Here is a 57671-nt window from a genome sequence, read left to right as displayed (position 1 = left end):
CGGTCTCTATCATCGCGGACAGGATGACCGTGCGGCGGCGGTTTCCCGGAACCGGAAGCTCTATCGTCGGTATATCGACGAACTCGACCGCCAGCATGTCGCTCCCGGCCTTTTCCTCATGCGAGGGAAAGGGCAACAAACCAAGGTAAGTGGTGCAGAATCCCGCGCCTCCAAGGATGGCCGCAATCAGCGGAATGACAAGTTTCTTCAGCTTTTTCTTGGGCTTCCCCGGTTGGGATGCCGCATCGTCGCTCATGGTGATTCTCCGTCGTCCTGAAACGGAACTAACAGCGTGCGACTAACCAATTCTTAATCGGGCCGGTGCCAAGAAGGGCATCGACAGCAACAGATGATTCGAAGGAATTGGTTTTGCAAAAATTGCAGGACTACTGGACAGAGCGAAGCTCTCAGCAGAAAGCCATTCTCGTTGCCGCGTTCCTGACCGCATTCGCGGCGATCGCGTCGATCGGCTGGATGGCGAACCGAACCGACATGGCCCTGCTATACGGTGGGCTCGACCCGGCGCAGGCCGGAGAGGTCATTGCAGGGATCGAGCAGACCGGCATCGCCCATGAACTGCGCGGCAATTCCATCTGGGTGGATTCAGCGCAGCGCGACCGGCTGCGGGTGGAACTGGCCGCGAAGGGTCTGCCCACGGCGGGCGGGGCAGGATACGAGCTTCTCGACGGCATGTCGGGATTCGGCACCACCGCCCAGATGTTCGATGCCGCCTATTGGCGCGCAAAGGAAGGCGAGCTGGCCCGGACCATCCTTGCCATGCCGAACGTGAAAACGGCACGCGTGCATCTGGGGATTGAACAAGGCCGAGGTTACCGGCGCGATGTCGATGGCAGCGCCTCGGTCACCTTGACCACCAACGGATCACCGGTCACCCGCGAACAGGCCGCGGCGCTGGAATACCTGGTTTCCTCCGCCGTGCCGGACATGCGGGCCGAGAATGTCACCGTGATCGATACGCGCCATGGCATCGTGAACACGGGCGAGGACCGGGCGGGCATGGAACGCGCGTCCGAGATGAAACGCAATGTCGAGCGCATCCTCGAATCCCATGTCGGCACCGGCAATGCCATCGTCGAACTGAACCTGGATGTCGTGACCGAGACCGAGCAACTGGTCGAACAGCGCATCGACCCCGATCAGCGCGCCCTGATCAGCCAGGTCACCGAAGAGACCTCGGACCAGAGCAACTCGACCGGCAAGGGCGCCGTCACCGCCGCCTCGAACCTGCCGGATACCGGGGAGGCCGAAGGCGACAGCACGCAGTCACAACGGTCCGAGAACCGTCAGCAGGCGAATTACGAGATCAGCACCGTCACGCGCGAGATTTCGCGGCAGCCCGGCGCCATCCGCCGGCTATCGGTCGCGGTCCTGGTGAACGGGGTGGTGCGTGAGGATGCGCAAGGCGATCCGCAGATCGTCCCGCGCCCGGATAGCGAGTTGCAGGTCTTGCAGGAACTCGTCGCCTCGACGGTTGGCTTCGACGAGGCGCGGGGCGATATCGTCACCGTCAAATCCCTGCCTTTCGCCGATCTGGCGCAGAATGGCACGCTGGCGCAGCCGGGCTTCCTCGATCGGCTACGGCTGAACGACCTGGCGCGCATCGTCCTGTTCGGCTTCTTTGCACTGGCGATCATCCTGGTGCTGCTGCGCGCGGCCCGTCGCGCATCCCCGGCTGCGCCGACTCCGCTTCTGGATGACAGCGGGCCCGCAAACGATCCGCTTCCCGCCATGTTCGGGAACGGCGATGACGACGAACCGTTCGATCCGCAAAGCTTCACCGGTGCCATCCCGATGCAACTGGACCCGCTGGAACCGGCCGGAGACCAGCTTGCCCTGCCTCCCGCCGACCCCGTTGCCCGCCTGCGCAGCATGATGTGCGAGCGGCAGGAAGAGAGCATCAAGATCCTGTCGGGCTGGATCGAGAACCGGGAGAGCAGCTGATGGCCAATGCCGCGATCAAACTGGAATCCTTCTCCCCGGCCAGGCAATGCCCGGCAGCGGTCACCTATAGCCAGGACGAGTTGGACCGCGCATGGGCCGATGGGCGGGCAGAGGGCCGTGCGCAGCGCGAGAGCGAAGAGATAGAGCAATTGCGCTCCGCTCTGGACCTACTGGCCCGGGCCCTGTCCGACGACGACGAGCGACGTATCAAGCTGCGCAACGAGGCCGTGGCCGCCTTGTTTCCGCTTATACCCGAGATTGTCGATGCCCTCGCCCCCTCGGTCGCCTCGCAGCGACTGGAGCGGGCCTTGACCGGGGAACTGGAGCGGCTGGCCCGCGCGACACCCCCTGTCCGGGCGCATATCTCGTGCAGTGAAAAGCTGCGGGAGATGGTCGAAAACTGCATCGGCCAAAGCGGAATGACGGGGATCGAGGCCGAGGTGACGGATTGCGATCGCATCTCCCTGTCGCTTTCAGGCGGCAGCATCGAGTTCTCGCAGCAAAAAATCGCGCGGCAGATCCGCGAACTGATCGACGAAATCAAGGAGGACATGGCGGCATGGACGAACTGAAACATCTCATCGACACCGACAATATCCAGCTGGAGGTCAGCATCAGGCTGGGACATACCCGTCAGACCGTCGCGCAGCTTTCGGCGCTGAAACCCGAGGATGTGCTGGTGCTGGACCAGAGCATCGATGACGGGGTCGAGATCTGCGTTGGCGAAAGGGTTATTGCCCGCGGAGAGTTGACCGGCGACGGCTCGCCCGAGGACCGGCTCTGCGTCCGGATCACCGGCGCGACGGAGGAGACGTGAGATGGTCATGGCTCCTGCTGCCGGCGCTGATGCTGCCATCAGCCGCGTTGGCGCAGGATTCCTTGCAGCAGGCGGCGGGCAGCCTGGGCCAGAATTCGGTGCTGATCATGCTGGCGCTGACGGTGCTGTCGCTGGCGCCCGGCATCCTGATCACCGTGACCTGCTTTCCCTTTATCGTCACGGTCATGTCGATCCTGCGCCAGTCACTGGGGCTGCAGCAATCTCCGCCCAACATGCTGATCATCGCGCTGTCGATGTTCCTGACATGGTTCATCATGGACCCGGTGCTGCGCGAGGCATGGCAGGTCGCGGGCGCCCCTCTGCATGAGGGCAGGATCGGACTGGCCGAGGCGTTCCAGCGCGGAATCGTTCCGTTCGAGAGGTTCATGGCCAATCGCACCGATCCCGATACGCTGCACCGGTTGGCCGAAATCGCGCCGGGCGCGGATGGTCCGCCCGACCGCCTGTCGGTGCTGATCCCCTCCTTCATGCTGTCCGAATTGCAGCGGGCATTCGAGATCGGCTTCCTGATCGCCCTGCCCTTCCTCATCATCGACCTCGTGGTTGCGGCGGTGCTGATGTCGATGGGCATGATGATGGTGCCCCCGGTGGTCGTGGCGCTGCCGTTCAAGCTGGCCTTCTTCGTGACCGTCGATGGATGGGCCATGATCGCAGGGGCGCTGGTGCGCAGCTATCAATAGCAGGCGTTGAGCGCTTCCGGGGGACAGTGTCCATTGCGTCCCGCGATGGCCGGGGGGCTGCCTGCCCCCCGGTCCCCCCGGGGATATTTGTATGAAGAAGAAGGGGCGGGGTCGGGAGAGCCGCCCGGCATATGAGCATTCCAGCCAGAGCCAAAGTGCCCGCAGCCCTGTTTCAGCTGTTTTCGGCGCGGTGCCCCTGCAGGGTTTCAACGCCCAGCACGTCGAGCACCTTGGCCTCGATATGTGACGCGTTCAGGGCCGATGTGTCATACATCGCGAAGGGTGCATCGTGATCGACAAAGCGGTCGGGCAGCACCATCGAGCGGAATTTCAACCCGTGATCGAAGACGCCTTCTTCGGCCAGAAGCTGCGCGACATGGCTGCCGAAACCGCCCACTGCGCCTTCTTCGATGGTGATCAGCGCATCATGTTCCGCCGCGAGGCGCAGGATCAGATCGCGGTCCAGCGGCTTGGCGAAACGGGCATCGGCGACGGTCGGGGTAATGCCCCTCGAACGCAGGGCCTCGCAGGCCTTCGTCACTTCGGACAGGCGGGTGCCGAAAGACAGGATCGCGGTGCCTTTCCCCTCGGCGACGATCCGGCCCTTGCCGATTTCGAGCACCTCGCCATGATCCGGCAGATCGACCCCGGTGCCCTCGCCGCGCGGGAAGCGGAAGGCGATGGGGCCGGTATCGTGAGCGGCGGCGGTGGCGACCATATGCATCAGTTCCGCCTCGTCGGCGGCGGCCATGACCACGAAGCCCGGCAGGTTGGACAGGTAGGCGATGTCATAGGCCCCCGCATGGGTCGGTCCGTCCTGCCCCACCAGCCCCGCCCGGTCGATGGCGAAGCGCACCGGCAGCCCCTGCACCGCCACGTCATGCACGACTTGGTCGTAACCGCGCTGCAGGAAGGTCGAATAGATGGCGCAGAAAGGTTTCATCCCGCCCGCCGCCAGCCCGGCGGCGAAAGTCACGGCATGCTGCTCGGCGATGCCGACATCGAAACTGCGGCGCGGGTAGCTTTCGGCGAATTTCTTGAGCCCGGTGCCGTCGGGCATGGCCGCCGTGATGCCCACGATCCTGTCGTCGCGGCTGGCCTCGTCGATCAAAGCGCGCGCGAAGATCGAGGTATAGCTGGGTGCATTCGGCTTGGCCTTGGCCTGAACCCCGGTCACAAGGTCGAACTTGCCGGTCGCATGGCCCCGGTCGGCGGCGGTTTCGGCCGGTGCGTAGCCTTTGCCCTTCCTTGTCACGGTGTGGATCAGCACCGGGCCGGTCGCGCGCGATTTGACGGTGCGCAGAAGCGGCAGCAACTGTTCCAGGTCATGGCCGTCCACCGGGCCGATATAGGAAAAGCCCAGTTCCTCGAACAGGGTGCCGCCGACGGCCATGCCCTTGAGCATTTCCTTGGCGCGGCGGGCGCCCTCTTGCAGCGGTTCGGGCAGGAAACCGACCGCGCCCTTGGCGGCGGCCTTGAGTTCCTGGAACGGGCCGCCCGTATAAAGACGGGTCAGGTAGGAGGACATCGCGCCGACAGGCGGCGCGATCGACATCTCGTTATCGTTCAGGATCACGAAAAGCCGCTTGCCCAAGCCGCCAGCATTGTTCAACGCCTCGTAGGCCATGCCCGCGCTCATCGCGCCATCGCCGATCACCGCCACCGCGTCGCCGGGATCGCCGCCCAGATCGCGGGCCGTGGCGAAACCGAGCGCCGCCGAGATCGAGGTCGAGCTGTGCCCGGCGCCGAAGGGGTCATAGGGGCTTTCGGCGCGCTTGGTGAAACCGGCCAATCCGCCGCCCATGCGCAGGGTGCGGATGCGGTCGCGCCGCCCGGTCAGAATCTTGTGCGGGTAGCATTGATGGCCGACATCCCAGATGATCTTGTCGCGCGGCGTGTCGAACACGGCATGCAGCGCCACGGTCAGTTCGACCACGCCCAGCCCCGCGCCAAGGTGGCCGCCGGTCACGCTAACGGCGCTGATCGTTTCGGTCCGCAGCTCATCGGCAAGCCGGAACAGTTCCCGGTCGGTCAGGGATTTGAGGTCCGAGGGCAGGTTGATCCTGTCAAGGACCGTAGTCTGCGGACGATCGGTCATGGCTGGCGCTCCGGCACGGCGTTCAAGTATCGCGTTCGATAACGAAGCGAGCCAGCTCACGCAAGTTTTCCGCCGCCTCGCCATAGGGTTCCAGCGCTGCCTCGGCCACGGTCACATAGCGCCTTGCCTCGGCCTTGGCCCCTTCCAGCCCCAGTAATGACAGGAAAGTCGCCTTTCCGGCGGCGTTGTCCTTGCCGACGCGCTTGCCGGTCACATCCTCGTCACCGGTCACATCGAGGATGTCATCGGCGATCTGGAAGGCCAATCCAAGGGCGCGGGCATATTCTTCGAGCGGCTGCGGATCGTCGCCGGTCATCAGCGGTCCGGCCGTCGCGGCAAAGCGGATCAAGGCGCCGGTCTTGGCGCCTTGCAGGCGTTTCACCGCCTTCAGGTCCAGCGGCTCCATTGCGGATTCGGCGGCGATATCTAGGGCCTGCCCCCAGACCATGCCCTTCGCGCCCACGGCATCGGAAAAGGCCCGGATCAGGCGCAGACGTGCCTCGGCATCGCCGATGGCCTCGTCGGTCAGCAGCCGGAAGGCCAGCGTTTGCAACGCGTCCCCGGCCAGGATCGCGGTCGCTTCGGACCATTGCACATGGCAGGTGGGCATGCCCCGGCGCAGATCGTCGTCATCCATCGCGGGTAGATCGTCATGGATGAGGCTATAGGCGTGCAGCGCCTCGACCGCCGTGGCAACGCACAGCGCCGCCTCGTCCGGCACGCCATGCAGCCGGGCGGATTCCAGCACCAGAAAGGCGCGAATCCGCTTGCCGCCAACGGTGGCATAAGCCATCGCGTCACGCAGCTCGCCCTTGGGCAGATCGGCCATCGCCGCATCCAGCGCCGCCTGAAGCTGCGCCTTCACCTCGTCGAACCTGGCTTGCATCACTGGCCCTCGACCGGTTCCGTCCCGGTCGGCTGGCCATTCGAGGAAAGCGTGATCTTCTCGACCCGTTCCTCGGCTTCGCGCAGGCGTTTCTCGCAATGCTTGCGCAGCTCGGCCCCGCGTTCATAGAGCGCGATGGATTCCTCCAGCGTCGCCTCGCCGGTTTCCAGCTTGCCGACGGTGGCTTCCAGCTCGCGCATGGCGTCCTCGAAGGACAGCTTTTCGATCTCGGTCATTCTCCGGCCTCCATCAGCACTTCGACATGGGCACGGACCGACCGCCCCAGAGCGGCCAGATCATAACCACCTTCCTGACAGGATACCACCGGGGCGCTGCACGCGGCCGCCACGTCGCAGATCGAGCGGGTAATGGCCGCGAAATCCGACTCGTCCCACTGAAGCTGCGCCAATGGATCGTCGCGATGCGAATCGAATCCCGCCGAAATGATCACCAGTTGTGGATCGAATTCCCGGCAGCGTTTCAGGATCGCATCCCATGCCACCCGCGCTTCGCCGCCATCCGAGCCCGGAGACAGCGGGACATTCATGATCTGGCCATGCGCCCCGCGCTCGGACGCAGCGCCGCTGCCGGGAAAAAGCGGCATCTGCTGTGTCGAGGCAAAGAATACGCGCGGCTCGTCCCATAGCAGGTCCTGCGTACCATTGCCGTGATGCACGTCGAAATCCAGCACGGCGACCCTTTCCAGCCCGTGGTGATCCAGCGCCCGCTTCGCCGCGATGGCCGCGGTGCCGAAAAAGCAAAAGCCCATCGGGGTTTCGCGTTCGGCATGGTGGCCGGGCGGGCGCATGGCGATGTAGGCATTCTTTGACTCCCCGGCCAGCACCGCATCGACCGCTGCGCAGGCCCCGCCCACGCATCTGAGCGCTGCTTCGAGGCTGCCCGGAGATAAATGCGTATCGGCATCCAGAGCCCGCAGCCCCTCATCCGGCTGCGCCGCGCGCAGGCCCTGCAGGTAGCGTTCGGGATGACAGCGCAACACGTCGGCATCGTCGGCCATGGGCGCCTCGCGGCGATCGAGATCAAGCCCCTCCAGCGCAGACATCGTGGCCGCATATCGCGCCACCTGCTCGGGATGTCCGGGCGGCATCAGATGCGCTTCGGCGGCGGGATGGGTGAACAGGGTCGTGCTCATTTGGGTGATCTCCTCCTGAATTGCGGCCACGCTAGTCGCCACACATAAGCGCTGCAAGCTCCGGCTCGGCATGTTCAGCGGCGCGCAGCCGGACATCGTCGGCTTTGTTCTGCGATAATTTCCACGTGCCCTGCACATCCTCGACGATCAGCCGGAACGGCAGGATCGCGCGCATCATCCGGGCCAGCGCGTCATCATCCATCTTGTCCAGCCGCCAGACCGGCTTGGGCAGCAGCCGGGTTTCGAAGGCTTCGGACAGCCGCTCCAGATGGCCGCGCAGATCGGGCGCAGGCTCGATCCGCCCGCGCAGATGCACGGCGACATAGTTCCATGTCGGCACCTGATCCGGGATGTCGTACCAGTCGGGCGAGATATAGCCATCCGCGCCGCTGACCGCCAAGAGCGCCGGTGCAGGCACCGCCCGGCAGATCGGGTTGCTGCGCACGAGGTGGAACTCGACGCCGCCATCGCAGGGGATAAAGGGGATATGCGCCGCCAGCGGCCATGGATCGCCGGGACAGGTCAGCATTCCAAAGCCGCGCCTGGTCGCGAATGCCAGGTTTTCGTCGCGACTGGTTTGCCGGTAGGCCGGGTTGGGATGCATGGGACTGCTCCTTTACGGGAAATGGCTGTGCTCACGCCACCAGGCGCGTGCCGTCCTGCCCGGATATGCGCAGCTCGGTCAGCGCGCCTTCCGGTTGATCCTCGGCAAAGGCAACTTCGGTGAATTGCTCGGTCCGGCCCAAACGCGGGCCTTCGGTCAGCACCCGGTGCACCTGCCCCACCTGCGCCTCCAGATGACGGCGCAGCGCGCGATCTCCGGCCTCGCGCAGACGGGCGGCGCGTTCGCGGATCACCGGCCCCCTGACGGCAGGCATCCGCGCCGCCGGGGTGCCCTTGCGGGCCGAATAGGGAAAGACATGCAGGAAGGTCAGCCCGCAATCCTCGACCAGCCGCAGGGAGTTTTCAAACATCTCCTCGGTCTCGGTCGGGAAACCGGCGATGATATCGGCGCCGAACACGATCTCGGGACGCAGTTCCCGCGCCTCTTCGCAGAAGCGAATGGCATCGTCGCGCAAATGGCGGCGCTTCATCCGCTTGAGGATCATGTCGTCGCCCGCCTGCAGGGACAAATGTAGATGGGGCATCAGCCGGGGTTCCGAGGCGATGGCCAGCATCAGGTTCTCATCCGCCTCGATCGAATCGATGGAGCTGATCCGCAAACGCGGCAAATCCGGCACCAGCCGCAGAATGCGCATCACCAGATCGCCCAAGCGGGGCTGCCCCGGCAGATCGGCGCCCCATGAGGTCAGGTCCACCCCGGTCAGCACCACCTCGTTGAAGCCGCGCCCGACCAGCCGCTTGATCTGCTCGACCACCACGCCCGCCGGAACGCTGCGCGAATTGCCGCGCCCATAGGGGATGATGCAGAAGGTGCAGCGGTGATCGCAGCCGTTCTGGACCTGCACATAGGCGCGGTGACGCCCGAAACCGTCGATCAGGTGGCCCGCCGTTTCCTTGACCGACATGATGTCGTCAACGCGGACCTTTTCTGTTTCGCCGATCAGGTCCGGCGTCCGCATCTGCGCCCATGTCTCGGGCTGCATCTTCTCGTGATTGCCGATGACGCGGGTCACTTCGGACATGGCCGCAAAGGTTTCCGGCTCGGTCTGCGCCGCGCATCCGGTCACGATCACCGGGGCGCCGGGATTTTCCCGCGCCAGCCGCCGGATTTCCTGCCGCGCCTTGCGCACCGCTTCGGCCGTCACGGCGCAGGTATTGACCACCACCGCGCCCGACATCCCGGCGGCCTCGGCCATCTCGCGCATGGCCTCGGTCTCGTAGGCGTTCAGCCGGCAGCCGAGTGTAGAGAAAACCGGCGCGCTCATGCCGACACCCATTCCGGGGTCAATACACCTGAAAAGACATGCGCTGTCGGGCCTTCCATCCAGACGCCATCCTCGCACCAGTCGATATGCAGCACCCCGCCCGGCACATTCACCTTGACCCGCCGATCCGTCAGCCCGCGCCGCGCCGCCGCCACTGCCGCCGCGCAGGAACAGGACCCAGAGGCCAGCGTCGGGCCGGTCCCCCTCTCCCATATCCGCAGCAGGATTTCACTTTCCGAGATCACCTGCACGATCTCGACATTCGTGCGCTCGGGATATAGCGGATGATGCTCATGCTCTGGTCCGAATGCGTTCAGGTTGATCGCCGCCGCATCCTCGACGAAAAACGTCATATGCGGGTTTCCCATGCCGGTCGCCGCCGGATCGCCAGCTATCGGCAAATGATCGATATCGACCTCTTGCGCCAGCGGTATCTGCCGCCAGTCAAGCACCGGCCGCCCCATGTTCACCCGCGTCAACCCATCCCCGACATCCTCGGCCCGCAACACACCGTGATCGGTGCGCAGGCTAAGCCGGTCCCGCCCCGTCTCGTCCATGACGTGCCGGGCAATGCATCGCGTCGCGTTGCCGCAAGCCGAACTGGGCGAGCCATCGCTGTTCCAGAACCGCAGCCTGACATCCGCCTGATCGTCCAGCTGGATCGTGGCAAGCTGATCGAATCCGACCCCCCGGTTCCGGTCGGCGATGCGCGCGACAAGACCCTCCGCCGGGGGCTCTCCGCCCGAACGCAGGTCGATGACAACAAAATCATTGCCTAGCCCGTGCATCTTCATGAAAGGCAGGCCGGAGGGGACATCATTGCTCATGACCTGCATATAGGATGCCTGGAAAAAATCCGCCAGTGAGGATCGTTTTTCTGCTTGACGCTCCAGGTCAGCGCACCTAGTAACCCCCTCGTTGGGCCCGTAGCTCAGTTGGTAGAGCAACTGACTTTTAATCAGTGGGTCACAGGTTCGAATCCTGTCGGGCTCACCACTGAAATCAATGAAAGACGACACTAGGTTTGTCGCTTTCGACAAAAGTTTAACGCTTTTCGACAGGTGGATTGTCGCTTGTGCCTCCGTCTGTCGTGCTTGAGCGGACAGCCGCTTCGAATCCAACAACTAGCTTCATAAGGGCCCCAGCCACGCAAGAACAGGTGCCTTGAGTTGTGTGGTTCGCTACGAATGCTCGTTTGAGGCCCTTTTTTAGATGGCTTCGGCAAACAGAGTTGTAAGCAGCCTGTGGCGTGGACGGGCTTGACCCGAGGCTCGGCGTCGCCAACGGCCGAGGCACGCCGCGTCTGGCATGACGTGCGCGAAGAAGGATTCGCCTGCTGACCGCACCGGATTGAACGGCTGATGAGATTGAATGCCGTGTGCGCACGCTCCAAGCGGCGCGGGAAAGTTGGTGATGGCGTGATGGCGCCTGAGGGGTGGCATATCATGGCCGTGTTCAAGACGCCGTCAATTCTCCGAAGAGAAAAGGATGTGCCACGCGACGAAGCCTACCATCACGGAGTTGCCTGATCCATCAGGATTTTCTCTCAACCCACTGACGGCACAGATCGGCGCACTGTATTTGTCGGATGTAATCTCCCCGCAACAGCCGTTTGAAAATTCCCCAGATGTTAGCGTCGGGGTCAGTCCGGATTGAAAAAACTTCCGCCGAAAAGGTTGAAATATAAATCCCGCTGCACAAAGAGTGTGCAGCAGGTTATTCCGCAGCCCCATTGTGTGGGACTGACCAAGTAGTCCGCAACTCAATGCTCCGGACGCCTCCAATTATATATCTTCTAAGCTTCGATGACAAGGAACGTCTGATCAACACGTTCTTCTACGCCAGGATTTCGGTGTGAACAGCTTGGCAGTGGCGTGACGCGGTTCCAGGGGCGGGTTTCGCGGTTTTCCATCCGCCGGCGTGGCGGCTTTCCCTGCGCCTGGGGCGTCACTTCAAGGGTGAGTTTCGACTGACCAAGCGTGGCGCAGAGTTGGTGCATCTGTTTGCCGAACTGATCCCATATATAGCGCGACAGCTCACTTAAGAACGCCGCGACAGCTAAGATGAGAATCTGCGAGGCGCTCGATAACGTCATACACGGTAGCGAAGGCGGGAAGCGCGGAGACATCGATTATCGCAGCGTTTCCCGCATTCGCGGTTCAACTCGGCGGGAACCGGACTTTCGCTGCTCGTGCGAGTCAGTTCCGCAACGATATTGGAAACAGACATTCAGGCGACCTCGAAGCCGAACATTGCCCTGCTGCGCTACAAGTCGACTTCGAGCCGCAACTATACTTTGCGCGCCGGAGCGTCGCGTGATATTTTGATGAGTAAATATCGGCTCCAGAAACGGGCCGCACAATCAGGCGTATTCTCGACATGCATATTGAACAGATCAGAATTGAAAACTTTCGGCTCCTACAAGATTGCTGCCTAGACATGCGAGAAAAGACAACGCTTCTTGTAGGCAAAAACAACACCGGGAAAACATCCTTTGCTGTTCTACTGGAAAGGTTTCTGGAAAAACCTGACCATTTCACCTACACTGACTTTCCAATTCCAATAAGGGAGAAAGTGCTCGGTATTGATGATGAGACGAATATCGAGGAACTTGCGATCAGGCTGGTGCTACGCATAGCTTATGACGAGACTGATAACCTTGCGATACTCTCCGAGTTTATGCTGGATCTTGATCCGACACGGCGACATACCAACATCCTTTTCGAATGCTGCATTGACAAGAAGAAACTGCTTCGCGTGTTGCCAGACGATCCGAAAGAGCGAAAGAAGTTCATTGAAAACAACCTCAGCGGAAAATTTCTGGACATCAAAGTTTATGCGTTTGATGATTTCGGGCACGCTGAGGAAACGCCATACTACCTGGCACACCGCGATCAACTGGAAGAGAAAGATCGATCCGGGGTGCGGGCGCTTTTGAATTTTCAGGTCATTCATGCGCGCAGAAATGTTGCGAGCTCAGAAGACGCCGGACGTGGTGCGAAACCTCTGTCGGCGATATCTACCAGGTTCTTTCGAAAACGCGACATCGAGGCCGATGACGATGACGATGACGATGACGATGACGAGACTACCGGGTCAGGCGGTGAGAGTATTGAAAAGCTCAGATCAATGCTTGCCAGCATCGATGATCAGCTTGGAGAGCAGTATGCGCAGGTTTTCGGAGGTTTTCTGAAAAGCTCACGCGACTTTCTGGAGCTGGGCGATTTGAAGGTCGTCTCCAACATCCAATCGCAATCTCTCATCGAAACCTCGTCGCAGGTCATTTACGGCGAGACCGACAACTTTCTTCCTGAGCACTATAGCGGGCTCGGATACCTGAACATCCTTTATCTTCTGTTGCAGATCGAGTTGTGCCGCGACGACTTTGCCAGACGAAACGCCCCTCTGAACCTCCTGCTTATCGAGGAACCCGAAGCACACACGCATCCGCAGATGCAGTATGTCTTCGCGGACAAAATCCATGGATTGACCTCGAAAATCCCCAACTTGCAGGCTCTGCTCACAACCCATTCTTCCCACATCGTTTCCAAATCGAACTTTGAGGACATCAGGTATCTTTCACGGCTGTCTCCGTCCCAACCTGTCACGATCAAAAATTTTCACACTGATCTGAGCGTCAGGTACCAAGAGCTTGGAGCAGACGGGGCGGCGCTTTTTCAGTTTCTCAAGCAATACCTCACAATCAACTCTGCTGAACTGTTCTTCGCAAGCAAAGCGATCTTCATCGAGGGAACCACGGAACGCATCCTGCTTCCCCTTTTCATTGAGATGCATGATAGGGAAAATGTCGATGAAACGGCGGAGAGCGGGTTGTCTTCCCAGAACATATCCGTTCTGGAAGTCGGCGCGAATGCGAGAGCGTTCGCTCCGTTCCTTGAATTCATTGGCGTTCGCACATTGGTCATCACCGATATCGACACAACCAGAGCTGTTGTCAGTGAGAAGACCGGAAAGACCAGCTATCCCGCCTGTCCTGTTGCAGAGTCGAGCCATACCTCAAATGAAACCCTGAAGCACTTCCTCTCAGCCCCTGATCCGAAGGAAGAGAAGGACTTCTCGGACTGGCATAAGCGACTGGTAGAGGGAACTGCCTCTTCGGGCGAAGGGCAAATTGAGCTTGCCTACCAGCTTGCGGAGGACGGTTACCACGCAAGAAGTTTTGAGGACGCTTTTCTTTCGATCAACTTGGATAAAGTCAAGGCCCGCAAGGATACGTTGGCGAGTTTGAAAAACAGGGACACGCTGGATCAATTCAGCGGCGATGACTTTTATTCTCTTACAACTCAGATACTCGGAAAGAAATCCGATTTTGCCGGATCGGTTTTATACTTGGCCCTTGTCGAAGGCGAAAGCTGGCGTGTGCCGAAATATATCATGGATGGATTGAAATGGATTCACAAAAACTGAATCCGGTAGATCGGATCGCAGGGCTTGTTTCCAGCGGCGAGAACTTCGTTCTTCAAGGTGGGGCTGGAAGCGGAAAGACAGAGGGCTTGAAAAGGGTTGTTCAGAAGGTTCTGAAGGCCAATCCAAGCCTTCGTATTGCGTGCATCACTCATACGAACAAAGCGGCTGATGAAATTTCTGATCGTGTCTCTGGCGACATCAAGGTTTCAACAATTCACTCGTTCTTGGGCGAGATTATTTCGCCGTTCAAGAAGAACATCCAACATATTTTTCCAAAGCTCTTCGAATTACCTGAGTTCGTTGCCCTTGGAGATGATCACTATAACGGCGACGAAAAGGCGAGGAAGAAGGAGGAGCACGCCCGGTTCAAGAAGGCGCATGGCCAGCTCGAAAACCGCCGGAGGACGGTATTCGGTGAAGATACAGCGAAGGTCACCGGAAAACGGGAGTACGACAAGGAACCCGACACATACATTGTGCAGCTCAATGAGTTGATCGGCGAGGTCAACAAGGAAATCCGCGACAAGCTGGCGGCGAGACAGCCGAACGAGTTCTTCTACAATGATACTGCCTTTGACAATTTCAACGATCCTTCATACGGTCATGATGGCCTGATCGCGTTGGCCTGCCATATTTTTGAAAGCTTCCCGTTGCTGGGTAGGATCGTATCAGATCGGCAAGATTGCATCTTTATCGATGAGTATCAGGACACAAGTGCAGATGTCGTTCGCGTCCTTTTGCGCTGTTTGCCTGAAGACGCGAAGACCATCATCGGATTGTTCGGCGACTCCGAACAGGCCATCTATTCGGATGGCATAGGAAGTGCTCAGTCACATATCGATGCCAAAGAGCTTATTCTTGTCGAGAAGGAGGACAATTATCGGTGCTCTCCCCAAGTCATTGATTTTAGCAATAAGTTCCGGACAGACGGTCTAGAGCAGGATGTAGCGCTGAAATCGCTTGATGACGGAACTCTTGAAACCCTTGAGAGCCGCCAGGGCAGCGTGAAGTTGGTGTACGACTTGGCTCCTGCGGAGGTTGATACCGGAGATAAGGCGGAAGACCGGAGGACAAATGCGGCATTGTTCAGAAGTGCACTTGATGCGCTGGTTGAAAGAACCGCCTCTGAATATCCGGGCTATGTTCAGTTGAAACTGACGAATAAGTCTATTGCGAACGATGTCGGATTCGGAAGGCTATATCAGATCTTCGATGATCGATATTCAGAGCCTCGGGACCGCATGCGCAAGACGCTTGACAGGTTGCAGTTTGGCGAACTGATTGACCTGGTTGCTCTGCACAGGAGTTTGCCAGGCGACAGGCGCTCATATAACCGTTTGATCGCGAAATTACGGAAGCGCGGATATTCTATTACGTCAGTCGCAGATAAGGCCAAGCTCGATGAAATGCTTCACTCGTTCGGGTCGAAGGATCGCGCCGCCTATGAGGCCATGGAGTATGCCGCCGAATGTGGCTTGATAAGAGTTTCAGACAGCCACAAGGCATTTGTTGATCGGCGTAATGAGCTTTTGGCAAAGCTTGCAGGTGATCCTGTCTTTGCCGATTTTGAAGAACTACACCGGAACGGCCACCGTACCAAAATCCAAATGTCAAAGGAGGTGGCCGCCACGAGTATGAAGCACATCAGCGTTGAGATGTTGGAGCAGGAATACGACGACAGATTAAATGAACTAAGACAGAAGAACTTTCTTAGCTCCCTATTTTCCACAGAGCTCACGCTTGGTGAGATAAGGGCGTTCTATGAGTATGAGGACAACGAAGGCCAGTTTTCTACGATGCACAAGACGAAAGGAACGGGCATCGAGAATGTGCTTCTCGTTATCGACGAGTATGGCTGGACGACAGAGTATGATTTCGTGAGCTGCTTTACGAAAGACATTCCAGAATCAAAACGGGAAATCGCATCAAAGAAACTTATTTATGTTGCGTGCTCACGAACAAAGAAGAATCTCGTTTGTGTTCGTCTAATGAAAAGTCAGGAAGAGGCGGATCAGATTGCATCCTTCTTTCCTGAAACAATCAAACTCTAGTGTTCTTCACCTGACAGAAGATTCCCTTTTTTGTCATCTGTGTCATTGTCGGGCGATGAGACGCGCTGATATTTGCCTGTATCTGAACCCCGATGACCGCGCCGAGCTTCAAGCTCTGGTCGCCAACCGGAACACCCCGCGCAAGCTGGCCTGGCGAAGCGAGATCGTGCTGGCGACGGCGGACGGTCGGCCGCGATGGTCATGACGGTATAGCGCGACAGCTCACTTAAGAACGCCGCGACAGCTAAGATGAGAATCTGCGAGGCGCTCGATAACGTCATACACGGTAGCGAAGGCGGGAAGCGCGGAGACATCGATTATCGCAGCGTTTCCCGCATTCGCGGTCAACGAGCGGACAGCAGACCTTCGCTGCGCACGGCATCAACCGCAGCTTTGCATGCTAAGCCGATATGCGTTAAGTAAACCCTATAGCCTCCGGCTGCGGTGCTAAAATTAAAGCTACGGAGTCTTCGTGAACCAATCCCCAACAGAAACACCCTCGGATCTGCCCGAAGCGCTTGCCGACCTGCGCACTTTGATACAGAGCCGCAAGCTCACAAAAGAGCAGTTCGAGACATCGGAATTCAAAGAACTTTGGAGATGCGTCGGATCCCATCTTTACGACGATGATCCGTCCGCAGTTTGGACAACGTTTGCAACACTTGGGCGCATGGCTGCAGTATCAAAACCAGCCGAGCGCCTCGTAGAGAGGTTGCTGGGCAAAAGGCTAGAGACAGCTCTCCCTGAATTTGTTCGCCTGCCGGATGGTGAGGATCGTTATTACCTTGCAAGAAGTCTTCAGGGCGGTAAGCGAAGAGAGATTATCGCCATTTCTTATCGGGAACTTGCCGAAGAAGAAACGGCCGAGACGGCACGCCGTGTTTGGGCCAATATCGCCGGCTCCGAAGTCGCGTCTTTGACAGCATTCCTGCAGCGATTAAATGATGAGATTGAGACAGTCGCTCGAGAGAACGACCTTAGACCGGATGGACTTTGCCGACGAATGCGCCGCATCGTTGCTGCGATCGATGACTTCGTTGCAACGGTCGACATTGACGCCGGGAATGACCTTGGCAAGCAGCTCAGAGTTCTTTTCGTCGACCATTTGCCGAAGTCAGGCCCCGACGATCGCATTCTTCGAGAGGAGGCTTGCCAAGACTTTCTTGCTGCGATCCAAAAGATCGTGAGACTCAACTTCAGCGCGCGCACAGACCCAGAAAGCTACAAAATCATCGACGCAATGCGTGGATGGTGGCACCCCGCGTCTCCGTCTCAGGACTTTGAGAGCGCAGTGCGACGTATCGTGCGCCTCGGTGTCGAGACGCTTCTCATGTTTGCGAAGCAGGGCGTGATGAATAAGCCTCTCAGGGACGCACTGGTCGCTGCGGTCGGCGCGCGATTGATCAATAGTATGGCTAGCGAGTTTGCCGCGCGTACGCCGAGCCTCGACGAGGCAATCGCATATTGGTTCGTGAACGGCGAAGAGCCGAAGGCAGAACGTTCGATTCGCGGCATGGAGGCACTTTCAGACGCAAAGCTGGACGAGTATGTCGGCCGACTTTTGATCGCGCTGGATCCTCCTGAGCTTCATACGAACGCGGTCGAACAAGCCCTTAATGATGTGAAGGACATCATGGCGGCAGAAGGTGATTTCTTGGAGGGAGCGTTGAAGCGAGGTGTCCTGGCGACACAATGGGCGCGCGCAATCGCCCGCACGCGCCGCATCGCCCTCAGTCCTCAGCGCTCAGAACTGGTCAGATATGACCCAGCCGCGCATGTCGGAGAGGACGACCTAAGAATTGGGAGTGAGGTTCGTGTCCTGACACCCGGAGTCGTCAAGGAAGGTCGAGGCGGAGTCAGCATCATACTGGTTAAGGCAGAGGTTGAGAGCAGCAATGGATAAAGCAACTGCTAAAATTGTACTTAAAAGCCTTCTCGAACGGTTCGATAAGTCCCCCGACGTTTTTCTCACATCGGTCGAAGCTGAATCTTTGCGCGCCATCCTTGATCTGGAACCAATCGATGTCGTCGATGCTCCGATTGCGTCAGCGGTTGAACCGACTATCGAAATTCCCGCTATCACATGCCCAACACCTGAAGAGATCGATGAAGATCACCTCATGTGCCTCGACTTCGGAACGTCGTTTTCTAAGGCATTCGCTTGCTCCATCGACGACAACGACGACGTGCCTGAGCTATTTCCGTTGGCTTTTGGAGCGAATGCCTTTGGCGATCCGGAACTCTTGCTCCCGTCGGAGCTCTTTGTTGACGGTGAAGAACTTTACTTAGGAGCTGCAGCGCGGGCCCACTTTAGCGCCGTCGAGGCGACGCAAGATCGGCTGATCGACAGTCCAAAACAGTTCATTACACTCACCAAAGACGTGACGGATCTGCACAGGCGCAAGCTCGAGCGGCCCCAAGATCCATCGGGCACCCTGACGCAAAGGGACGCACTGGTAATGTATCTTGCGCACTTGAACCTTCGCGCTGAGCAGGCGCTGCTTGGGCATGGCCTCAGCATTGACCTGAGGCGTAGATATGCACATCCCGCTTGGACGTTAGACCATTTCAAGGACAACAGTGAGGCCATGCGTCGGATCATCGCTGAGGCGATAGCCCTGGCAAGATCCTGTGGTGACGACCTTGCCAGCAATCTGCCGTTAGAGAAGGCATGCATGATTGTCCAGTTGGCCCGAAAGGCCCAGGATGACGAACTGCCATTTGGGTTGATTGCCGACCCCGTCCTCGAAGCCACGGCCGCGGGCGCTGGTGCTCTCATAGGCACTCCCGCTCAACATAGGGTGCCGTATGTCATTCTGGATATCGGCGCAGGCACAACGGATGTCGCCGGATGCATTTGCGTGAACAACCCTAGCAGAGATCGCGTTACAGTAGCCGAGGTTATCCCGGCGGCCGGTGCAATAAATCAAGCCGGCAACATCCTAGATAACGCCCTTCTAAAGATGATAATGCACAAAAGCGGCTTGGCTGACGATACCGCTGAGTATAGGCGGGTTCAAGCTTCTCTGAAGCGTACAATCCGTGGGGACAAGGAAGTGCTATTTACGGATAGTGCCCTTAGTGTAAGTCTGGTGACAGGGGACGTCGTCAACATCGAATTGGACGAGTTCCTTGAACAATCCATCGTCAAGGGACTGTTCAAGAAGATCACGGATCTTGCCACCAAAGCTGCATTCTCTGTCGCTGGCGACGAAAAGATCGTCAACGTGACCGCGACAGGTGGAGGAGCCCACCTTCCAGTTGTCACTGCGCTGGATGGAATTTTGATCGAGCAGGATGGAAAGCGGCTTCAACTGTCTTTGGTCCAGCCCATGCCGAATGAGTTGAGGGAAACTTATCCGCAACTGGTCGATCCATATCCTCAGGTTGCTGTCGCTGTGGGTGGTGCCTTGCCGAATCTGCCCGTCCAAGTGAACAGTATCAAGGAAGGTATCTCAAATCCGGGAAAACGATATCTCGCCCCAATGTATAAGTCTTGAAACCGGCAGCGCATACGAAATGGGCGTCACTCGTGTTCTGCGCCACTCTGTTCTAGGCGCGTAGCTATAAGCCGCTTGTTGTGTTCATTTGCGACAAGTCAATGAAATGCAGCACAGGGCTCGGACCGGTCTTGCGCGGCTCCCAGCTCGAATGACAGCTCTGGACCGTCACCCGCCAGTTGCCCGGTAATCAGTGGCTTCAAACACGTATTTTCTGTGCCAGACAAGAAACTTCCGATGATTATCCGTTAAATCTAAACAATTCCCGAAATGAAGCCCCGCTCGCGCTCGCTCGCTCAGGCATTCGGAAAAGATCGGGATGCCATCGTCGTCAAAGGTCACGAGACCGCTGTCAAACGCCGCATCCCAGAGAGCTGATAGAAGTAGGCCATTGTGTACATCCAAGCGCTCGTCATCATTTTCACAGTCTCGCCATGGCTTGATGTGAGAGGCCCGAAGGAGCGCGTTGTCCCCAACACCGCTCAAAGGGCAGCGTCCCTGCCAATATTTTGTTAGACGCTCTCGAAAGATATTTTGACCGACCCGCTGAACCACATTACGCTCTGCCTCTGTCGTCCTTGGCAGGTTTTTCGTGCGGTGCAAGAACTCCTGTAGTGGTGCATCGGGGAGGCTCGCGGCGAGCTCATAAACCCTTGGCATCAAGCCATAGAGCAGTGCCAGCGAGGCAAATCGGAAACGTGCGAGGCCAGGCCCTGCTGCATCGAACGTTTCCATCCCGATCTCTGCGATGACCCCCGCATGATCAAGCGCGAGTAACCACGCGCCGGTAGTCTCCCGCGCGAGCCAGATCGATCCCTGTGCGGTCGTCGAACTGTACCGCTGCCAGCCCTCAATTTCGCCATGGGGGCGGCGGAAGCCGTTCTGGTACGTGACCTTCTCGCATTCCTGACGGGTAACGAAGGATTGGGGCGTCTCTATCATCCAAAGTCCATCGCAAACAACCTGGCCTCAGGTGGGGTTGATGACAGTTTCAGCCGTACAGAGTGATGATCTGCTGTGATTTGTGCTGGGGCGGTGGTTGTCGTGACAATATACTGGAATGGCGGCGGGCTTGTCTTCTCTTCTAGGCTTAGCGCGAAATCAAAGAAGTTTGAGTAGATGCCAGCGTCAAGGTCTGCTTCACGCGGGCTGTCATGGATAAGGAACGATGGTAGATCAGCTTTTCCGTTCACTGAAAGGATCATAGCAGCGAGATCAAAAGCAACGATTTTGAACGACTCTACTGCCGCCGTTGAAAGGCCTGCGCCGCGATCCAGCAGTATCTCGGGATGAAGGCCGTTGCCATCTAGCTTCACTTTCCCAGTACAACCATTGGGCATCAGTGTCGCGACGAGCTGTCGAAAGTATGTTTCCAGATCACCTATTGCTGCCGCAGCGCGCTCTCGCTCCAGACCCATCTTTTGCCGCTGGCCCTCAAGCATTTTTTCAACACCTTCCAAGCGTTGAACTATTCGGGCGCGATCACCTAGCTGGCGGTCGAACCAGTTAGCTTCTCTCACCAAGTCCTGCGCGCGATTGATAGCCTCGTTTGCGTCAGAGGCCTGCTGTTCGAGTTGAGAGAAGGACTCGTCAATTTTGGAAATCTCACCATCCAATCGAGCGATTTCCTGATCGAGTTTTTCGATTTCTTCCGGCAATTCCCGTTTCTGATGTTCTAGTTCAGCTACATTTTTTTCGGTCCGTTCAATCCGGGCTTTTACCTCGTCAAGGTTGCACCGTTGCAACGACACCCCGCATCCATTGGCCTTCACTTCATCGATGCTGACATGGCAAATTGCGCAACGGACAATAACACCGGTCTCAAGTCTCGCCTGCTCGGTTCCTTGTTCGGCGCGTGCAGCAGAAATCTGGCTCGGCAGGCTGTTCAATAGGGCTTTCTTTTCTGCCCTTTCGTCGCTGCTCTCGTTTCGTTTGGACTGCAGAAGGTTTCGCTTGTGACGCAGAGCGTCGCTAGGGCGATTGCCCTTGGAGTGCTCGGTGCCGAGGACCTTTGCAAGTTCTTCATACGCCTTGTCGATCAACTCCTTGCGAACGATTTCTTCCGTAGGATCACGGTCTTTGGGATAAGCAAGGCGTTCACAAAGCTCGTCAAACCTTTGACTCTGGAACCAGTCGAGATGGCCAAGCTTCTCACGCAGAGTGTCGCGCTCACGTGTATGCGCTCTGGCCTCCTTCGTGGCTTGAACTTCGTCCGCGGAGAGCGCCCCGATAGCCAGGCGCACGACCGTCAGCCTTGTTTCAAGTGAGAGCTCCTGTGCAGGTGATCCTGAACCGGATCGCTTGGAACGCCAGTCGAAAACGTCATCCAGGCGGCATTCCTGATCGCGGGTGAGCCAAGCCAGCAGGACGTCCCAGACTTGCTCTGCCTTCAAGTTGTCCGGAACCTGATCTCGATACCGCGCACAAAATCTGTCGGATATCACCGGCGCAATCGTTGGAGGTTCGGTGCCGACCAGAAGCTGGTCAAATGTCTCCTCGATGCACTCAGCGTGGGTGGCGCGGGATGGCAGGTTCATGCCAATAGGACGGGTGACCACCCAACACTCGCCATCAATGATGACTTCGGCGCCAACAAAGCCGTTCGGCAATTTTTGCTGCATGAGCGGGCGCTGTTCGTCGTTGGCGAAGGTGCGCTCGCCCAAGCAATATCGGATCAGACGGCAGAACGTGGTCTTGCCGCTGCCATGAGGTGTCGCACCGATTCCGTTCATCGACAGATCGGGCGACCAGATGATGTTGACCCCACGCCGAAGTGGGATGTCGCGCAGCAGTGTCTGGGGATCGCGCCAGAGCGCCAGTCTCCGAACCCACAGACGCGGCCCTTGCTGCCCTTCTGGCAGGTTGAATTCAATCTCGGACGGCTGAAACAGATCAGGCTGCAAGGCTGCCCTCCCGAATAAAGGGCAGAACTTCGGCCGATACCTGCGTCAGTCCATGCTCCAGATCCACACCTTCCAGCCTTGACCATGCGAAGATTGCGCGGCCGACATAAGGGTCGCTTGCATTCAGGGTCGATCGGTCAAGTGTCGGGCCTGCGCTCCATCGTGTGCCGTCGGATGAGACATCCAACACCGCCGAGGAATAATGCGCATTGAAGGCCGCGCCCCATGCTGAATTCGTTGGCGGTACAAGCTGGGTCACGCCTGTCGAGTGCGCCATGAGACGTTGCCACTCTCGGCGATCCGCTTCCGTCAGGAACCCATCCAGCAGACCTGGCTGAAGGCAGGCGAGCGCAGCCAGACGGACGCGACGGGCATCGGAAGGCCCTGGCAGGATACCGACCATCGCCCGAAGCTGTGCCCGGACTCTGTCTCGCTCATTGACACCCTGAGGCCACGCCCACACGGCATCCTGATACTGGTTGAGCGGGGAAAGCTCGATTTGTTGGGCGACGGCAGAAGTTCCGTCAGCCATACCGAGAGCGGCAAACGTGCCATCCTGCTCCATCCGGTCCCAGACTTCTAGGACGAGGCGGCGGGTGCGGTATTCGCCGTGTTGACGGATTTCCTTTTCCTTCAGGACGCGGAAGGTTTCCGAGGGATAGTCGGGGCCCTTCACGTCGGCGGGGTCGAGGATGTAGCGCAGCTCGTCGCGGGTCAGGCCGTAGGCGCGGGCGTAGAAGGCGTCCAGTTCTGCGCGGAGGTGGGCGCGACGATCCTCGTCCCAGGCGAAGGGCGGGCCGTCATGGCCCAGATCGCGGGCAAATGGGGCGACACTGTTCGAGGTGTAGGTGAGTTCCAGAGTTCGCGACTTGACGAATTCAGCACGTTCTTCTGTATAGAAATCGGGCCCTAAAACAGGCAGCTGTCTCAAATACCCAATCGTCATATGTGTCCCGCCAACAATCTGTCGAGCGCAATAGTCCAGAACAAGCGAGTTAAGATTAGCCAAAAGGTACGCACACTCGCTGGGCTGGTGGTGTGGAAAAAGTAGAGATGCAGTATCACCGACCGCGGACCACGGAATTACCGAGAATGTCGTGGTACGCTCTACTTTTGCGTTTGCTATATCTCTCCAAGCGATCATCCAACGCCTGTGCCAGTCAAAGGATTCGAGCACGTCTCTGACGTCTGATGTTTCTACCCAGTACCGTGGCAGAACCTCAAAACTTGGATCTTGATACTCTTCAATTTTTACTGGTGGAAGCCCGCGCCCACCTCGACCTTTTTCCTTTCCGAGGTTGTGATATGAACTGAACCGATGATCAAAATGAGATATAAACTTTCCCTCGTATAGCGGCACAAAGTTAGTTCCTTTGCCCTCAAATTCCATGCCCCTTGTCAGCATGAGACCGTGCCCTTCCAGCTCTCCCTTCTCATGAAATAGCGAGCTACTCGAGGTCATGTTAAACAGACCCTGCTTCGCTTCGAGCTCCCAATAGCCATCCGTCTTACCACCCATACGCGGGAGCGAACTGAACAGTTGATTGGAAAGCTCGAAGTCGTGGCGGGATCGAAATATCGGACTAGTTCCAAGCGAAGGAGTAAAGGTGACAAAATCACCTGGTGAGAGGCCAACGATCCTTTCTTGATCGCCCAACTGTGCAACCTGACGCAAGAAGTGCGCCATCTCTATCTTAGAATCCTCACCCTGATCTCTTGAGAACGTAAGCAAGCAAAACCGCACAACATTTGCGATTCCGGGGAAAGCGAACTCCTCATTTTCGAACGCAAAGGCGGTCTTCAATAGCTTGGAATCAACAAGATTCTTCAGAAAATCAGAAAGCGTTTCGCTGGTAAGTATCTCTGCAGGAAGAATAATTCCGGACCAGCCATTCCTTCCGGTCAGCGCCAAAGCCAACGCTGCGAAAAGACTGAAGGTGTTCACTTTTCCCTTTGAAACTAAGCTGAAGTGCGTTGCTTCTCTTGCGAAGTCATTTGCCGCGCTAGATAGGCGTTTTTCAAACTGGTATTCGGAGTACGCATTGGGGTCAGTGTGTGCCAAGGCTTCAATTGCCTTTTTACGCTTGGCGCCCGTCAATTCTGCTATCTCAGGATTCCGTAACGCGAAGTACTCCTTGTCCGAAAGCTGCATCACCTCCCAAGGCGGGTTGCCCAGCACCACATCGAACCCGCCGCGCTGCATCACATCGGGGAATTCAAGCGGCCAGTGAAACGCTCGTGCGCGGCGGGCGGCCTTGGGCGCGTCCACCATCGCCTGCCGCAGCTTGCCCTGATTAAGGGCCATCCATAGCTCCTCGGTCGTCGGCACGGTGCGGGTCGACGACCCTGTCGGTGCGCCGCCCACCTTGGGCAGCAGGAAGGCTGCCACATAAAGGTTCGCCGCCGCCGTCGCGCGCACAAAGGCCTGCCCCTTGCGCAGTTCCTTGAACCGCACGGCTTTGGCCCCGATCTGTTCCACCGTATCCTCGGGCAGGTCGCGAAAGCCCGAGAAATCCAGCGCCAGCGGTTTCATCTCGGGCATGGCAACCTGGCCGGTGCCGAAATCGAACCCGCCTTGCCCCGAGGTCGCGGCGCGGTTGGCCTGCAGGTAGTAACGCGCCGTATCCTTATCGTCGCCGGTTAACGGCTTGTAGGCGGCGTCGGGAATGCCGTCCTCCAGCACCTTGAGCTCGAACACGCCCAGCAGCGAGTCGCCGCATCGAATCTGCGCATCGAAGAAGCCGAGCGGAAGCCCGGGATCCACCGTCTCGATCCAGAGAGCGACCTTGGTCAGCTCCACCGCCATCGGGTTGCGGTCGACCCCATAGATGCAGCATCGGGCCACATCGCGCAGCGCATGCCGGAAATCGGCCAGCGACGGTGTGCCCTCGGCCCGGATGCGAGCCAAGCGGGTGGCGATGCGACGGGCGGCGGCCAGCAGGAAGTGGCCGGAGCCGCAGGCCGGGTCGATGACCGAGAGTTTCAGGAGCGCCTGTTCCGGATCGTCCGCCTCAGCCTCGGTCTTGTCCAGCACCGGGTCGAGCGCGGTGTCGAGGAGAGCCTGAACGAGGTTGTCAGGCGTGTAGTAGGAACCGGTGGTCTTGCGCTGGTTCCCCTTCTGCTCGGCGGCTTCGGAGGCGAAGACCAGCGTCCTGCCATCGTCGCCGAGTTGCGGCTGGAGTTCGAGGAGGGATTCATAGACCGAGCCCAGTTCCTCGGTCTCCATCGCACGCCAGTTGACCGGGACCATGCCGTTCTTGTCGGCGAGCCAGGACAGGCGATAGAGCGCCTCCATGAAGGCGCGGTTGCGCAGGCGGGCGGTTTCGAGGTGGGGCAGCCTATCCTCGGCGAAGAGGCCGCCGAGGGCGGGCAGCGCAAGGACGGGCTGGCCATGCGTGAGGGCGCGGAAGACGATCTTCACCCCCTCGTAGCGGTCATGGTGCTTGTCCCATGTTGCGGCGCGGTAGCATTGCTCGCGCAGCGACTGAAACGAATAGCCCTGAGCGTAGAGGGCGCGCGCCTTGGGCTTGGCCTTTTCGGGGTGAAGGAGGTTCCGGTCCTCGGCTACCATCAGGAAGATCAGGCGGTAGACGAGACGCAGGAGTTCGTTGAACCATTCGGTCAGGTTCACTTCGCCGGAGCGCAGTTTTGCGGCGAGGTCGGGGTTGGCTTCGAGGAAGCCCGAGCCGAGCAGTTTGAGGGCCAGCTGGACCTGATCAGCCAGGCGATCGCGCGCGGCTTCGCCTTCCTTGGAGCCGGCATCGCGCCAGCGTTCGAGAGGGCAATCGGTGGCGGGGGTGTCTGCCGCGCCGAAGCGGGTGCGGTGGATCAGGAGCCAGAGCACCGCAAAGGACGCGATGTCCTCGTTGGTGAACATCTGCGCCAGATCGGCCTCGATATAGGCTGGGCGGGTCAGGGAGGCATTGTCGCGCATGAGGCGCAACTGCATCCCGTTGGTCACTATGCCCCAAAGGGCCTCGTCCCGATCATTCAGGTGGTCCTGCAGGGCGAAGGCCGGAGAGCGCGACCTGTCCGTCGAGAGCGTCGGGCTGCGGCGATCAAGCAGCTCGGACGGCGGGACGACCACAACGGGCACACGGTCGGACGCCGTGAGGGCGATCGGTGCTGCTGCCACCGCGAGATCGGTGTACCCGAAGGTTTCCTTAAAGAAATCGGCGAAGAAACGCGAGGTCGCGGCGACCGAGGGAGGCTCGATCTTCGCAAAGGCGTCGAAATGCGATTGGCCGACGCGGAAGGCGGTGGCGATTTCCTCGCGGATTTGCAGGCCTTTGCGAACCCCGTATTCCTCAGGGGATTGTTCAGGCGCCTGGCGCTGATCGATCTTGGCGATCATCGCTGGCGCGATCAGGTTGCCTTCGAGGCTCAGCGACGGCCACGCGGACATATCGGTAATTGGTTTGCGGGCCATGATTACACGTCCCCCGGAACAAGAACGAAGAGGCCGATGACGTCTGGGGGAATGATCGGCTCCACACTGACACGCGACGCGGAACCGGCGGCAGCACGAAGGCGGGCGTGGTCTTCAACCAGCTCCGCGGCGCGCTTCTGCACGAAATCGGCAATCGGGCCGCCCAGCAGGTCAGGAAGGGCTGCCTTCGCTATATTGATCATTCGGTCGCGGGCGACAGGCGCGAGATCCGCAGTTGCCTGGGAGGCAAGCAGCGCGCGTGCCTCGCTGCCAGACGCAAGTACCGTGCTGCTGTCGAGGGCAACAAGGGCAGCTTCTTCTGCCAGCAGAAGGCGCCCGCGCCGTGCATGAACCGTGAGCTTGTAGCGAATACGCAATAGAGCGACACGCGTCATCTGAGTGACGGCGGCACTCGGCCAGGCCCCAACACGACCGATGCCCAGATCCGGCAATGCTTCGGTATCAAGAGAGGCTTCAAGCAGGCTTTCCGCCAAGGACGATGTCAGCGGATGGGTTCTGGTCAGAAGCGAAGCCCCTGAGGGCACCGGTTCCTGCGTGGCCAGCTTTAGTGAGCTCTTCAGGCCATGCTGCTCCAGCTTTTCCTTCAGGCTATCCTGAAGGGCATGCACGTGGGCGAACTGCAGCGATTTCCTCTTTTCAAGGGGAACCCCGAACCGAGACATCGCGCGCTCGAGGAATTCGAGCGTTTCCGCTGGTGATCCGAGCAGGGCTTTCATCTTGTCCCATTCAGGGGCGACTTCACTCGGTTTCATGGCGTTTTGTGCAAACCGGGCGCGTGACCGTTTCTCGTTCTCACTTGCATCGCGCCAACGGGTCTCCATCACTTGGATGCCGTCGTCGAGTTGCAGATCCAGCGTCAACTGCTTGTGGCTGCCACCGCCACGACGGAGCATCATTGCGGCCATCAAAGCATCGGTGACCGGTCCCCGTTCGTCGGGGAGAGGCACGGTCACGCCCGTCGCCTTGCGAATTTCTTCGGCTTTGCGGAGAATGACATCCAACACTGCACCGTCGACGGCGCTGTCGGGCGAAAACATCATGATCGAGCGAACGAGTTCGGCGGGTTGCCCGAAACGATCCACGCGACCTTCGCGCTGTTGATGGCGCGTCGGATTCCAGGAAAGGTCGTAGTGGATCACGGTGTCGAACAGCTGTTGAAGGTTGATCCCCTCCGACAGGCAGTCCGTGGCGACAAGGATGCGCTGATCTGTGGCGGCAGTTTCTTCCGCCGCCATTTCCGCGACGCGATCACGACGCTCGTCCGGCGTCAATTCACCCGTCACGGCCTGCACATTTAGTTTGGGGAAGGCCTTGCGAAGCCCTTCCTTCACATGTTCGGCAGTGGCGAGGTAGCGGCAGAAGACGACGGGGTTAGCGCCTTCTTTGATCAAGGGTTTGAGGGCCATGATGAGGGCGTTCAGTTTGGGATCTTCGGCCGTCAGAAGTTCGCTGGCCTTGTCGAGTAGCCCTTGGAGAGCGGGATCATTTGAGAAGACGGTGTTTGGCTCGATGTCCACGGCGTCTTCGTCATCGCCATCTTCGTCGTAAATCTGCGGCTCGAGGCGGTCGTCGTCATTAGAAGCCCGGTTTCGCAACGCGCTCATTGCGGCTGCGGGTGACGATCCAACACAGCGCATCAGCGCCAGAGTGCCCCAGAAGGCAAGGCGGCGATCCTTTTGCGCGTTTCCAGCCCGTGACACGACCGAGAAGCAATAATCAAGTACGGCCTCTTGGAAGGCCCGGTGCTCGTCGTTCAGGCGGTACGAGTATTCGGTGGTCTCGTGCCTGGGGAACGAGCGGTTCTCATCCCAGTCGCCCTCGACTAGGTCGACGCGCCGCCGCTGAACAAAGTGCCTGACAAGGCGCTCGCGGTATTTCTGGTTGTCGAAGTTGACGGTCCCGAATTCCGTGTCGATCAGCGACAGAAGCCGAGCGAACGCGTCTTCGTCCCCGGAGTGCGGCGTAGCTGTCAGCAGGATCAACCGACGCGCGGTATCGCGTGCAAGGCCTTGGAGGAGGTCGAAACGCTGCTGCTTTCCCTTGTGCGTCCCGACGCAGGCGTGTGCTTCATCGACGATAACGAAATCCGGGCAGGCCCTGGCGAACCCATCCCGGCGTTTCTCGGCTTTGATGTAGTCAAGGCTGACCACCGTGAAGGGGTAGGCATCAAAAAGGGTTTGCGCCAATGGGAGATTGCGCTCCAGACGTGCCGCAGTCCCGGAGGTGACGGCCACGGCATCGATCCCGAAGCGATCCTTCAGTTCGGTGATCCACTGGTCCACGAGGTGCGGAGGGCAAAGAACCGAAAACGCATCGACCTCTCCGCGATCCATCAGTTCGCGGAGGATCAGACCCGCTTCGATGGTCTTGCCGATGCCAACGTCGTCGGCAATCAACAGACGCGGGACCTGAAGCCGAAGGGCCATGAGAAGCGGGACCAGTTGGTACGTCCGAGGCTCAAAAGCAAGCTGTGCGGCGGATCGGAACGGACCGGCCCCCCGGCGGAGGGTCAGTCGCAACGCGTCGGCGAGAAGAGCCGCCTTGGACTGCACTGTCGTGCGCGCATCGTCAGGCAGGTCGAAGCGAGCGGCTTCTACCGGTGTAAGCTCGAGATCCGGAGCAAGAACCACGATGTCGTTTTCATTGCCCGAGAGAGGGCGCAGGGCGAGCAGGCCCTCACCGGGTGTCGGCAAGGCAACCCATTCACGGCCGCGAGCTCTGACGAGATCTCCAAGAGTAAAATTCACAGTCATATCAACCTTCAAAATTCTTCATGAAGCCATCCGGCGGTCCTTCCGACGGCGCCGAAGGCAATCCAAAAACGACCCAGCCCTTGTTCATCGCGTCTGCCTCAGCTTCTGCAGTCAGGTCAGCGGTCGTCGCGGCAACCGCGAATGCGCGCCAAACGAACTCAAATTCGCGTCCACCAAAGCTCGCGGGCATCGTATCGACTTGGGGAATGCCTGCGGCGCTGAATGCCTCAAGCCATGGTGATAGCACTGTTCTGGCGGTCGGCTTCGCAGCAAGGGAAATCTCGCCGCGTGCAAGATCGATCAGGAATTGCGCAACTTCCGGGCTAGTGCGGTCGATCAGCTCATGATCCGGTTGGTTGAAGTAGGACAGCAGGCAACGATAGCAGCCGCGAACACAGCTTCCGTCTTTCTTCTCCTGCAACAGGTCCGCATCACCCGCAGCAATCGCAGCATCCACATTCTCGAAGTGCATCAGACCCAGAGCGGTCTTCGCCACCTCGTTGATTGCCTTTCCGTCATCGATCAGGCGCGTGAGCACGCCGGCGCCGCCTTCCGTTGCCTCGTAGACAAGGATTGCACGGCGGTTGTCCCTCGCGGGCAGCGGTTCACCGAGGATTTCGCCTTCTTCCAACTGGAAAACCACTTCGATTCCGCGCAGCAACGCATGCTGAACCGTCGCAATCGTCTCGGGCTCATACTGCTCCGGCTTTTCAAAGCGGAACAACAGGGCATTCTTTCGGTCGCGGACAATCGGGACAATGCGAACCGGCTTGACCACGTCGGGTGGGACCTCCGTGTCGCTGTCCTCGTCGTCGGATTTCGCCCAGTAGCCGGACCTCGGATCGATATGGAAACCGAAGACAGTCTGGTCCTTTCGGCGCTTCAAACCCTTGTTCAGACGGCTGATTTCCGCACTGTTCGCGTATTGCAGGGCCAAGAGTGAAGTCTCGCCACAGACGAATTTAGCGTTGGTAACCTTCTGCGGCCAAGAAAAGACGGTTTGGATGTCAAAGCCCTGCCGAACTCGCTCTTCATCGTTCGCGGTGATCCGCTCAGTCGGGGCGGCCTCGACGTTGTCGATACGCAGCGTCTTCTTGATGGGGACCTCACCCGCCATGTGGTTGTTGCACCCATGGCAACGCTCGACCTCGCCCTCATGCGATGCGCCACAGTTGGAGCAGATGTAGATATCCTTGGTCGCCAATTCCGATCCGTCGCCCTGGCGCACCTCGGGCGGCAGTTTGGCCTTCATGACCTGGTAAGCGCGGCCTTCATGATAAATCAGACTGCGCGGGCCGAATTCAGAAATGGCCAGGAAGCGGGCTCGGGACAGGAATGACCCCGTCTTACCTTCGCCAGGAACAAACGCGTAAAGCGGCAAGCGCGGGAAGTTGTACCCGGGCAGGAAACCCTCTGTTGCCAGATACCTATACGAATAGAAATCGGAGCCACTCGAGGCTTTGCCTTGTTCGAGGATGGCGATCTGATCCTGGGCCTGCATTTGTGCAGCCTTGATCTTGCGCCGGTCGGCTCCCGAGAGCCCCGTAATTTCCGAACGCTTGTTCGCCTCGGCCAATTGCGTCCTGGCAGAGCTATAAAGCTCCCGCCATCGATCGAAGGCGCGGTCAAACTCCTTTGGGGCATTCATGGCCGTGTAAAGAACGAACTCGTCTGGATCGTCCATCCAGATCGGAGTTTGCCCGCCGTCGGACACCAGAATCTGCTTCAAGACACGCGCCATCGGTCCCCGTGCCTGCGAAACCAGAGTGGGTTTCGAGATGACCGCCAGAACGTCTTCCTTCAGCGGGAATTTATCCCCGTGAAGGTCCAAAATCTCTGGGATGTCGGGAGAAAGCGCCAGTTTCGCTTCCGCCAGCCACACCGCTTGCAGGTGCGATCGGACCAGCTCTTCATTTGTGATGTCGAGTGCTGGCGGCCGCACAACGCCGGCCACCATATCGTTTCGCCGCTCGAAGAAATACTGGTCATGCGGAGACCCCGAGGCGCAGTAGGTCACGACAACTGCTGCCTGGCCCGATCGACCGGCACGACCAGCGCGCTGCGCGTAATTCGCCGGCGTAGGTGGTACGTTGCGCAGGTAGACGGCGTTCAAGGCAGAAATATCAACGCCGAGTTCCATGGTCGGAGAGCAGAACAGCGCGGGCAGGAACCGGTCTGACTCGCCGGTTGCCCGAATTTCCGTGCTATACTCCGAAGTCGCGAGATGGTCCATGTCGTCCTGCTCGAAACGGAACCGCCATTCACGCCATTCCCGCTGCTTCTGCGAAACCTGAGCCGTGTGCTCGCGTCCCTCCAGCCCCCAGTAGGAACTGCGCCCGTCGCCAAGGTCACTGGCAATCGCGGTGTATAGGTCGTGGAAATATCGGTTGCCGCGGTGCGTTTCATCAGCGAGGGCCGGTCCAGGCACAAGCCGAACCGCAGATGGTGACAGGCGCCAGCCCGTCACATCGCTATCGAGTTCGACAGGCACCAGCAGCCCTTCGTCGCTCAGGAAGGCAAGCATCCCTTCCATGAACTCGTAGTATTCATCCTTGTTCAGCTTCGTGCCAAGAACGGACTTCCGGTTCACGAGTCGTGCGATCCGCGAATTGGGACCTGCCCGAAGAAGCGTTTGTTCTTCACGCAGCGTGACGACGTTCTTGCTGCCCGCGCGCAGGACAAGCGAGGACCGCGAGCGCGGATTTTCCTTTTGATCAATGGCCCAAGGTGCCTGAAGCAACATTCGGGACTTCTGCGCCACGCCATCGAGGACAGTCAGATCCAAGGCTTCGGTCTGAACAGCCAGGCCCTCGAGCATCGCGGACAAAATCGCCTTGAGAATTGCCTGCCGCTGCTCGAGGCTGAGGTCTCCCAGCGCTGGATGGATGGCCATGAAGCGCTCGCGATCTTCAGAGATTTCCTCGAGGCCGAGGAAATTCACGTCGATCAGGTTCAGGACAGACAAGCTGGGGTTGGTGAAGCGCCAACCGCGACGCAGGTCCGTCCAGACACGATGGGCGAGAACTTTTGCGAGCGACCGCTGGGCGTCTTCACGAATGATGGCACCAGCATTCGAATCCAGCAGCCAGTGTTGGCGCGCCTCTTTGTTGGCGGCAGTAAAGCCGAGCGCCTTCACCACCTGCAGGCCGAACTCGTCTTCTGCGAGCCCACCTGTGCCAGCAGAAATGACTGCGCGAAGGATGGCTCCGCGCAACAGGCTTACGAACAGGAAGTCATTGAAATGGCCAGACTGCAGGGCTGCATCCTGACGGTTATCCGTGAACCCCAAAAGCTTCCGCTTCGTCTCGGGTACGCCGCTGCCAGGTTTGTTCATCCACTCCAGGGCGCTGGCTACGAGCAAGGTTGTTGCCGAGCTTCGCCCTTCGCCGGACAGACCCGCCAACTTGCTGCGTTCACGCATCCCCTGCGTCGGCTCGTCGTGACAGCATAGGCAGAAGGCAAACTTACCCGGGATGAACCAGAAATCGTTTCCGCCCGCTCCGTGGCGACCATCAGCACCCACGACGTAGGACACCGGCATACGCTTCTTGCGATACCCTCTCAGCCGCTCAATGCCGTTTTTCTCTTCTCGCCAGCTTTCGGGGTAACCCTCAAGCTCGCCTGTGAACTGAAAGCCAGTATCGCCGGGCGTCACCGGACAGAGATACCCTGCAACCTCGTCTTCTTCAGTGTCGAGCGGCGTGTCGTCGATGCTTCGGGGCAGAAAGCGCAAACTCCCATCATCGTCGACCTTGGTCACGACATGGTATTCCTGGCCACAGTTTCGGCAGAACCGCGTGGGGTAGAGGCGGTTGCCAGGGGCTTCGGGGTCCTCGAGCTGCCCTTCAAGAAGGATCCGACGCGGCCTGTCCGTGAGCGTCGTAAAGACTTCACCGGCACCGGAGATGAAACGGTGGAGTTTGAAGGCGAGAAAGGCACCGTCCTGCGTGCCGCCGCGCTCATGCTCCGGCAGGCTTACCCGGGTCAGGAATTTTTCGAGATAGTCTCGGCAGGTTTCGGCATCGACCGCACTGGCCAGAGAAAGCTTTTTGACGGCCTCTTCGAAAGGGATCGGCTTCTTCCTGCGAAGCTCAAGCCCATCGTCCAATCCGAGTTCGAGTTCGGCCCACACCGAGAGTGGATGGCGCTTCAGTGTTTCGTCATCGAGTGCGTCCGGCAAAGGCTGCGTCAGGACCGTCTTCAAAGCGTCAAGGACGTGCTCGGTCTTCAGGGCGTCATCGGTCGCGCGCTGCAATGACTCGTCGATGACCGCGTCGGGGCCAATGTTGGTGCCAAACAGACGAGACGCTACCTTCGCGACAGCGAGTGCGCGGCTCTCGTCCGATCCCTCGGAGGCCATCGTTGCCGAGGTCCCGATGCAGATTGGCTCCTTGTCAGGCGAGCACCTGTCCCGCAGGCGCCGAACGAGGACCGCGACATCGGCACCTTGGCGCCCGCGATAGGTATGGAGTTCGTCGAGAATGATGAACTCGAGACCGGACGCGTTCGAGACGACTTTCGAGTCCAGGTCATCCTGACGCGTCAGAAGCAATTCTGCCATCATGTAGTTCGTCAGGAGAACATCGGGTGGATTGGCAGCGATGCGCTCGCGTTCTTCACGGCTTTCCTGACCGGTGTAGCGCTTGACCACCGGCTTGAGCTCATCGGGCAAACCGGAACCGGCGATGAACTTGTCGATCTCCTTCATCTGGCTATTTGCCAGTGCGTTCATGGGGTAAACGATGATTGCCGTCGTGCGGCGCGGCTTTCCTGCGCGCCGCGCGCGGATGATTGCGTCGACAACCGGCACGAAGAAGCACAGGGATTTCCCCGAACCCGTGCCGGTAGTGACGACATAGCTCTTTCCTTGCTTCGCCTTCGCGATGGCCTCGGCTTGGTGCCGGTGAAAGCGAAGAGGTGTGGTGCCAAACCGGAAAACCTTGCCCGTGCCGTCGTCGAGATCACCCGTGGCGACGAGCTCATCGACCGTCGGCCCCGCCATGAAGCGTGGGTTCAAAGACAAGAGGGCATCCGGCCAGAATTTTCCGGCGTCGTACTGGGCATCGATCTCGGATTTCAGGTCAGGCGCCCGAATTGCGCTGAATGAACGCGAAAAATGTTCATATGCACTGATCAGTTGATGGTCAAATTCAAACGCTTTCATTGGGGCCCTTCACCATCAGAGTTCTTGCAGTTTGCGGGAATACAAGCGTTCAGTGCAAGGGCACGATTAATGATCCGACAAGTGCAGGTGTCCAGGCGAGAGATATCTTCGTGATTTTGTTGCTCTGGCTGTGCATGGCTGAATTTACCACGGCCCATCCGAGCGGCGACTTTGGTGAATGCCGCAGCACAGCATGTTGGCATGCTGAGGGCCGTTGCCGGTCCGCCGATTTCGAACCGAACGTTCGAATTTCGCATTGTCCTTCCCGACGCCCTTTCCTCACACAGCGTCCTCGTCATCGCGGGCGACAGGAATCTCGCGGACATCAATCTCAACGAGGCGCCCTATTCTGCGTTCGCGGTACTCCTCCTCACTGGAACGTCGCTCGTATTCGGGGTCATCGGCATCAATTAGGCCGTCAATCTCCCGACTTGGCCCAACTGAAGCGTTCAATTCGTCGAGCGTCGGGAAACTACTAACGGCGACGCTATCAATGGCACGCGCCTCATCTGTAACTGAAGACAACGCGCCAGAAGCTATCACGAAACGCATCTCGGACCCGTCGACTTCCAAAATGTCTGAAACTTCGGCGCCGACATACCGACAGCGTTCGACCAGATAATGCCATGGAATGCAATGTGTCTCTATATCGCCCAGAGCCCTCGGCCCATTCGCCTTCACAGTATTCGCGCTGACAAGCAGGCAACCGTATTCGAATTCGACAAAATCTCCCGGAGTGGGCTTTATGGCCCAGTGGTTACGCTGGTTCTCAGCAGAGTAAATGCAGTAGATAGGTTGCAAGCGGTTGGCCTTGGCATCCTTGATCAACAAGTCGATCTGCTGCGCGCCTGACGATTTCACCTTGTGCGGTATCTTCAGCACGCCGTTTTTCTGCAATCGCTTCGCCTGAACCCGCATTCGGAACTTCCGGCGTCGTCCGATAATGTGCCATTCCCAGTCCGCGCCGTTCAGAGCCTCTTTCTTCTTTCCGAATGTATGCAAAGTGATAATTGCAGGATGGCGGCGACGAAGTTCCAGCAGGTTGGTTTCCGTAATCGTTTCTTCGCCATAGCTGACATGGACATCGTCCCGATGCGCAAATCCAAGATTTTTCGAGGTCGCATGGGCCAACTCCAGCAAGCTATATAAAAGTGATCCTCTCAAATCCACGCCTCTGCATCTTTCTGCCACAGCGTGCGGGAAATTTTTGTAGCTCGCAAGTTGCCCGGAAAAAGATTGACTCAAACGGCAGCTCGGCGCAATCAAACGAACCCGTTAAGATAGCGTGGTCGGCATAAAGTGGTTCCGACAATTGGTGCCACGGCGCGTGTCCGCTACCTCCCGCGCTATCGTCATTCATATTTTCGAAATGCTACGGAAGGCGCGAACGGCAGGAATGCGAAAACTGCAGCGCGGCGTGAATTGGACTGGGGCATGTCTCCTGCTCGCCGAGCAAGAAAACGGCTTTGCCGTCTTCTGACATCCGCCCGACAAACCCGCGGTCAGGCGACGAAGCTGTTTTCGAGCCGGGATTTTCATTGAGTTGTTGCGCAACGGATTCGACCGTTGCCTGATTGCAACGCTCGTGGCCAACAGGTCCAAATTCCGTTGAATCGAATCGCCCAAGGTCGTTATCAGGCCTGTTCGGTCCATAGAGGCCGCATTGAAATGTCTCAAAGGAAAGGAGGGTAAATGCACATGACAATCATCAGCTTCGCCCTCCTCGGGCAGCTTTCCGCATAATTCGCTGCAAGCAGGGTGAATTTCGGTCCGCCAATAGGTCGGCCCAATTGCCCACGATTCTGAGATATTACCATGGACGATCTTTCCATGGACAGCTTCTCCAACGCAAACCGCCCGGGGGACGTGGTCCGCTTCCTTACTGAGCATCCGGTCGCAACCGGACACCAATGCGCACGAGAAACGCCGAACTTGCTCGTCGCTCTCGGCCCTGCCCGCGAACGCGCATTGAAATCGATCTCGGCTCTTCGGTCAGCTGATTTCTATGCCCTATACGGCGTTGAGGCACGCCATGTTTGACGGCTTTCAGATATGGCTGGGCCAGATGATGCTGAACGACATCTTTGTTGGGGGCATTGCCCTTGGCAGCATCGGAATTGTCATGGCTGCGGCGCGCGTTATCGCGATGCTGGTAGGGCGAATGGTATCGCGCCGTGCCTGTGGACGCGGTGTTCACGGGACGAGACGCGGGAGAGCGGCGACATGGCATCAGCTTCTCGGGCCTCCTGAACGCCATTGATGGGGTTGGTTCCCAGGAAGGGCGGGCGCTGGTCATGACCACCAATCACCTCGAAAGACTGGATCCCGCCCTGATCCGTCCGGGTCGCGCAGATGTCCATGTCGAACTCGGACTGGTGGGCGCCAACACCGCCCGCGCTCTGTTTGAACGGTTTTTTCCCGATCACTTCGCCGCAGCCGCTGAATTCGAGGCTGCGCTTGGCATGCATCTCTTCAGCCCCGCGACGATACAAGGTTGGCTGTTGCGGTATCACGACAATCCCGAAGCGGAAGCGCAACCTGGAGAACTGATTCCCCGAACCGAATCCAGCTCCTATGATGAGATCGGGGCAACACTCTATGACATCCCGAGAACCAATGAATGGCATGAGATGCCAGGATAGGATGTCAATCAGCGGCGGCCCGTTGTTCTACATCCTCCCAGTGCCTGTTGACCGGCAGCTTGCGGGCGCGGCGCTCGAGATCAGCCAGCGTCACGGGCATGTAATCCCAGACATCGACCCCGGCATTGACAGCATTGCGCGATCCGAGCCAGTTGTTGTGGACATGCCCAAAGACTTGGAGCGCACCCTTCCGCGCGCCATTCCACGTGATCATCGGGTAATGGCACAGCACACTGCGCCTGCCGTTATCGTCAACTTCCGTCAGATGCGTGACCGAGGCCCAGGGCAAGAGCTGTGTCAGCTCGCCGTCGTGATTGCCGACGACCAGATGTTTTTCGGCGCCCGGCAGTTGCCCGAAGATCATCTCCAGCCAGGATACATCCTTCGCCGCGGGGCCGAAGGCGAAATCGCCCACGATCCAAAGCGTATCTTCGGGTTTCACCACCTTCCACATATTTTCGATCAATGCGGAATCCATATGACTGACCGAACGAAACGGGCGGCCACAGAACGGGATGATATTTTCATGGCCGAAATGCGTATCGGCCGTGTACCAGATGGTCATTCCGATCTCTCGGTGTTATTCGTCACGATGATAGCGCTGTTCGGATTCCGCAGCATCATCAATCCTCCTCGTGTCGCCGCATATCCTGAATCTTTACCAGATGCTCGAACCTCGCGACGGACATCAGAACAAATCGCGGTTCCCCGCCGTGCTGGATAGCCACGGGCGCTTCGTCCGCTGCATCCAGTACCTTTTCACTCCTGTTCGCGAACTCGATCATGGAAAAACTGCGCATCGTATCCTCCCAGGCATGTCTTCGGCATCCTGTCTCGATCATTGGAGATGACAGGTATTGGGGGAGAGCCCGACAGGGTTTTGCCAACCCCGCTCATGATCCAGGAATCGTGTTGATCGTGGTTGGCCCGCCCTCCGGCGACAGGTTCATGCGCTCTCGCGGGACCGGTTGAGGGTTCTCCCAATTCCACTCGCCGATCTGCCGGAAATGGCGGATCGCATCCTCGATGACCTCCCAGGTGATGCCCGGCGCGTCCACCACCACATCCAGCCCGATCCCATGCCGATAGCTCGGATCGAGGTGGTAGCTTTCGCGGATCTCCGGCGGATCGTTCCGCAGCATGTCGGCCTCTGCATTGCACCGATATTCATTTCCAGCCAGGACACATCCTTCGCCGCAGGCCCGAAGGCGAAATCGCCGACGATCCAGAGTGAATCCTCTGGTTTCACCACCTTCCACATGTTCTCGATCAATGCGGAATCCATGTGACTGACGGAACGAAACGGGCGACCGCTGAACGGGATGATGTTTTCACGGCCAAAATGCGTGTCGGCGGTGAACCAGACGGTCATTCCGGTCTCTCGGTTTTATCCGTCACAACTTCATAGCTGTTCGGGTTTCGAAACAGCACCCGTCCGAAATCTTGAAAGACCAGGCTATCCGCCCCGATATTGCCGCACTGACAATAGGCCATGCCGATGGTCGCGCCTTTGGGCGTCGAGACATCCCGATGCCAGCTCTCGACGATCGTGTCGCAGCGTAGACATCTGACGCGAAACGGCCCGGGTGTCCTGTCTGTAGCAAGATGTGAGGTTTCCCTTCCCATGTCGTCATGTCCTTCGAATTTTTGTCGGATATTCCAATACTTTCATTCTTATGACTCTTCCTTATCGACCGGAGGCCCAAAATCCACTTCGCCATGTGCATTCTCGGGGTCAATCTCAGAAACAAGATCATCCAGAGACGGCATGAGATTAGCGTTGTCGTCGAGTATTTTCCTCGAGTGGCTGGTTAGCAATTTCGCTTCGTCCGGAGGGATATCCTCCGTGTGGCGCGCGTAGGTCATGCCGCTAGAGGATAGATCCCGCTTCAATGCAGCAACCAACTGCTCTTTTAGCTCACCGGGCATGTCTTCGAGCGTGTAGGCGTTTTGGTCTTTCTTGCTCACGGCTCGCTCCTCCGCGTTTGGCCATTGCAGATAATTCAGGACTTGATGTCGGGGAGCTGATCGTCCGTCGCAAGCGGTTCATGACAATCCAGCACGTCGTTTTAAATTCATTCGGCCCACAGGGCTATACCGGTGACGCCCGGTCGCAATGAACAGACGACAAAATCGTTCCCAATCGTGCAGGTAAATCATCTGCTCACCGGTCGTGCTATCGCGCAGAACAGTCGATCCTGAGGCGCTCTCCCGCCAAAACTCCGCGAAGGGCAGAGCCTCGATATCGCTCTGGCGAACCATGCCGCGGACAACCGGCAGGCCAAAATATGTTCTGTCAGTCATTCTTCATGCCACATCCTGCCGAAAAAGGGCTTGAAGTCATCGTCAGGGGAAACGAAGCCTGCCTGTGCGGTGTTTTTCTGGGTTTTTGGCACAATACCGTCCAATTGTTTCCGAGTTGCCGAAATGCTGGCGATGGCGCGGTCAAGCGCCTCAGATACCTCGTGGTTACTTTGCGCAAGCTCAGCGGCAAGCCCCGCAAGTATTGATTCCAAGCGTTCGGACTTGATGCGCGCTGGCTCTTGCGCTTCCGAGGAAACCTGATTGCACGGTGTTGAAAAGGGACTCGTGGCCATTTCCCGTTCCTATCATCATAAATTTCCGCCGCCGCTCAAGATCAGCAGGACCGCAAATGGCATCGCCAGCTCAGCGGGCAACTTGACGCTTCCTCAGCCGCTCGACGTGGGCCAGATCGAAACCATCGGACGTCGCCATTGTTAGCTAAATCTCCTTGGATTCGAAATGAGCAACATTTGCCCCGGCAATGTTATAAAGAGATACGGGGGCGCCAACGCCGGATTATCGATTTTGGCAGCACACGCTTCCCGCTGGCGCGCCATTTTTGAAGGTAGGATTGCGAAACCACCCATTTCCGCTTGCCGCCAGCGGGCAGGCCGTCGAAATCTTGTATCAGGGAGGACACATCCAAGTCTGTAGGTAGATCCTTTTTTACCTTTGTGACGAAATTGATGGATTCCTGGGTCGGAACATAGACTTCGATCACTTTCTGACCGTTGGCGGTAGCAGCTTTTTCCTCCCGAACGTCAATCAAGCCATGGATTAGGAGGAGTTCGGCGCTGTCCAGCGGAAGGTATCCGAAATCGACCGCCACCAGTGTCAGCAGACCGAGCATGTTTCCGGTTTCATCCGAACTGAATTGATTCTGTAACTGCATTCGCGGCCTATAGTTTCATATCGGAAGGTTCGATGCTGTCTCCCGAAATCTGTTCGAGGATTTGACGATCCGTTTCCTCGAGGTCCTGCCGTGCCAATTCGTAATCAACCAGACTAAAGCGTATCGTGGACTGGCCGGCCTCGGTTTCATACCTCGCGGTAAAAACGGCAGAACATTCGGGCGGGGCGACCGGGCGTCGGTCAGAATCGAACGCATAGCCTTGATACGTCAGATGCGTGCAAGGCTCTTTCTCTTGTGGCGAAAGTTGGCCGGAAGGCGTCCAGACATATTTGACCATTCTTCCACCGAGTCCATCAGCACCGACCCAACTTGGCTGACCGTATAGTTCCTCGATTTGTGCAGCTAGTGCGGCGGGATCGGGCAGTTCGGCATTTGGCTTCCGCATGGTGCGCCAGAGGCCGACAAGTCGACCCTCAAGCACAGGTGTCGCATTTCTCAGCGTTATTTCCTCATAGGGCTCATTTCCCATCCGAGTGCGTAATCCGATGCCTGCTGTGTCGTAGCCAATGGTGATATCCGCTTCGAAGCGCAGCCCGTCGGGTGACGTCACGACTTGCTGGATAATCTTTGGATTGAGCGATCCACCCAAGTGCTTTTCGAGCTCAAGCACGGTTTCTGTCGCGATCTGACCGGGCTGCAGATCAAGGATCTTATAAGGATAAGGGCGTGGCTCCGGTTCCGGAAGCGGGGTCAACTCGTCTGCGAAGGCTGGACCGGTAGCTATGCAGAAAATGGCGGCGCGAAACATCTGGTTGTTCACAGGCGATACTCCCCAATCTTCATAAAATGAATCATTCACTATAAATGATACGATAAGTCCGTGGACGATCAAGCATCTTTTCTATGCAAGAATGTGCATGGGAAAAGCGTTCACGGTCAGCGACTTTGGCAAGCGTCTGCGGAAGCTGCGTAAATCGCGCGGCTACTCGCAAGAAAGCTTTGCATTGCAGGTCGAACTCGACCGAACATATGTGGGTGGTATCGAACGCGGTGAGAGGAACCCGGGACTCAAAGTGATCTTAAAAATTGCAGAGGCTCTGGAAGTTCCCCCCCAGGATCTGTTCGACCGAGGAGAGCAGACTGTAAGGGCAGACGAAACTTGACTCACCTAGGAATTGGGACAAACACAACCTCTTCAGTACCCGTCAATGGATGGTGATCATAGTTCAACCCGATATCCGTCAATACCGTCTCGTCAAGTGACAGGATCAATCACGCACGTGTCACATCCCGACCCGATGTTTTCATATGGTCAACTTACAGGCAAGGCTCTCAGCCCCATGCCCCGTGCTCGGTTCGGTCATCACCGCCGAGATCATGTTGATTGCTCCGGAGCAGTTGGGGCAGAATTGACTTCCAAGCCTCCAGCATAGAGCGGAAATAGTCAGGGTCGTCTTTCAAAACCGTCTGTACTCCCATGCCACGCACCAAGCAGACAGTCATGTTCAACGCGACGCGCGTTGACTGAGGCAACCCATCGGCCTGTTTTTCGAATTCCCCCCAGATGCCGTCCAGAGCCGCGTGAAAGTCCCTCACCACCGGTATCATACGCTCTCGAAGCTCTGCGTCAGTTCGGGCTTCATTGATGAATTCCAAAGAGATGTAGAAGAACCGGCCCGAGAACATTTGCCACAGAAACTCCACGAAATCCCCAAGGCTCACCTCCTGGCGCGCGACTCTGCTAGCGGTTTCCCTGATTTCACGTGTTCCTTCGCCCAGAAGGTCTTCCATCGCTGCGATGATGATATCAGACCGGGTAGGAAAATGATGCAGTAGAGCGCCACGTGACACCCCGGCGCGACGGGAGAACTCTGGCGTTGACGCGGAATTGTAGCCCAGATCATAAATGACCTCGAGCGCTGCCTCGATCAGTTTCTCGCGCATCGCGATGCTACGGGCCTGCACTGGTTTCTCGCTGCGTCTCGGTCCTGAAGTTATGTCGGCCATTGATCCTCCCCTGGGAACCGGATCGACACTATGCCGTCAATAGGCGAGCGACGGAAGCCAGAGCGTCAAGATCGGAAACGCGATCAGGATGATCAGCGTCAGTAGGTCCATCGCGAGAAACCAGGTGATGCCACGGAAGATCTCCGGCAGGGTCACGCGATTGTTGAGCGCCCCGTTAATCATATAGACATTCAGCCCGATCGGTGGCGTTATCAACCCGATTTCCAGGAGCTTGATGACGATGATCCCGAACCAAACCGGGTTGATGTCGGCCTCGTTCACAAGCGGGACAAGGATCGGCAGGGTCAAAAGCAGCAGGCCAATGCTGTCGATCAGCATACCTAGGACGAGGTAGATCACGGCCACGGCAAACAGGATCCACCAGGTTTCGGTGCTGACCGAGAGGATTGCGTCGGAAAACGCCCGTGGGAAGCCAGACAGCGCCAAAAAACGCGTGAAGAAGAGCGATCCGATCAGAATGATAAAAATGGAGGCAGTCGAGACCACAGCCTGCGTGACTGCCTCGAACAGTGCGGCACGTGTCAGCTTGCGCCGGACGACGGCAATGACTAGTGCCGCAAAAGCACCCAGCGCGCCGGCCTCCGTGGGCGAGAAAATGCCTGAGAAGATGCCACCCAGAACCACGAGGATCAGGGTCGGCAGCGGCCAGACATCGCGGAACGCCTCGCGCCGCTCCTCCGGGGTCGGGTTGATCTCGACCGTTCCTGCAAGACTTGGGGTCACCTTCACCCTAACCATGATCATTACCATGTAGATCAGCGCCGAAAGCAATCCGGGCAGGAATCCCGCCATGAAGAGTTGCCCCACCGAAACCTGCGCGTAGACGCCGTAAAGGATCAGCAGGACAGAGGGAGGGATCAGCGAACCCAGCGTGCCCGAAGCGGCGATGGTGCCGGTCGCCAGTCCACGGTCATAGCCGTTGTTCAGCATCTCGGGAACCGCCATGCGCGACATCGCCGAGGCCGTCGCAACCGACGAGCCGGAGGCCGCAGCGAAGAAAGCGCAGGCTCCAACAGAGGTGATTGCAAGGCCTCCAGGCAGCCGGGCAAGATAAAGCCTGAGGGCCAGGAAAAGCCCGCGGGTCATGTCGGTCGAAGAGCAGATGAAGCCCATCAGGAGAAACATAGGTGCGGCCGAAAGCTCCCACTGGCCAACATAGTCGAAGGGCGTGGCAGAAATCATGCCCCATGCAACATTCATGTTGAACATGATCCCGATGCCCGCGATGGACACGAGGCCAAGGGCCAGTCCGATCGGCACTCGGATCGCGATCAGCACGAGCGCGGCAGCGACACCTGCGATTCCGATTTCCAGATTGCTCATTGGGTGGCCTCCCGAAGCGCATGGGCGGGGCGGATCAAAGTGCTTGCCGCCGGATGATGGCGCGCAGCAGGTTCGCCAGCACTGCCAGCAATGCGCCCGCGAACCCGATGGGTAGGGCCCAGCGGGCCGGCCAGATGTAGAACCGGAAATTGCTCATCGCCTCCTCCGCGCGCAGGGTCGCGCGGGTGGCGTCGAGCAGGGATTGCCAGAACAGCATTCCGAAGAAGATCAACCCCAGCAGGCAGGCGAAGATGTAGAGGGCAAGCTGTACCGATTTTGGCATCATCTGCGCGAAAAGATCAACGCGGATGTTCTCGTTTTTGTACTCGACATACCCAAGCGCAAGAAACACCAGCGCCACCATGTAGTAGAATGACACCCATTCAAGCGTACCGACGATTTGGCCGTTGACAAAATAGCGCACACCCACGTCGAGCGTGATATGTATCATCATCAGGAGCATCACGAGACAGGCCGCGGTTACGGTGCCGATGTTCAGCCAGCGGATGGCGCCCAGGACGATTTGCATCGTGAAACCTTGCCTTCCTTGGAGCATCTAGCGGGCCTGCAAGCGGTGCAGGCCCGGGGCCCACACACAGATCAATTCACACCGTAGGTCGACGCGTCGATCTTGCTGAAGATCTCCTGCATGGCAAGCTCGGTTAACCCGTCCTCGTCAGTGGCGTCGACATCGACCAGCAGATCCTTCCATTTCTGCATCGTCGCCTCGAAATCGCTGATCAAAGCCTGGGGTTCGGCCACGCCGAAATCGGTACCTGCCTTCTCGGCGGCAGCTGCGGATGTCCGGTCGCGGAATTCCGCCACGTGGTCGGCCAGGTCCTGCTCCGGTTCGTAGACGTTGCCGCCCGCATCCCTGGACGCCTGAAGGCCGGCCTCAACCTTTTCATTGTAGGCAATTACCATGCGCGCCATCGACCGTGCCGAGGCCTCCATCAGTACTTCGCGCTGTTCGGGGGTGAGGCCAGCCCAGAAATCGGGATTGTAACCCCATTGCGGCCCCGACCAGTACATGCCGGTCGACAAAAGCGTCGTGTGCTCGGCCACTTCGAGGAGAGAGCGGTCCACGAGGTCGCTTGCGGCGTTGGTGGCGCAGTCGAGCGTTCCGCGCTCGAGGCCGGTATACATCTCGCTCGACGGCACGTTGACCGGAATGCCGCCGGCCTCTTCGACCCAGACCGATACGGCCGATCCCGCAGTGCGGATGCGCTTTCCCTTCATTTCCTCGAGAGTACGTACCGGGCTTGAGCACATCAGCACATAGGCCGGGGTCGCGTAGGCGCCAAGGTAAACCAGCCCCTTGTCCTGCCACTCCTGAAGCTGGACTTCATTATTCATCGAGAAATCGGTGACGGCAAAGATCGCAGCGACGGGATCGGAATAGGCGAAGCCCAGTTCCTGCACTGCATTGGCAACCGGCAGATCCGAGGGCGTGTAGATCGCCGCGTGATGTGCGACCTGCACGACGTTGTCCTGGATACCCTGCAGTGACGCGCGCGGTGCCAGCAGGACGGTGCCTGTGTAAACCTCGGGAACCAGGTCACCTTCGGACAGTTCCTGCACCAGTTCGGCCCAGCGAATATAGCCCTCGCCAGACATTGGCACGGCGCCGTCGTAGAAGCTGTTGGCGATGAAGTTGGTTTCCGCGGACGCAGCGCCGGCCATCATCAAACCGGCAAGCGTGGTAAAAGACAGCAGTTTTTTCATGGTTGTTCCCCTGTTGGTTGGAAATGCAAACCGCCAACTGTTTTTATGCTTGGTCGCGGCGGTATTGCGGATGGTCATATACTCCCGCTCTCATGTGCCTCTGCCATTTCCCTTAGAGAGTTGAACCGGAAGGTTGTCTCCGCCAACTGCCCGGGATCCATCGTGGCTCCGAAGCCCTGCTTCTGGTGACGTCGATAGATCCAGGCGTTGTCGAGTCCGTTGGCGCGCGCCGGCACATGGTCGTGAAACATGCTCTCGGCTGTATGTAGCAGTTCGGTCTTCGCGATCCCCAGACGCTCTATCCCGGCAAGCAGATAATCGAAATTCCGCTGCGCCGGCTTGTAACTGCCGATATCCTCGGCGGTGAATACCCCGTCCCAATCGATACCCAGCTTGCGGGCCGAACCGGCGAAGCTACGATTGTCAACATTCGAGAGGACGATCATCCGGTAATGTAGCTTGAGATAGGCCAGCGCGTCTGCGCTGTCGGGAAAGGCCGGCCAATCAGGAACACTCGCGCCATAGCGTTCGCATTCCTCCCAATCAACGGCCAGGCCCAATTCCTCGGCGCAGCGGCGATAGACTGTAGCCAAAAGGCTAGAATAGGCCCTTCCAGGTGTCTGAGCCTGTGCGGCACTCTCGTTGCGGGCATGCATTTCGAGAACCGCATCATCGGACATCTCTGTGCCCAATCGGTCGGTCAGCGGCTTTAGCCCGGCCAGCATCCCGCTTTCCCAGTCAATCAGCGTTCCATACACATCGAAGCTGAGCGCGGTATAATCCCTGAGCCTTGCCATCAGAGCCCCGCGGCCTTCTTGACCGCCTCCCCGCCCTTGAGAATAAGCGGCATGTACACGCCTTGCTCCGTCAAGAGTTTGAGGTCTTCTAGCGGGTTGCCATCGACTGCGATGATGTCGGCATGAGCGCCGGGCGCGATAGTGCCGATCTGCCCCTCCATCCGCAGCACCTTGGCCGCATCCAACGTGGCGGAACGAATCACGGCATCTGCCGGGATATAGCGACCGCGCAAGGTGAATTCGTCCGACTGCGCGGTCTGCATCCCGCCAAGAAGATCCGAGCCGTAACCCATGATAGCGCCCGCCGCATATAGCTTCTCGAGCCGTTCCAGTCCGTGTTCACGTACGTCCGAGACCTTGGCAAGGGATGCCGGCGGCAGACCGAATTCCGCGCCTTTGCGGGCAAGCAGGTCGTAGGTGATATTGGTCGGCACAACGGGGATGCGCTCCTTCGCGATGCGCGCAATGGTCGCGTCAGAGATAAGGTTGCCATGCTCAATGCACTCGAAACCGCAGTCCAGCGCCCGGACGATTGCCTCGTCGGAATAGAGATGTCCTGTTGCGTAAGTGCCGAAACTCCTTGCGATCTCGACCAGCGCCTTCAGCTCATCGACCGAGAACACGAGATAGCCGATCGGGTCGGACGGTGAGGACACGCCGCCATCCGCCATCACCTTGATAAACTGAGCACCGTTCTTGATTTCCTCCCGTGCAGCTCGCTGCACCTCTGGAACGCCGTCACAGATGCGCCCCATGGCGCCCAGGCTCTGGTCGTACCAGGCGACCGATTTGTTGTCATAAGGACCACGGTAATCGGTATGCCCTCCGGTCTGCGACAGGGCCTTGCCACAGATCACCAGTCGTGGGCCGAGAAATGCGCCTTCTTCGACCGCCACTTGCAAACCCCGATCAGCGCCGCCTAGGTCGCGCACAGTGGTGAAACCGCGCATCAGCATATTGCGCATCAGCACGCTACTGCGCGCAGCAATCAGTGACGACGGCAATGCCGCATTCAGCCCCAGATTGGCCGTCGAGGCGATGACGTGGACGTGGCAATCCACCAATCCTGGCATCACTGTCAGGCCGTCGAGATCAAGCACCTCGTCAGTCGTTGCTGTGGCCGCAGTACCGACATCGCGGATTATCCCATTTTCGATCACGATCCCCATGGGTTCGGTCGGTTCGGTCGCGGTCCCGTCAACGATCCGGGCATTTTTCAGGAGTTTTACGGTCATATCACCTCGTATTCCCGGATAGCGCCAGGTTCTGCCCCATCCTTTGCCAGAACTGTCAGTCCGCCATGGGGTGGCTCACTCAAGCGCCGCTTCGCGTCTTGTGCCAGTCTTCCAAGTAATCGAGCACATATTGCAGGTCGACCACGTCGACATAGCGCCGACCGAGATCACGCAGATTGTCGCGATGCGGTTGTTCCTCGATGTCGCCAACGCAATCCTCGGGTACCAATGTTCTGTACCGATGGCTGAACGCATCGATCGAGCTCGCCCGGATGCAGCCGCTGGTGTTGCAGCCGGTGACGATGACGGTATCAACCCGTTCCTTCGCGAAGAAGTCGGAAACATCGGTGCCGAAGAAGATCGAGGGGCCTTTCTTGCAGACAAGGAGATCGTAGTCGGGATCGTAGATCCGAGGGTCCAGCTCCACGCTTGGATGATCACGGCGAAACGTCTCGCGCACCGCAGTGATCTTCCAGTAGGGCATTTCGCGCTCGTTCATGTAGGCGGTGTTGCAATTCGCTATCGGCACATCGAAATCGCGGGCGACCTTCAGCAGTTTCTCGGTGTTCTCGAGAGCCCGCATCACGAGGGGAGCTCCACCCAGCGGGTACTGCGCCTCGGTGAAACCCTTCTGGAAATCCACGACGACGATTCCGGGCTTGAAGCCGGTTCCGACCGGAATTTCGCCGTAGCTTCGCTGCTTGTAATCGTCCTGTGCCGGCATCCGTGCGCCTCCCTGATATTAACGATAACAGAATGCGGCATCAAAAAAATCAGTCAAGACTGTTTTTTATTATCGACAGGTCTGTCCACTCTGACTCACGAAAATGTTACTGATCAGATTCTGGACATTCTAATCACCCATGGACGCGCGCGGGCTAAACTTGTGCCTTGTCAAGGAAATATCATTAACAATACAACAGCCCTCTATTAGGGTCTAAAAATCAACCGAAGCATCTGAATTAAATAATAATATTTACGATATCATCCTCTGACAGCATGAATGAAAGCAACGAATACTATCACACTAGATATGCAATTTGCTTTCAGATTGCAGTTATCTGACAGCACTTAACCCATTCAACTGGAAGCTGTTTATTTTATTTTATAACAATATGTTAACAATAAAATACACCTGATTTAAGTATCTCCAACGCCGACAACTTCTCTCGAACAACACAATATATTGATTCCCGATTCGGTTAGTGAGATTGCTGGGGTGCGAATCAGTGGAGATCCCAATGTGGCAAGTCATAAATCAGCATGAACTCTTGAAGGCTCGCCTGCATGAGCGTGGATCGTCATTTGCAGCGGTCGCGCGAGAGCTAGGCGTGCACCCGTCGGCTGTAACTCATGTTGCGAAGCGGAAGCACAAATTGAAGCGCCCCGGGTTTACCGGAGAGTAAAACACTCGAAGGATGAGCCCTATGAGCCAGAAGAGATATACCCCCGCCTATCCTGCCGAACTTCGCGATCGCGGCGTTCGGCTTTTCCGCGACCATCGTGGTGAATATGCCAGTGACAATGCTGCCTACCGGGCGATTGCGCCGAAGCTGGGCTGCTCTCCGGACAGTCTTCGCGTGTGGTGCCAGCAGGCCGAACGTGATGCGGGACAGGGGGCCGGGTTGACAAGCGCAGAGAAGGATCGGATCAAGGAATTGGAGCGCGAGGTGCGCGAACTTCGGACGGCCAACGAGATCCTGAAGAAGGCGAGCGCGTATTTCGCGCAGGCGGAGCTCGACCGCCCGTTCCGGAAATGATCGCGTTCATTGCAGATCATCGAGAGGTCTTCGGGGTCGAGCCGATCTGTCGCGTGCTGCCGATCGCCCCCTCGACATACTACGCGCGCAGGGCGATCCTCCGCGACCCTGATCGAGCCTCAGATCGGGCGAAGCGGGATGCACGGAACAGCGCGGAGATCAAGCGTGCTTTCGATGCCAGCCGCGGCCGCTACGGGGCCCGCAAGATCTGGCATCAACTGCGCCGCGAGGGAAAGGACATCGCCCGCTGCACGGTCGAACGGCTCATGAAAGCTCTCGATTTGCAGGGCGTGGTGCGCGGCAAGAAGCGCACGACCATTCCTGACCCCGCCCAGGCCTGCCCGGACGACAAGGTGAACCGGGAATTTACAGCCGCGACCCCGAACCAGCTTTGGGTCAGCGACTTCACCTATGCCTCCAGCTGGGCCGGCATGGTCTATGTCGCCTTCGTCATTGATGTCTTCGCCCGCAGGATCGTCGGCTGGCGGGTCTCGACCTCGATGACCACCAGCTTCGTGCTCGATGCACTGAACCAGGCGATCTGCCAGCGATGCCCCGATGAGAGCGATGCTCTGATCCACCATTCGGATCGCGGCAGCCAATACCTGTCGATCCGCTACACCGAGCGGCTGGAGGAAGCCGGGATCGATCCCTCGGTCGGCAGCGTCGGTGACAGCTACGACAACGCCCTGGCCGAAAGCACCATCGGATTGTTCAAGACCGAGGTCATCAACTTCCTCGGCCCGTGGAAATCCGTCAGCCAGGTCGAATGGGAAACCCTGAAATGGGTGAACTGGTATAATTCAGAGCGGCTGCACAGCTCCATCGGCTATGTCACGCCGCAAGAAGCGGAGGAGAAATTCTATGCGAATGTAAACGCCCTTGAAAAAGCAGCGTAAGTTTTGAACAAAAAACTCTCCGGTAAACCCGGGGCGCTTCAAATCTGCTCGAATCATGTCTGCCCTTGCACGACACGCCGGCCTCGAAAAAAACGATTTGTCGCCAACCGATGAAGAAACGAAAGCATCCACTCAGTCTCAGCAGGAGAGCAATATGCCTACATAAACGAAAAAAGCTCGGGAGTTCCACCACCCGAGCCCTTCCGTGAGGATCAATGACCCACATTTCCTATAGCCATTGATTCTCTCTTTTAACATCCATGTCAACAAAAAACGCGGGCCATGAGACGTCTGCACATGGAAGAATTTATCCAAGAGTGTGACAATGACAGCCCATCAAGGTGCGGATAATATCTCCAGCGTACGTCTCACGCTACTCGCAATATTGCGGTGCGCTCTCGGTTCAGCTGTAGATGCTGGAAATGGATCACGCGCAAATCTGATGGACGACACGTTCGCGTCCACCCCGAAGGTCCTCGAGCTTCTGACGCCTCAATCAGATCAGGGTCGAAATCGACTGATTCCTTGCACCGGTCACTTCGGCAAGTCAGGGACGATCCAGAACGCTTTCGTCCATCAACTCGACATGCGGCCCGATCAACATAACCAAAAGGAGAGAAGCATGTCGTAGTTTAAAGGAAAAAGGGCTTGGAGGTTACCGCCTCCAAGCCCCTAATTCGGGTATCCAAGACACCCTTGCTCTAATTCTCGGATACCCACTTTTCGATCAACGAGTCAAGCGCTCGGCGCTCCTGCTTGGTGTGCCAAGACAAACGTCTGACATCTGAAAGGGGTCTTCCATGACCATTCTCACGCGCAGTATTCGCGCGGCAGACCAGGTGTGTCTGCCACTCACCCACTTTGTCCGCCTCACTAAAAGAGGAGGTGGCCATGTTTGATCAGGAATTCGATGGCTTCGTCTTGCCAGAACCATCACGCGCAACGCGCCCGGTCTCATGGCGATCCCGCGGTAGCTGCCGTGGAACAGTCGTGCTGAGGCTCCAAGAACGCCGCCAGGTCGTCGTCTATGAAAGCCTTCTCGAGCTCATGTGCATCCTGCTGATGCCGCTCGCCGAGTGATTGGACAAATCCTCGAGGACAAAACCGAATTTGCCCAAGCCGTTGGCGCAGAAGGTACGTGGGACTTCTTCGGAACACCCCATTTGATCTGCTCTGATACCGGGTCGGCATTTGCCTCGGACATGTTTGTTGCTGCCGTGAATTCTCTGGGCGCAATCATGCTGTTTCCTCCCATAAAAATTCCGGAGCTCCGCTCCCGGATTGAGCGGGTGTTCGGAACCATGGCCCGTCAGCTCATGCCGAGGCTCCCCGGTCGGACATTCGACAGCCCGAAATCGCGGGGGAATTATCCCTCCGAGGTCCGGACGGTGCTTACGGATGAAGACCTCACCCGAATCCTGACCATCTGGGTCGTTGACCACTATCATCACCAGGAACATCGGGGGCTCCCGGGCGGACAATCGCCCGCTAGTCGATGGCGCGAGCTCGTCAGCAAGTATCATGTCACTGAACCGCCCGACACGAATACGCGCCGTGTTGCGCTCGGCTATGAATTTGAGCGTGTCCCATCAAAGCAGGGCGTTGTGTTGCTTTCGAATCACTATTCATGTCCGGAGCTTGAATCATTCTGGCGACACAACAAGGGCAAGTCAGTCCGACTTCGGATCGAGCCAAGCAACATTGGCGCAGTGTCGGTTCAAATCGGAACGGAGTGGTTCCCCGCACCGGCACGCAATGGTGAGGAACTCGAAGGCATGTCCTTGGTCGAATGGACCATGGTCATGCGTGATTTCCGAACGCGTTACGCCGGTGAGGCCAAGTTAACCCTACCGCAGCGAAATCGCGCAATCCAAAAAATCAAGGCAATAGTCGGAGACGCTTGTGAGAGAACTGGGTTGATCGATCCCGATTATTCCGCCGAGCATCTGGAGTACCTGGAAAACAATCTATGCGCGGGTCTGTTGTTCGATCACCCCGATCTGCCGCCAGCTTCAGATGATGATGTTCCATTTGGTCGGCGTATCACCCCCAGCACCTCAGCAACAAAATCGGAACAGACGCTTGCCCAGAAGCAAACAGAAACTTTCCCCGCCGTCCAATTCAATAGCGAACCAGCCTGGAAGCTGGAGGAATGATCATGAACAACTACACCCATCTTTCCCCTGAAATTCACCGTCAACTGGCCCGCCTTCGGAGTCGCTTCGTGCCGAGGCGCTGTTTTTGTGAGTTCTCGAATGCGATGAGTACCCTCGAAGATCGGCGCCGCGCGGAAATCGCCGAAGGTCTGAACCCCGAGGCGCGCGGTGTGGCCGTAATCGGCAACAGTGGATCTGGGAAATCGACGGCGGTTACCCATTTCTTCCAGGGCCACGACACTCTCCGGATGCTGTCTCACGAAGACGAGACTGCGGATGTCGCCAGTTTCCTTGTCCCTTCTCCGGCAACTCTGAAGGGAGTGGGGATCTCCTGCCTCAGCGGACTTGGCTACCCACTGATGCGGGACCGTACCGCCGGGATTATTTGGGAACTTGTCCAGTCGCACCTTCGGGAACTACAAGTCATGTTCCTACATCTGGACGAGGCGCAGGACCTGATGGGGTCGCAGAGCGAACGCGAGATGTTGGCCGTAGTAAATACGCTGAAATCCGTGATGCAAAACAAGCACTGGCCAGTCAGTATCGTCTTGAGCGGGCTGCCTACCTTGAAAACACTGCTGAATCTGGACCCTCAGCTCGGCCGGCGCTTCACGCCGGTTAGCTTCAGCCAGCTTGATGACATCAATGATGGCCAGAATGTGTGTGCTTTGATTCAGCAATACGCCCAGGCTGCGGTTATCGAATGCGCAGAAGAGGTGCGAACGGAAGATTTTGTCGCGCGCCTGATCCATGCGGCAGCCAACGAGTTTGGTATTCTAATCGAAATCATCATCGGTGCCATCGAAATCTGCATGCGCAGAGACGAAAGCACCTTGGGCAAAGAGCACTTCGTGGCCGAGTTTCTGCGGCGGACCGGATGTGTCGATGACCTCAATCCCTTTGTCCGGCGAGACTATAGCGCTCTTAATCCGAGGCTGATCCTTCCGGTGCACGAAGATCTACTGAATGGCAAAGTGCCACCCCGTCGAGGAGCACCAAAGAAATGACGCGTCTCAGGCTCACGGTTTCGCCCTACGAGGGCGAAACCTCCCTCTCCATAATCTCACGTCTCGCCCGCCGCAATGGGGCGAGTTTCGTTCAAGATTTCTGTTCTGACATGGGTGTTAATTGGCGCGATGCAGCCAATGGGGACACGACTGAAATTCAGTCTCTTGCCCGCCTCTCTGGCCTGCCGAGCCACATGCTGAAGGATCGCTCGGTGACCCGCATGCACGATGCCGGCTATATGCTGAATGGACAGTTCCTCACATCGAAGTCGTTGGGACGACGCGAGCTTCGGGTGTGCCCCCGCTGTTTATGCGAGAACGACAGGCAGGGAGGCGAATTCGCGCGCCACGGTCGCTTGGAATGGCTGGTCAGTTCGTATCGAACCTGTCACATCCATCGTATCCCCATGCTTACTTTGCCAGACGCGAACTACCCTCGGTGCCACCATGACTTCATCCAGCGCGTTCGAGATCACTGGCGGACCATCCTCAGGGCTGAGCAGGAACTGGTTTCGCAATCCGGGCGAAGCCAGTTCGAAGCGTATATTGCATCACGGGTCCGTGGGGACGAGCGGAACGATCCATGCGATGATCTCGACCTAGACCTGATGTGCCGGCTGAGTGATGAATTAGGTGTCGTGTTGGAATTCGGGGCATCGGCCTACCCTTCAAAGCTTACCTCGGATGAAATGGGCCAAGCGGCGGAGGCCGGATTTCTTGCACTTTCGGGTGGCCCCGACAAATTGTACTCAGCGTTCCAGGCCATTCGAGCAGCATCTACGAGTACCGTACCCGGCTTCCAAGCTGATTTCGGCGTGTTAGCACGTCGGATTGAGCGCATCGATCATAGCTCATCCAGATATGCCGGATTCATTGACCAACTTACCGACTTTGCCTTCACGCATTACCCCTATGCCAAGGGGGACATCCTCTTCGGACGAGAGTGCTCTGAAAGGCGCGTCCACAATCTGGCGTCGGCAGCCGAAACACATGGCCTGAACTATTCGCGAATGTGGCGCATCGCGGTAGGTCTAGGCCTCGGGACGACAGAGCAGGCCGAGCGAATCCAGTTTTCTGCTGTGGAGAATGATCGGACGATCGCGGAGTACGCAGCCTGCCTATCTCCGAAGCGGGCCGCCGAAAGGTTGGGGATCAGGGGAGAAATGTTGAACAGGCTGGTCAATGCCGACCTGATAGCCCCCCGATTCGATTTGACAGGCCTCGTGCCGGTCTACCATCCGGAGGATCTCAGCCATCTTACCAGCTTTCCCGCAATGCAGGCAGAGCTGGTGGAAGCACTTCCAGACGGGTACGCCAGCCTGACCACCATAGGGGTCCACGCTAAATGCCGCTTCGAAGAAGTGGTGCGGCTCGCTCTGGATGGCAAGCTGAAGTCCCTTTGCCGGATGCAAGAACATCCCACGCTGGACGGACTGTATGTGAGTCTCGACGATCTGAGGGATCAGTTGGAGGAACCAGCTCCATCGGGTTTCACGAGGAAGGAAGCCAAGCGCTTGCTAGGAGTTAACTCTTCAACGATTGCTTGGCTTGTGCGGCAAGAGTTGCTGCCTTCGACAACAGTCAGGCATCATCGTCATCGCCGCCCAGTGACCTTGATCAGTCAACAGGGACTCATAGGCTTCCTCAAGAAATACGCCACCCTCGGCATGATGGCTTCGGCAGCGCATACTCAGGCCAAGCATGTAGCTGCCAAGCTGGCTAGGGCCCGAATTTATCCGCTCGATTTGGATAACCACCTCAGTAAGATCTACGTGCGCACGCCGAAGTTGGAAAAGCTGTTTGATCCAGGATGGTTGCCTAGTCTCGTAGCGGGCTGATTTCTTATTCTGACACGGCATTCGCCTCGCCACCCTCAGGGTGGCGGGTTTTTTTCATGTTTGTGTCAAGTGGATGAAACGCCGGTCCTCGGGCATAGAAGGCGCGATCGGCGAGCAGGTGATCTGCGGCGAGATCGTCGATCAACTCCGGCACCCCGCGCAGGTCATGCGCTTGCCCCGGCAGCAGGCGGAAATCGACAAGGTTGCCAAGCGCGTCGGCCAGGGCAAGTATCTTGGTCGTTAGGCCGCCGCGCGAGCGGCCTATGGCCTGGCCTTGAGTCCCCCTTTAGCGCCCAGGCCCGAGCGGTGGACCTTGACGATGGAACCGTCGATCATGGCGTATTCGAGGTCGGCGTCTGCGGCCAAGGCCCTGAACATACTGTAGAAAGCGTCCGCCTTCACCCACCGCCGGAAGCGCTTGAAGACCGAATTCCACCTCCCGAATTCGTTGGGCAGTTCCCACCATTGTGCGCCGGTTCGCACGATCCACAGCACAGCTTCCATGAACAGCCGCGGGTCGCGCCCGGTCTGGCCGGGGTCTGTGGCCTTGCCAAGGCAGAAAGGTTCGATGATCGCCCATTGGGCATCGGTCAGGACACGACGAGTCAAGGCTGCTCTCCTCTGTTTGCAACCTTGAATCAGAACTCAGGTGATTTGGGAATCCCGAACGTCAACAGGCCCTAGCACTACTTTGGCAGATTTTTCTCACCCGCTGCGATACGCCTTTCGCAATGAGGGCATCGAATAGGCGGTGGACGCTCCAGGATATCGAGGATTGCTTGCCTGACGGCTGGCATGGTTGGTTGTGGGGGTGGTCCCGGGACTCTTTTTCCCCCGTCCCGCAGCCTTGAGGCGGCGGGATTGGAGGAAGGCGTAGGCGATCATCGTCATCAGTGCGTGTCGGTGAAGACCCGTCCAGGACCGCCCCTCGAAATGATCGAGACCAAGCTCTTCCTTGAGTTGTTGATGCGCCTGTTCGCAGATCCATCGGGCCTTGACGGTAGCGGCGAGCGTCTTGAGGCAGGTGTCGGCTGGCAGGTTCGAGGCGTAATATTTCCGTTCGCCGGTCGCACGGCGTTCACCGATCAGCCAAACCTCCTCGTCACCAGGCATAGCCTGCACACGGCCATCCGCCATGCGATGCCGATAGCCATCGGCGATGCGGACACGGATTGCGGCGAACTGGCAATTCAACCTGCCTTTGGTCCCACGCCTCCAGCTGACCTTCCGCCATTTCTCGTCCTTCAGCATCTGTTCAGCGGAAACGGCCACGCGGTCGGGGAGGTGATATTTGCGGCGGCGACCGCGTCCCACCTCGGGAAAGACCAGCCCGACATCCGCCGGATAGACGTTCTGGCGCCGCGACAGGCCGACCGCCCATGCAAGGCCGCGCTCGCTCAGAGACTGGCGGAAAGGCCCGCCCGATCCGTAACCCGCATCGGCCAGCACACAGCCGAAGCGGACGCCCGCATCCCTCACCCGGTCAATCTCCTCGATGGCAATCTCAGGTTTACTCAGGGCCGCTCGCCGATATTCCGGCACCCGGGCTCGGGCCATGCGGTCGGGATCGTCGGTCCAGACTTCCGGTAGAAACAGCCGCAACCCCACCGCCACCGGCACCTCGCGCGACGCCAGTGTTACCGAGACCAGCGACTGGCAATTCGCGGTCTTGCCCAGCGAGGAGGCATATTGTGGCGCAACCCCAACCGAGCGTTCGCCCTTCTTCGGCAGACAGGTATCATCGATGACCAGAAAGGCCTCCGCGCCGCCAACCAGCCTGTCGGCCTCGGCCAGCAAGGCCGCTTCCAGCGGCGCGCTGTCCCAGACCCCGTCGGCGATGAAATGATGCAGTTGGTCATAGCTGACCGCCCTGTCCCGCTCGGCCATCGGCTGCACGCTCTTGCGATCACCCGGGCCGATCAACCCGGCAACATAGGCCGGACACATCCGCCCCCGCGTCTTGTGCCCAAGCCCCGCAATAAACGGTGCCAGCCATGTCTCCAGATCGTCCCGCCAGTTCTCCATAATCCGCCAGCCTCCCTCAAAGCTGGCTCCCTATGAATCACCCAAAACACCTCCCGTGAATCCGGAGATTGTCGTATCAGCAAAAATCTGCCAAAGTAGTGCTTCTGTAATGGGCCTTTGTTCGTCAAGTCCCTTCGAGTGATCATCTCGCCGCCAGGATCATGCTTCTGTCCGTGGTCAACACGCGGGCTGCCACACTATGCCATCAGATCCGGAACCGGCAGGTCAATCTAGGACGCGTGATTTGCCGAAGCGTTCACAGCACTACTTCCGACCTTGCCAGGCCCTCGTCCCGGCGACGGGACCCCGAAGGAGCAGAACCTG

At 58.2% G+C, this 57671-nt stretch carries 48 protein-coding genes, 1 tRNA gene, 1 pseudogene and 1 other annotated feature (1 of these 51 cut by a window edge); of the genes and pseudogenes, 18 read left to right on the top strand and 32 right to left on the bottom strand.

What is annotated here, in order from left to right; genetic code table 11:
• Nucleotides 1–256, bottom strand: the 5' portion of a protein-coding gene (locus JHX88_RS06700; protein WP_076527208.1) for a flagellar basal body-associated FliL family protein. Its footprint begins 206 nt before the window's first position; the window shows 256 of its 462 coding nt (coding positions 1–256); it begins with the start codon at nucleotides 254–256; its stop codon lies beyond the left edge, outside the window.
• Between the two features lie 113 nt (nucleotides 257–369).
• Here JHX88_RS06700 and fliF point away from each other — a divergent pair, with 113 nt between their 5' ends.
• The 4 genes from fliF to fliP are packed head-to-tail and all read left to right on the top strand — an operon-like array spanning nucleotide 370 to nucleotide 3480.
• Complete coding sequence (gene fliF / locus JHX88_RS06695; RefSeq protein ID WP_076527209.1) at nucleotides 370–1962, top strand: flagellar basal-body MS-ring/collar protein FliF; 1593 nt, start codon at nucleotides 370–372, stop codon at nucleotides 1960–1962.
• Nucleotides 1962–2534, top strand: coding sequence for a hypothetical protein (locus JHX88_RS06690; RefSeq protein ID WP_076527210.1), 573 nt, complete (start codon nucleotides 1962–1964; stop codon nucleotides 2532–2534). Before fliF ends, JHX88_RS06690 begins: the two co-directional genes overlap by 1 nt.
• A complete protein-coding gene (locus JHX88_RS06685) occupies nucleotides 2522–2779 on the top strand; it encodes a FliM/FliN family flagellar motor switch protein (protein ID WP_076527211.1) in 258 nt (85 codons plus the stop codon). Before JHX88_RS06690 ends, JHX88_RS06685 begins: the two co-directional genes overlap by 13 nt.
• Before the next feature lie 29 nt (nucleotides 2780–2808).
• Nucleotides 2809–3480, top strand: a complete 672-nt coding sequence (gene fliP / locus JHX88_RS06680; RefSeq protein ID WP_076527260.1) for a flagellar type III secretion system pore protein FliP — start codon at nucleotides 2809–2811, stop codon at nucleotides 3478–3480.
• A 172-nt stretch (nucleotides 3481–3652) separates the two neighbouring features.
• On the opposite strand, the gene dxs is transcribed toward fliP, so the two are convergent.
• The 7 genes from dxs to dapF are packed head-to-tail and all read right to left on the bottom strand — an operon-like array spanning nucleotide 3653 to nucleotide 10333.
• A complete protein-coding gene (gene dxs, locus JHX88_RS06675) occupies nucleotides 3653–5578 on the bottom strand; it encodes a 1-deoxy-D-xylulose-5-phosphate synthase (RefSeq protein WP_076527212.1) in 1926 nt (641 codons plus the stop codon).
• A 22-nt stretch (nucleotides 5579–5600) separates the two neighbouring features.
• Nucleotides 5601–6464, bottom strand: a complete 864-nt coding sequence (locus JHX88_RS06670) for a polyprenyl synthetase family protein (RefSeq protein WP_076527213.1) — start codon at nucleotides 6462–6464, stop codon at nucleotides 5601–5603.
• Entirely contained in the window at nucleotides 6464–6700 is a 237-nt protein-coding gene (locus JHX88_RS06665; protein ID WP_076527214.1) for an exodeoxyribonuclease VII small subunit, read from the bottom strand. The genes JHX88_RS06670 and JHX88_RS06665 overlap by 1 nt, the downstream gene beginning before the upstream one ends.
• Complete coding sequence (locus JHX88_RS06660) at nucleotides 6697–7617, bottom strand: histone deacetylase family protein (protein WP_076527215.1); 921 nt, start codon at nucleotides 7615–7617, stop codon at nucleotides 6697–6699. Before JHX88_RS06660 ends, JHX88_RS06665 begins: the two co-directional genes overlap by 4 nt.
• A gap of 31 nt (nucleotides 7618–7648) precedes the next feature.
• Nucleotides 7649–8221 carry an FMN-binding negative transcriptional regulator gene (locus JHX88_RS06655; protein WP_076527216.1) on the bottom strand — a complete coding sequence of 191 codons (573 nt, stop codon included), beginning with the start codon at nucleotides 8219–8221 and terminating at the stop codon, nucleotides 7649–7651.
• A gap of 31 nt (nucleotides 8222–8252) precedes the next feature.
• The gene (gene mtaB / locus JHX88_RS06650; RefSeq protein WP_076527217.1) at nucleotides 8253–9506 is read right to left on the bottom strand and encodes a tRNA (N(6)-L-threonylcarbamoyladenosine(37)-C(2))-methylthiotransferase MtaB; all 1254 of its coding nucleotides are present in this window, start codon (nucleotides 9504–9506) and stop codon (nucleotides 8253–8255) included.
• Nucleotides 9503–10333 carry a diaminopimelate epimerase gene (gene dapF, locus JHX88_RS06645; RefSeq protein WP_176011468.1) on the bottom strand — a complete coding sequence of 277 codons (831 nt, stop codon included), beginning with the start codon at nucleotides 10331–10333 and terminating at the stop codon, nucleotides 9503–9505. Before dapF ends, mtaB begins: the two co-directional genes overlap by 4 nt.
• Before the next feature lie 93 nt (nucleotides 10334–10426).
• Between dapF and JHX88_RS06640 the strand changes: the two genes are divergently transcribed.
• The 5 genes from JHX88_RS06640 to JHX88_RS06620 all read left to right on the top strand — a co-directional run bounded on the left by JHX88_RS06640 (nucleotide 10427) and on the right by JHX88_RS06620 (nucleotide 19485).
• A tRNA-Lys gene (locus JHX88_RS06640) sits at nucleotides 10427–10502 on the top strand.
• A gap of 1383 nt (nucleotides 10503–11885) precedes the next feature.
• Nucleotides 11886–13934 carry an ATP-dependent nuclease gene (locus tag JHX88_RS06635; RefSeq protein ID WP_076527219.1) on the top strand — a complete coding sequence of 683 codons (2049 nt, stop codon included), beginning with the start codon at nucleotides 11886–11888 and terminating at the stop codon, nucleotides 13932–13934.
• Entirely contained in the window at nucleotides 13916–15985 is a 2070-nt protein-coding gene (locus JHX88_RS06630) for a UvrD-helicase domain-containing protein (protein ID WP_076527220.1), read from the top strand. The genes JHX88_RS06635 and JHX88_RS06630 overlap by 19 nt, the downstream gene beginning before the upstream one ends.
• Nucleotides 15986–16457: 472 nt before the next feature.
• Nucleotides 16458–17888 (top strand): hypothetical protein, encoded by a 1431-nt coding sequence (locus JHX88_RS06625; RefSeq protein WP_141225877.1) that lies wholly within the window; start codon nucleotides 16458–16460, stop codon nucleotides 17886–17888.
• Nucleotides 17881–19485, top strand: a complete 1605-nt coding sequence (locus JHX88_RS06620) for an acetate and sugar kinases/Hsc70/actin family protein (protein ID WP_076527222.1) — start codon at nucleotides 17881–17883, stop codon at nucleotides 19483–19485. Before JHX88_RS06625 ends, JHX88_RS06620 begins: the two co-directional genes overlap by 8 nt.
• Nucleotides 19486–19653: 168 nt before the next feature.
• Here JHX88_RS06620 and JHX88_RS06615 read toward each other — a convergent pair whose 3' ends face one another.
• From JHX88_RS06615 to JHX88_RS06590, 6 genes are all read right to left on the bottom strand, one after another.
• Nucleotides 19654–20427: an HNH endonuclease gene (locus JHX88_RS06615; protein ID WP_076527223.1), complete on the bottom strand. Its 774-nt coding sequence runs from the start codon at nucleotides 20425–20427 to the stop codon at nucleotides 19654–19656.
• Nucleotides 20424–22388, bottom strand: a complete 1965-nt coding sequence (locus JHX88_RS06610; RefSeq protein WP_076527224.1) for a DUF2326 domain-containing protein — start codon at nucleotides 22386–22388, stop codon at nucleotides 20424–20426. The genes JHX88_RS06615 and JHX88_RS06610 overlap by 4 nt, the downstream gene beginning before the upstream one ends.
• Entirely contained in the window at nucleotides 22378–26817 is a 4440-nt protein-coding gene (locus tag JHX88_RS06605) for an Eco57I restriction-modification methylase domain-containing protein (RefSeq protein WP_076527225.1), read from the bottom strand. Before JHX88_RS06605 ends, JHX88_RS06610 begins: the two co-directional genes overlap by 11 nt.
• Nucleotides 26818–26819: 2 nt before the next feature.
• Complete coding sequence (locus JHX88_RS06600) at nucleotides 26820–29591, bottom strand: DEAD/DEAH box helicase (protein ID WP_076527226.1); 2772 nt, start codon at nucleotides 29589–29591, stop codon at nucleotides 26820–26822.
• A gap of 1 nt (nucleotide 29592) precedes the next feature.
• Nucleotides 29593–34755 carry a DEAD/DEAH box helicase gene (locus JHX88_RS06595; RefSeq protein WP_076527227.1) on the bottom strand — a complete coding sequence of 1721 codons (5163 nt, stop codon included), beginning with the start codon at nucleotides 34753–34755 and terminating at the stop codon, nucleotides 29593–29595.
• A 279-nt stretch (nucleotides 34756–35034) separates the two neighbouring features.
• Nucleotides 35035–35925, bottom strand: a complete 891-nt coding sequence (locus tag JHX88_RS06590; protein ID WP_141225878.1) for a DUF6615 family protein — start codon at nucleotides 35923–35925, stop codon at nucleotides 35035–35037.
• 645 nt (nucleotides 35926–36570) lie between these two features.
• On the opposite strand from JHX88_RS06590, the gene JHX88_RS06585 reads away from it, so the two are divergent.
• Nucleotides 36571–36795, top strand: a complete 225-nt coding sequence (locus JHX88_RS06585) for a hypothetical protein (protein WP_141225879.1) — start codon at nucleotides 36571–36573, stop codon at nucleotides 36793–36795.
• A 134-nt stretch (nucleotides 36796–36929) separates the two neighbouring features.
• Complete coding sequence (locus JHX88_RS06580) at nucleotides 36930–37397, top strand: AAA family ATPase (RefSeq protein ID WP_084203231.1); 468 nt, start codon at nucleotides 36930–36932, stop codon at nucleotides 37395–37397.
• Between the two features lie 4 nt (nucleotides 37398–37401).
• Here the strand turns inward: JHX88_RS06580 and JHX88_RS06575 are convergent, their stop codons facing one another.
• The 9 genes from JHX88_RS06575 to JHX88_RS06535 all read right to left on the bottom strand — a co-directional run bounded on the left by JHX88_RS06575 (nucleotide 37402) and on the right by JHX88_RS06535 (nucleotide 41374).
• Nucleotides 37402–37962 (bottom strand): metallophosphoesterase, encoded by a 561-nt coding sequence (locus JHX88_RS06575; RefSeq protein WP_076527230.1) that lies wholly within the window; start codon nucleotides 37960–37962, stop codon nucleotides 37402–37404.
• Nucleotides 37963–38020: 58 nt separating this feature from the next.
• Complete coding sequence (locus tag JHX88_RS06570) at nucleotides 38021–38197, bottom strand: type II toxin-antitoxin system Phd/YefM family antitoxin (protein WP_141225880.1); 177 nt, start codon at nucleotides 38195–38197, stop codon at nucleotides 38021–38023.
• Nucleotides 38198–38290: 93 nt separating this feature from the next.
• Complete coding sequence (locus JHX88_RS06565) at nucleotides 38291–38539, bottom strand: hypothetical protein (protein WP_076527231.1); 249 nt, start codon at nucleotides 38537–38539, stop codon at nucleotides 38291–38293.
• Nucleotides 38540–38765: 226 nt separating this feature from the next.
• The gene (locus JHX88_RS06560) at nucleotides 38766–39023 is read right to left on the bottom strand and encodes a hypothetical protein (protein ID WP_141225881.1); all 258 of its coding nucleotides are present in this window, start codon (nucleotides 39021–39023) and stop codon (nucleotides 38766–38768) included.
• 48 nt (nucleotides 39024–39071) lie between these two features.
• Nucleotides 39072–39365, bottom strand: a complete 294-nt coding sequence (locus tag JHX88_RS06555; protein ID WP_076527232.1) for an AbrB/MazE/SpoVT family DNA-binding domain-containing protein — start codon at nucleotides 39363–39365, stop codon at nucleotides 39072–39074.
• A gap of 78 nt (nucleotides 39366–39443) precedes the next feature.
• Nucleotides 39444–39701, bottom strand: coding sequence for a hypothetical protein (locus JHX88_RS06550; protein WP_141225882.1), 258 nt, complete (start codon nucleotides 39699–39701; stop codon nucleotides 39444–39446).
• The gene (locus JHX88_RS06545; protein WP_076527233.1) at nucleotides 39698–39994 is read right to left on the bottom strand and encodes a hypothetical protein; all 297 of its coding nucleotides are present in this window, start codon (nucleotides 39992–39994) and stop codon (nucleotides 39698–39700) included. Before JHX88_RS06545 ends, JHX88_RS06550 begins: the two co-directional genes overlap by 4 nt.
• Nucleotides 39995–40185: 191 nt before the next feature.
• Entirely contained in the window at nucleotides 40186–40551 is a 366-nt protein-coding gene (locus tag JHX88_RS06540; RefSeq protein WP_176011469.1) for a hypothetical protein, read from the bottom strand.
• A gap of 49 nt (nucleotides 40552–40600) precedes the next feature.
• A complete protein-coding gene (locus JHX88_RS06535; protein WP_141225883.1) occupies nucleotides 40601–41374 on the bottom strand; it encodes a hypothetical protein in 774 nt (257 codons plus the stop codon).
• Nucleotides 41375–41471: 97 nt separating this feature from the next.
• Between JHX88_RS06535 and JHX88_RS06530 the strand changes: the two genes are divergently transcribed.
• The gene (locus tag JHX88_RS06530; protein ID WP_076527236.1) at nucleotides 41472–41717 is read left to right on the top strand and encodes a helix-turn-helix domain-containing protein; all 246 of its coding nucleotides are present in this window, start codon (nucleotides 41472–41474) and stop codon (nucleotides 41715–41717) included.
• Between the two features lie 169 nt (nucleotides 41718–41886).
• On the opposite strand, the gene JHX88_RS06525 is transcribed toward JHX88_RS06530, so the two are convergent.
• From JHX88_RS06525 to JHX88_RS06495, 7 genes are all read right to left on the bottom strand, one after another.
• Nucleotides 41887–42561, bottom strand: a complete 675-nt coding sequence (locus JHX88_RS06525; protein WP_076527237.1) for a TetR/AcrR family transcriptional regulator — start codon at nucleotides 42559–42561, stop codon at nucleotides 41887–41889.
• 36 nt (nucleotides 42562–42597) lie between these two features.
• The gene (locus JHX88_RS06520) at nucleotides 42598–43905 is read right to left on the bottom strand and encodes a TRAP transporter large permease (RefSeq protein ID WP_076527238.1); all 1308 of its coding nucleotides are present in this window, start codon (nucleotides 43903–43905) and stop codon (nucleotides 42598–42600) included.
• Nucleotides 43906–43939: 34 nt separating this feature from the next.
• Nucleotides 43940–44434, bottom strand: a complete 495-nt coding sequence (locus tag JHX88_RS06515) for a TRAP transporter small permease subunit (RefSeq protein WP_076527239.1) — start codon at nucleotides 44432–44434, stop codon at nucleotides 43940–43942.
• Between the two features lie 71 nt (nucleotides 44435–44505).
• A complete protein-coding gene (locus tag JHX88_RS06510) occupies nucleotides 44506–45630 on the bottom strand; it encodes a C4-dicarboxylate TRAP transporter substrate-binding protein (RefSeq protein WP_076527261.1) in 1125 nt (374 codons plus the stop codon).
• 74 nt (nucleotides 45631–45704) lie between these two features.
• A complete protein-coding gene (locus JHX88_RS06505; protein WP_076527240.1) occupies nucleotides 45705–46427 on the bottom strand; it encodes a haloacid dehalogenase type II in 723 nt (240 codons plus the stop codon).
• Nucleotides 46427–47596 (bottom strand): metal-dependent hydrolase family protein, encoded by a 1170-nt coding sequence (locus JHX88_RS06500; protein ID WP_272848204.1) that lies wholly within the window; start codon nucleotides 47594–47596, stop codon nucleotides 46427–46429. The genes JHX88_RS06505 and JHX88_RS06500 overlap by 1 nt, the downstream gene beginning before the upstream one ends.
• Before the next feature lie 145 nt (nucleotides 47597–47741).
• The gene (locus tag JHX88_RS06495) at nucleotides 47742–48386 is read right to left on the bottom strand and encodes an isochorismatase family protein (RefSeq protein ID WP_076527242.1); all 645 of its coding nucleotides are present in this window, start codon (nucleotides 48384–48386) and stop codon (nucleotides 47742–47744) included.
• Nucleotides 48387–48903: 517 nt separating this feature from the next.
• Between JHX88_RS06495 and JHX88_RS22305 the strand changes: the two genes are divergently transcribed.
• From JHX88_RS22305 to JHX88_RS06470, 6 genes are all read left to right on the top strand, one after another.
• Nucleotides 48904–49068 carry a helix-turn-helix domain-containing protein gene (locus tag JHX88_RS22305; protein ID WP_419182361.1) on the top strand — a complete coding sequence of 55 codons (165 nt, stop codon included), beginning with the start codon at nucleotides 48904–48906 and terminating at the stop codon, nucleotides 49066–49068.
• Between the two features lie 21 nt (nucleotides 49069–49089).
• A protein-coding gene (locus JHX88_RS06490) for an IS3 family transposase (protein WP_141225884.1) occupies nucleotides 49090–50321 on the top strand; the annotation gives its coding sequence in 2 pieces (ribosomal slippage) (nucleotides 49090–49387 and nucleotides 49387–50321; 1233 coding nt in all).
• Nucleotides 49377–49493: a sequence feature (AL1L pseudoknot), on the top strand. It overlaps the preceding gene by 117 nt.
• Before the next feature lie 891 nt (nucleotides 50322–51212).
• The gene (locus JHX88_RS06485; RefSeq protein ID WP_076527246.1) at nucleotides 51213–51401 is read left to right on the top strand and encodes a hypothetical protein; all 189 of its coding nucleotides are present in this window, start codon (nucleotides 51213–51215) and stop codon (nucleotides 51399–51401) included.
• Nucleotides 51398–52477, top strand: coding sequence for a hypothetical protein (locus JHX88_RS06480; RefSeq protein WP_076527247.1), 1080 nt, complete (start codon nucleotides 51398–51400; stop codon nucleotides 52475–52477). The genes JHX88_RS06485 and JHX88_RS06480 overlap by 4 nt, the downstream gene beginning before the upstream one ends.
• A gap of 2 nt (nucleotides 52478–52479) precedes the next feature.
• Complete coding sequence (locus JHX88_RS06475) at nucleotides 52480–53484, top strand: TniB family NTP-binding protein (RefSeq protein ID WP_176011470.1); 1005 nt, start codon at nucleotides 52480–52482, stop codon at nucleotides 53482–53484.
• A complete protein-coding gene (locus JHX88_RS06470) occupies nucleotides 53481–55322 on the top strand; it encodes a TniQ family protein (RefSeq protein ID WP_076527249.1) in 1842 nt (613 codons plus the stop codon). The genes JHX88_RS06475 and JHX88_RS06470 overlap by 4 nt, the downstream gene beginning before the upstream one ends.
• A 97-nt stretch (nucleotides 55323–55419) precedes the next feature.
• On the opposite strand, the pseudogene JHX88_RS06465 reads toward JHX88_RS06470, so the two are convergent.
• Both JHX88_RS06465 and JHX88_RS06460 read right to left on the bottom strand, forming a co-directional pair.
• Nucleotides 55420–55931 (bottom strand): annotated as a pseudogene (locus JHX88_RS06465) (IS5 family transposase); the annotation flags it as partial.
• A gap of 96 nt (nucleotides 55932–56027) precedes the next feature.
• Nucleotides 56028–57347 carry an IS701 family transposase gene (locus JHX88_RS06460; RefSeq protein ID WP_272848116.1) on the bottom strand — a complete coding sequence of 440 codons (1320 nt, stop codon included), beginning with the start codon at nucleotides 57345–57347 and terminating at the stop codon, nucleotides 56028–56030.
• Between the last annotated feature and the right edge of the window lie 324 nt (nucleotides 57348–57671).

The organism is Paracoccus saliphilus (assembly GCF_028553805.1).
GTDB lineage: Bacteria > Pseudomonadota > Alphaproteobacteria > Rhodobacterales > Rhodobacteraceae > Paracoccus > Paracoccus saliphilus.
Note: the sequence above shows the minus strand (reverse complement) of the source record. Positions and strands in the feature narration are given on the sequence as shown.

Bases quoted from the DNA above. Each gene is read 5' to 3' on its own strand.
- JHX88_RS06690 (WP_076527210.1), top strand. From the start codon at position 1,962: ATGGCCAATGCCGCGATCAAACTGGAATCCTTCTCCCCGGCCAGGCAA.
- JHX88_RS06685 (WP_076527211.1), top strand. From the start codon at position 2,522: ATGGACGAACTGAAACATCTCATCGACACCGACAATATCCAGCTGGAG.
- fliP (WP_076527260.1), top strand. From the start codon at position 2,809: ATGCTGCCATCAGCCGCGTTGGCGCAGGATTCCTTGCAGCAGGCGGCG.
- dxs (WP_076527212.1), bottom strand. From the start codon at position 5,578: ATGACCGATCGTCCGCAGACTACGGTCCTTGACAGGATCAACCTGCCC.
- JHX88_RS06670 (WP_076527213.1), bottom strand. From the start codon at position 6,464: ATGCAAGCCAGGTTCGACGAGGTGAAGGCGCAGCTTCAGGCGGCGCTG.
- JHX88_RS06665 (WP_076527214.1), bottom strand. From the start codon at position 6,700: ATGACCGAGATCGAAAAGCTGTCCTTCGAGGACGCCATGCGCGAGCTG.
- JHX88_RS06660 (WP_076527215.1), bottom strand. From the start codon at position 7,617: ATGAGCACGACCCTGTTCACCCATCCCGCCGCCGAAGCGCATCTGATG.
- JHX88_RS06655 (WP_076527216.1), bottom strand. From the start codon at position 8,221: ATGCATCCCAACCCGGCCTACCGGCAAACCAGTCGCGACGAAAACCTG.
- mtaB (WP_076527217.1), bottom strand. From the start codon at position 9,506: ATGAGCGCGCCGGTTTTCTCTACACTCGGCTGCCGGCTGAACGCCTAC.
- dapF (WP_176011468.1), bottom strand. From the start codon at position 10,333: ATGAGCAATGATGTCCCCTCCGGCCTGCCTTTCATGAAGATGCACGGG.
- JHX88_RS06635 (WP_076527219.1), top strand. From the start codon at position 11,886: ATGCATATTGAACAGATCAGAATTGAAAACTTTCGGCTCCTACAAGAT.
- JHX88_RS06630 (WP_076527220.1), top strand. From the start codon at position 13,916: ATGGATTCACAAAAACTGAATCCGGTAGATCGGATCGCAGGGCTTGTT.
- JHX88_RS06620 (WP_076527222.1), top strand. From the start codon at position 17,881: ATGGATAAAGCAACTGCTAAAATTGTACTTAAAAGCCTTCTCGAACGG.
- JHX88_RS06615 (WP_076527223.1), bottom strand. From the start codon at position 20,427: ATGATAGAGACGCCCCAATCCTTCGTTACCCGTCAGGAATGCGAGAAG.
- JHX88_RS06605 (WP_076527225.1), bottom strand. From the start codon at position 26,817: ATGGCCCGCAAACCAATTACCGATATGTCCGCGTGGCCGTCGCTGAGC.
- JHX88_RS06600 (WP_076527226.1), bottom strand. From the start codon at position 29,591: ATGACTGTGAATTTTACTCTTGGAGATCTCGTCAGAGCTCGCGGCCGT.
- JHX88_RS06595 (WP_076527227.1), bottom strand. From the start codon at position 34,755: ATGAAAGCGTTTGAATTTGACCATCAACTGATCAGTGCATATGAACAT.
- JHX88_RS06585 (WP_141225879.1), top strand. From the start codon at position 36,571: ATGGACGATCTTTCCATGGACAGCTTCTCCAACGCAAACCGCCCGGGG.
- JHX88_RS06575 (WP_076527230.1), bottom strand. From the start codon at position 37,962: ATGACCATCTGGTACACGGCCGATACGCATTTCGGCCATGAAAATATC.
- JHX88_RS06570 (WP_141225880.1), bottom strand. From the start codon at position 38,197: ATGCGCAGTTTTTCCATGATCGAGTTCGCGAACAGGAGTGAAAAGGTA.
- JHX88_RS06565 (WP_076527231.1), bottom strand. From the start codon at position 38,539: ATGCTGCGGAACGATCCGCCGGAGATCCGCGAAAGCTACCACCTCGAT.
- JHX88_RS06560 (WP_141225881.1), bottom strand. From the start codon at position 39,023: ATGGGAAGGGAAACCTCACATCTTGCTACAGACAGGACACCCGGGCCG.
- JHX88_RS06550 (WP_141225882.1), bottom strand. From the start codon at position 39,701: ATGACTGACAGAACATATTTTGGCCTGCCGGTTGTCCGCGGCATGGTT.
- JHX88_RS06545 (WP_076527233.1), bottom strand. From the start codon at position 39,994: ATGGCCACGAGTCCCTTTTCAACACCGTGCAATCAGGTTTCCTCGGAA.
- JHX88_RS06540 (WP_176011469.1), bottom strand. From the start codon at position 40,551: ATGCTCGGTCTGCTGACACTGGTGGCGGTCGATTTCGGATACCTTCCG.
- JHX88_RS06530 (WP_076527236.1), top strand. From the start codon at position 41,472: ATGGGAAAAGCGTTCACGGTCAGCGACTTTGGCAAGCGTCTGCGGAAG.
- JHX88_RS06525 (WP_076527237.1), bottom strand. From the start codon at position 42,561: ATGGCCGACATAACTTCAGGACCGAGACGCAGCGAGAAACCAGTGCAG.
- JHX88_RS06520 (WP_076527238.1), bottom strand. From the start codon at position 43,905: ATGAGCAATCTGGAAATCGGAATCGCAGGTGTCGCTGCCGCGCTCGTG.
- JHX88_RS06515 (WP_076527239.1), bottom strand. From the start codon at position 44,434: ATGCAAATCGTCCTGGGCGCCATCCGCTGGCTGAACATCGGCACCGTA.
- JHX88_RS06510 (WP_076527261.1), bottom strand. From the start codon at position 45,630: ATGAAAAAACTGCTGTCTTTTACCACGCTTGCCGGTTTGATGATGGCC.
- JHX88_RS06505 (WP_076527240.1), bottom strand. From the start codon at position 46,427: ATGGCAAGGCTCAGGGATTATACCGCGCTCAGCTTCGATGTGTATGGA.
- JHX88_RS06500 (WP_272848204.1), bottom strand. From the start codon at position 47,596: ATGGGGATCGTGATCGAAAATGGGATAATCCGCGATGTCGGTACTGCG.
- JHX88_RS06495 (WP_076527242.1), bottom strand. From the start codon at position 48,386: ATGCCGGCACAGGACGATTACAAGCAGCGAAGCTACGGCGAAATTCCG.
- JHX88_RS22305 (WP_419182361.1), top strand. From the start codon at position 48,904: ATGTGGCAAGTCATAAATCAGCATGAACTCTTGAAGGCTCGCCTGCAT.
- JHX88_RS06485 (WP_076527246.1), top strand. From the start codon at position 51,213: ATGTTTGATCAGGAATTCGATGGCTTCGTCTTGCCAGAACCATCACGC.
- JHX88_RS06475 (WP_176011470.1), top strand. From the start codon at position 52,480: ATGAACAACTACACCCATCTTTCCCCTGAAATTCACCGTCAACTGGCC.
- JHX88_RS06470 (WP_076527249.1), top strand. From the start codon at position 53,481: ATGACGCGTCTCAGGCTCACGGTTTCGCCCTACGAGGGCGAAACCTCC.
- JHX88_RS06460 (WP_272848116.1), bottom strand. From the start codon at position 57,347: ATGGAGAACTGGCGGGACGATCTGGAGACATGGCTGGCACCGTTTATT.